Consider the following 44,043-nt stretch of genomic DNA (forward strand, 5'->3'; position numbering starts at 1 on the left):
GGCCGACACGGCCGCAGGCCGACACGGCCGCAGGGGCCCAACGGCGGCGAAGCCGCCGCGTTGGGCCCCCGCGGGCCACCGCCCGCGCGCAGCGCGCCCGCGACGCGGCAGCGCAGGAAAGGGCGGGTGGGTGGGGGAAACCCCCACGGCCACGTCAGCCGCTGGCTTTCAGCGCCAGCCACAACTCCATCCGCACGTCCGGATCGTCCAACGACCGGTCGAGGATCTCCTCGACCCTCCGCATGCGATACCGCAGCGTGTGCCGATGCACCCCCAGGTCCGCCGCCGCCGCGTCCCACTGGCCGTGGCGGGCCAGCCAGGCCCGCAGGGAGGCGAGGAGGTCGCCGCGGCCGCGTTCGTCGTGGTCGCGGAGCGACCGCAGCATGCCGTCGGCGAAGGCACGGACCGCCTCGTCGGCGAGCAGCGGCACGATGGAGCCGTCCGCCACGTGGTCGTGTTCCACGAGGGTGCGGCCGCGCCGCCTGGCGACCAGCAGCGCCTCCCTGGCGTGCTGGTAGGCCGCGTCCACCGCGGAGGGGCCGGTCGGTTCCGACATGCCGAGCACCAGGCCGTCGGCCCGCCCCCTCGGCTCGACCCGCGCGTGGTCGGTGAGGGCGCTCGCCGCCGCGCCACCGTCGGCAGCGAGCAGCACCAGGCCCTCGCCGTCGGCCGCCGCGAGCACGGACTCGCCGGCCCTGGCCGCCGCGGACTCGACGGCCAGGCCCAGGTCCTCGAGGGCCCCGGTGTCGCCGTCCGCCTCGGCGACCGCCACCCGCAGCGGGGCGTCGAGCAGCCCGCCGTAGAGCTGGCCGGCCACGGTCCGCGCGTGGTCGGACTCGCCGCTCAGCAGCATCCGGAGCACGGCGCCGCCGAGCCGCGACTCGGCGGCCTGGAAGGCGCGGGACCGCTCGGTGGTGAGGGTGAGCAGCGCGACGGCGGACTGCACCGCGTACCGCTCGGCGGGGCCGAGCGGCGTGGCGGTGCCGATGGCCAGGACGGACCGCGGCAGCTGGCCGGTGCCGACGGACTGGAGCTCGATCCGGTCGTCGTCGGGCGATCCCGCGGTGACCACGCTGGCCGGCGCGGGGCGGTCGACGAGGCGGCGCGCGTCGGCGGCGGCCTTGGCGGCCCGGCGGGCGGCCCAGCCGGGGGCGAGCGCGGTGACGGCGCCGGTCAGGTCGTAGAGGGCGACCCAGCCGCCGACCTGCCCGGCGAGCCGTTCGAGCAGCGCCTGTTGCCCGCTGGGCGAGAGCGCGGCCCTGGTCAGTTCGCGCTGTGCGGCGAATCCGGCGGTCACCGACCGGTACTGCTCGGCGGCGATGGCGGCCGAGACGGCCTTGCTGATGGCGATGAACGGCGTGGGGCGGGGCACGGAGAGCAGCGGCAGGCCGAGGTCACGGGCGGCGGCGAGCAGCGCGGGCGGGACCCCCGGGTGGTTGACGCCGACCCCGAAGCCGAGCGCGACCACGCCGGCGCCGGCCAGCCGCGCCACGTAGGCCCGCATCTCCGCCGGGTCGTCGACGGCGAGCTTGAGGCCGGTGGTCAACAGCAGCTCGCCGCCGTCGAGCCAGGGCACCGGGTCGGCCAGCTCGCTCGCGTGCGCCCACCTGACCTCCGCCTCGAGCCCACCCTCGCCGGAGAGCACACCGAGCTTCAGCGCGGTGTGCTGGACGAGGGAGGCGAGAGTCGGTCGCATGCATCACCTTGGGCAGCCAGATCAACACGTACCATCACCGTACAGCGGTTGGCATATGCGTCCGATGGGGCGTCCGGCATATGCGGCCTGCGACGACGAGTTTCCGTCACCTCCGGGCGGGGCCCGTCAGCCGAGGCGCACCAGCACCGGTGGGCTCGGTTCCCCCGCCACGCTCGTCATCGAGACCACCGCGTGCCGCGGCGGAACGCGATGGGCCAGCTCGGAGGCGGACCAACGCTCCCTTTCCACCCGCCGCACGGTGACCGATTCCGTGGTGGTGTCCCGCCCGGTGAACGCCCGGCGCACGCCGCGCACCAGCCGCTTGACGAAACCGCCGGTGCGGTCCGGGGTGCGGGTGGTCTCCTGGTCCTCGGTCCAGGCGGTGCCCCAGGCCCGCGCGAAGTGCTCGGCGTCCCAGGTGGTGATCCCGGAGAACGCCATGCGGCAGCCGACCGCGCCGAGCAGCCCGGCGCGCAGCTCGGCCGGCACGTCGTCCAGGGTGCGCAGCGCGAGCACCACGCCCGCGTTGGTGGGTCGCAGCTGGGTGAGCCCGCTGACGGTCCCCCGGGTGACGGCGGCGGTGGCGTCGTCGAGGACCAGGCAGGCGAACAGGGAGCGGTCGGCGCGGGTGACGGCGGCCGCGGTGAACTGGGCGAGCAGCAGCCGGGTGATGATCCGCCCGGCCTCCGCGTGCCCGGTGCCCGGCAGGTCGACGCGGACCCGCAGCGGGTGGACGAGGGCGCTGAGCGAGAAGGCGGCGGCCTGCCCCGCCTGCGAGAAGCCGGCGCGGTCGAGGAGGGCGAGCCGGTCGGCGAGCTGCGGGCCGAGGTCGTCGGGGCGCTGGGCCTGGCGGGCCCTGGCGTCCAGGTCGCGCTGCTGGTCGGCGGCGCCGGCCAGCACCAGGTCCTCGCGCAGGGTGGCCAGCAGGGCCGGGGCGCCGTCGAGCATGGCGCGCAGTTCCGGCACGCCCGGCAGGTGGCCGTAGGCGGCCTGGTAGGGGCCGATCAGCTGGATCAGCGCGGCGGCGGCCTCGCGGGGGTCCACCCGGGTGCCGCCGACCAGCGCCTCGGCGAGCAGCGTGGCGGCCTCGTCGGTGTCGGCCGCGCCGCCGTAGAGGTCGAGCTGGTGGCTGCCGGCCGGGTCGCCGACCCGGACGATGATGTCGAACGCGCCGTCCGGGCCGAGCCCGGATCGTGCGGTGCCGACGGCGACGACGGCGGCCTGGCCGGTGAGCGCCTGGAGGCACAGGGCCTCGACGACGGGCCGGATGACGCGCCCCGTCTTGCCTGAGCCCGGCGGCCCGACGGCCAGCAGCGAGGTGCCGAGGACGGCCGGGTCGAGGGCGACGGCCTCGCCGCGGTACTGGTAGGGGTTGCGGTCCTCGTCCGGTGCCCGGCCGATGCGGACCTGCCGGGTCAGCAGGTCGTGGTCCGCGGTGCGCGCGGGCAGGTCGCGGTCGCCCGAGGGGTGGACGAAGGCGGCGGCGCCCTCGGCGGCGGCCTGCTCGTCGAAGGCGGGGAGGGCGGTGGGGCGGGCGCGCACGATGCCCCAGGCGTGCTCGATCCTGGCGTAGTCGAGGTCGCTCATGGTGCCGCTCCTGACGTCGGCGGCCAGCCGCTCGGCGGCCCTGGTGGCCCCGGCGGCGCGCAGCTCGGTGAAGTCGGCGAGCCTGGCGAGTTCGGCGCGTTCCTGGGGGGTGCGGCCGGCTCCGGCGCGGCGGGTCAGGGCGAGCGGGTAGTGCCGCAGCACCGCGCGCCAGCCGCCGAGCCAGGAGCAGAGGGCGATCAACAGGCCGACGTAGAGGGCGTAGTACAGGTTGTAGCTGGCCCGGTAGGCCATGGTGTCGCCCCGCTCCCAGGTGTCGGGGACGACGGCGTAGAGCGGGTCGAGCCAGAACAGCCAGACGCCCAGGAAGCTGAGCCGCAGCACCGCGTAGCCGGCGATCAGTGCCGCGGTGCCGCGCACCACCTGACGGCGCGGCAGCGGCGCGATGTCGGGGCGGCCGCACAGGAGCCGCAGCACCGAGGGCCGCCAACGACGCCAGACGGCACCGGCGTTGCCCACCCGGCCGAAGCCGTAGGCCAGGAGGCAGGCGAAGAGCAGGTCGTAGAGGTAGGGGACGACGCGGACGGTGGCCGGTCCCCAGGAGTTGAGGCCGAGCCATTCGAGCGGCCACTGGACGAAGCCCAGGTACTCGTTGACGTAGAGCGACCAGACGATCCAGCCGGCGAGCGCGGCGAGCAGGGCGGTGCCGTGCAGTTCGCGGTCGCCGAGCCGGTTCGGGTCCTCGGGGGGCTTGGGAAGGTGGCCGGTGCGCCAGACCCCGGGGCCGGCCGCCGGGCGGGCGGTGCGCAGCCAGCGGACGAGCGGCGGCCCGGTGTCCTCGGGTGGGTCGGGCGGTATGGAGGGCACGCCTCTGGGGCGCGGGACCGTCTCGGAGTGGTCGCGTGCGGTGGGCGCGTCGGGCGCGCCTTCGGTGCTCATTCGGTGCCAAGCCCCCTGACCAGGCCATCGGGTGACCGTCCGGCACCGCTCGGGCTGCCGTGCGTGTGCCACTCTGGTGCGGCTCAATCTAGTGCCGAACGGCCGAGGACACGCAGTGCCGGGGTCGGCGGGAGCCGTTTACTCCAGAGGCGAACGAGCGGCGCCGGGACCCGAGTTCGGGCATGGCCGGGTCAGGGCCAGAGGAGTTCCCTGGTCCACTCGTCGCCGGTGCGGAGGTACTGGAGCCTGGTGTGCCGGCGGTCGCGGTCGCCCTGCCAGAACTCGACGCGGTCGGCGAGCAGCGTGTAGAGCCGCCACTCGGGCGGGACGGCGTCGGGTTCGCGGGTGAGCCGGTCGTGGGAGGCGGCGAGGGCGGCGGTGCGCTCACCGGGGTCGGCCAGCGGGCCGCTCTGCCGGCCGAGCAGCGCCTCGGCGCGGGCGGCCGGGCCGCGGGCCAGGAAGTCGGCGGCGCTCCGCTCGGGGGACTCGGCCACCACCGGGCCGGCGATCCTGATCTGTCGGGCCTGCGGCTGCCAGTAGAACGTGAGGGCGGCCCTGGGCACCGCGGTGAGCTGGCGGCCCTTCGGGCTGGCGAGGTGCGCGGCGAACTGCCAGCCGCCGGCCTCGGCGAGCAGGTTCTTGAGGATGAGCACCCGGGCCTGGGGGGCGCCGTCCTGGTCGACGGTGGCCAGGGTCATCGCGTGCGGTTCGGGGATCCCGGCGTCGACGGCGGCCAGCAGCCATGCGGTGAACAGCGTGGCCGGGTCGGCGGGGGCCGCGGCCGGGTCGAACGACGGCAGATCGCCGGCGAACACTTCCAGGCTCCTGAGGAGTTGGCGCAGCTCGGACATCTCACTCCGCTCTCGCCTGAGCGCTCGATCTAACGGTTGCTGGCGACATTAGCATTAGACAGTCGGCCGACGAGGCGCCCCGCTCTTCGCCACTTCGTCCAGGAGCGTCGCCCGATCACTCCGTGGCGGAGCATGCCGGGACCGGGGGCGCGGCCCTAGCCTGCGGGGAGAGTGACCGGCGAAGCACCCCCTCGCGAGTAGGAGCCCCTCATGAGCGCCACGCCCGAATCGTCCGGAGGGCCCTCCCTCGTCCAACAGCGCAAGCTCGTCACGGAGATCCCGGGGCCCAGGTCGCGGGAGCTGATGGCCCGTAAGCAGGCCACCGTGGCCGACGGTCTGCCCATCGTGATGCCGGTGTTCGCGCGGCGCGCGGGCGGCGGCGTCGTCGAGGACGTCGACGGCAACTCGCTGATCGACTTCGGCTCCGGCATCGCCGTGACCTCGGTCGGCAACAGCGCCGAGGCCGTGGTCCGCCGGGCGACCGAGCAGCTGACGCGGTTCACCCACACCTGCGCGATGATCACGCCCTACGAGAGCTACCTGGAGGTGTGCGAGGAGCTGGCCAGGCTCACCCCGGGCGACCACGCCAAGAAGTCGGTCCTGCTGAACTCCGGCGCCGAGGCGGTGGAGAACGCGGTCAAGATCGCCCGCTACCACACCGGGCGGCAGGCGGTGGTGGTCTTCGACCACGGCTACCACGGGCGCACCAACCTCACCATGGCCCTCACCGCCAAGAACATGCCGTACAAGCACCGCTTCGGCCCGTTCGCGCCGGAGATCTACCGGATGCCGATGGCCTACCCCTACCGCTGGCCGACCGGCCCTGAGAACTGCGCCGAGGAGGCGGCGGCGCAGGTGATCGACCAGATCTCCAAGCAGATCGGCGCCGAGAACACCGCGGCCATCGTGGTCGAACCGGTGCTTGGCGAGGGCGGGTTCATCGTCCCGGCGCGCGGCTTCCTGCCCCGGATCGCGGAGTTCGCCAGGGAGCACGGCATCGTCTTCGTGGCCGACGAGATCCAGTCCGGCTTCTGCCGCACCGGCCAGTGGTTCGCCTGCGAGGACGAGGGCCTGGTGCCCGACCTGATCACCACCGCCAAGGGCATCGCCGGCGGGCTGCCGCTCGCCGCGGTCACCGGGCGCGCGGAGATCATGGACGCGGCGCACGTCGGCGGCCTCGGCGGCACCTACGGCGGCAACCCGGTGGCCTGCGCCGCCGCGCTCGGCGCCATCGAGACGATGCGGGAGCTCGACCTGCCGGCCAGGGCGCGCCGGATCGAGGAGATCATGAAGCCGCGGCTGCTCGACCTGGCCGCCAAGCACCCGTCGATCGGCGAGGTGCGCGGCCGGGGAGCGATGCTGGCGCTCGAACTGGTGCGGCCCGGCACCACGGAGCCGGACCCGGCGGCCACGGCGGCGCTGGCCAAGGCGTGCCACTCCGAGGGCCTGCTGGTGCTGACCACCGGCACCTACGGCAACGTGCTGCGCTTCCTGCCGCCGCTGGTGATCGGCGAGGAGCTCCTCCTGGAGGGGCTCGACGTCCTGGCGGGCGCGTTCGACGTGTTGGAGAGCGCCGTCGACGGGCTCTGATCGCCCCGCCGAACGCCGGCGCACGGGGCGCGGCCGCCACCACCGCACGCGGCCCGCGCCCCAACGGCGCAGGACAGCGCTGTGCCCGGCCTGGCACGGAATGGAGAAGCTGCGGGGATGTGATGCGGATACGGCGGCCCCACATCCGCTCCTGATGCTCCTGACGTACGGTCGAACCGGTAGCGAGAGCAGCCAGACTCCCGCGACTCCTTTCGGACCGGTTCCGCCCGCCCCACACCCCCCGGGGCGTGCGGCCGTCCGGACTCGGGAGTGGCCGGCACCGCCCCGGAGCTCTCCCCCCTCGCTCCGGGGTGGCTGGGCCCAAGCGCTCCGCTCAGTCCCCCTCCTCTCCCCCGGCCAGGACCGCGGCCGCCTCGTGCATCGCCAGCTCCAGCACGGCCGGATCCGTGAGCACCCCGGAGCCGTCCGGCGGGATCAGCCACCGGACGCCGTTGGCCGTCCTGGTGGGATGCGGCACCACGATCCAGCTGCCCCGCCCGGCCCCCCGCACCCCGGTGCCCACCCAGCGGCCGGCCGTGCCCGGCGGGACGAAGAAGCCGACCCGGAAGTCCCCCTGGTCGGCGAGCACCGGCCCCGGCCGGTCGAGCACCCGGCTGAGCACGGTGAGCGTCGGACGCCCCAACTCGCCGGGCACCACGAGCACATCCCATAACCGGCCGGCCGGGAGCAGCGCCACCCCGAGGGGGTGGCGTTCCCACTCCCAGCGGCAGGCCTCCGGTTCCGGGGCCGCGGACGCCAACCACTCCATGGCCGTGCGCGGGCCACCACTGCCGCCGTTCACGCCGTCCTCCTCCCCCCGCGGGCCCCCGGTGGGCCCGGTCGGGTCATGAGGAGGGAGGAGGCCGACAGTGGATCCTTACGCCGCTTCGCCGGGGTTTCTCCGTGTTGCGGGTCACACGCCCCGAACGCCCCGGCAAGGCCCTCGCTCACGCCTCGACGCCGCCCCCGGATCCCGGCTCCTGGGACTCCCGATCGCCGCCCGCCGGACCGGAGTCGAAGGCCCAGAAGGCGTACACGTAGGCGTCGGCCGGCGCGTAGTCGACATCGAGCCGACCCGCGCCGCCCGACGCGCCGGCTATCTCGAAGGAGACGCTGCCCGACTCGCCGGGCGCCACCTCTGGCGGCCGGCCGGTCGACATCCGCACGGCGGCGGACTCGCCGCCGAGTTGGGCGCGCACCGCGCTCTCCCCCAGGTCCACCGGGTGCTCGCTGTCGTTGGTGACCCGGACGACGAGCAGGTGGCCGACGCCGGACCCGCGCGGCTCGGCGATGGTGACCGAGACGCCGTCGTCGTACACCACCTCGTCGTCGGGCCCGGCCACGAACTCGGCACCGGCCTCCGACAGCACGCCGGTCGACGAACCGCCGGTCGAGACCATCAGGACGAGGGTCAGCACGGCGGATATCGCCATGCCCGCCACCCCCGTCCACAGCCCGCCGAGCGCGAACACCCGGTTCCTGGCGCGGCCGTTCCGCACGTTCTCCAGGCCGACGAGGCCGAGGACCAGCGCCCCGATGCCCAGGACCAGCGCGAGCGGGCTGAGCAGCAGGGTCCAGGAGAGCAGCACGGAGATCAGCCCGAACACCGACGCGGCGTTGCCGACGCTCTCGTTGGGCGGCCGTTGGGCGACCGGCCAGACCGGCGGCGGATACCACTGCGGCGGCGCCCAGGCGAGGTGCGGCGCGGGCGCCACCGCACCGGCCGGCGGCCGGTACGGGTTCGACTGCTGTTCGGCGCTCACAGGACCTCCACATCTCGATGGCGACACCCTAGTCGCCGCCACTGACACGGCCGCCCGCCCACCTGTCGCACCCGCCGCATACGATGGCGCCGGCACCGACAGACACCCCGGAGGTCACGTTGTCCGAGTCGACCGCACCGACCGACCTGAGCGGCTTCATCGCCGGCCTCCCCAAGGCCGAGCTGCACGTCCACCACGTCGGCTCCGCGTCTCCCCGGATCGTGGCCGAACTGGCCGCCAGGCACCCGGACTCGCCGGTGCCCAAGGACCCGGAGGAGCTCGAACGCTACTTCACCTTCCGGGACTTCGCACACTTCATCCAGGTCTACATCTCCGTGGTGGAGCTCATCAGGGACGCGGAGGACGTCCGGTTGCTCACCTACGAGGTCGCCCGCGACATGGCCAGGCAGCACATCAGGTACGCGGAGCTCACCGTCACGCCCCACTCCTCGGTGCTCCGCGGCATCCAGGACGTGGCCTTCATGGAGGCGATAGAGGACGCCAGGGTCGGCGCCGAGCGCGACCTGGGCGTCGTGCTGCGCTGGTGCTTCGACATCCCGGGCGAGCTCGGCCTGCCGGCGGCCGAGGAGACGGCCAGGATGGCGTGCGAGCTGCGCCCCGAGGGGCTGGTCTCGTTCGGGCTCGGCGGCCCCGAGATCGGCTGGCCGCGGCCGCAGTTCAAGCCCTACTTCGACCGGGCCATCGCGGCCGGCCTGCACAGCGTGCCGCACGCCGGCGAGTCCACCGGGCCGGAGACCGTGTGGGACGCGGTCACGGAGCTGCGCGCCGAGCGCATCGGCCACGGCATCAACGCGGCGCGCGACCCCCGGCTGCTTGCCCATCTCGCCGAGCACCGGATCCCGCTCGAGGTCTGCCCCACCTCCAACGTGGCCACCAGGTCCGTCCCCTCGCTCGACGCGCACCCGCTGCCCGATCTGGTGGCGGCCGGCGTGCTCGTCACCATCAACTCGGACGACCCGCCGATGTTCGGCACCGACCTCAACACCGAGTACGCGGTCGCGGCGCGGCTGCTCGGCCTCGACGCGGCCGGGGTGGCGGAGCTGGCGAAGAACGCGGTGGGCGCCTCGTTCCTCGACCCGGTGGGCAAGGCCCGGCTGAGCGCCGAGATCGACGGATACCTCGCGGCGTGGCCGGGATGACGGAAGGCCGCGCGATCGCCGTCGCCCACCGGGGCGATCCGTACCGGGCGCGGGAGAACACCCTGCCGTCCTTCCGCTCGGCGATCGACGCCGGCGCCGACGCGGTGGAGCTCGACGTGCGGGCCACGGCGGACGGCGTCCTCGTGGTGCTGCACGACCCGACGCTGCGGCGGCTGTGGGGCCACGACCGGCCGGTCGCCGAGCTGACCGCCGCCGAGGTCGCGAGCCTGACCGGGGGCGGGGTGCCGACGCTGGCCGAGGCGCTCCGGGTCACCGAGCCGGTGCGCACCATGGTCGACCTGCCGGAGCACTCGGCGGCGATCGCGCGCGCCACCGTGGCGGCGGTCCGCGCCGCCGGCGCGGCCGACCGCGTCTACTACTGCGGCGACCCGGCGGCGCTGCGCGCGGTGCGCGAGGCCGACAAGGCGGCCGAGATCGCCCTGACCTGGCACCGCGCCACCCGGCCGCCCGAGGCGCTGCTCGCCGAAGTGCGCCCGAGCTGGCTGAACTTCCGGTTCGGCCTGATCACCGAGGACACCGTGGCCCTGGCCACCGCCCGGGGCTACCGGGTCGCCGCGTGGACGGTGGACACCCGCCGCTCGATGCGCCGCCTGCTGGCCCTCGGCGTCGGCTCGATCACCACCAACCGGGTGGCCACGCTCCGCCGCCTGCTGGGCGGGCCGTAGGCCCGCCCAGCCGCGGCGCGGCGGCGGTCAGAGGGCCGTCATCACGTGCTTGACGCGCGTGTAGTCCTCGAGGCCGTAGGCGGAGAGGTCCTTGCCGTAGCCGGACTTCTTGAAGCCGCCGTGCGGCATCTCGCCGACCAGCGGGATGTGGGTGTTGATCCAGACGCAGCCGAACTCCAGCGCCTTGGACATCCGCATGGCGCGGCCGTGGTCGCGGGTCCAGACGGAGGACGCCAGGCCGTAGTCGACGTCGTTGGCGTAGGTCACGGCCTGCGCGTCGTCGGAGAACCTCTGCACGGTGATCACCGGGCCGAAGACCTCCTCCTGGATGATCTCGTCGTCCTGCCGGCAGCCCGTCACCACCGTGGGCGCGTAGAAGTAGCCGCGCTCGCCCACCTGGTGGCCGCCGGTGACGACCGTGGCGTGGGCGGGCAGCCGCTCGACGTAGCCGGCGACCTTGGCCAGGTGGGTCGGGTTGTTGAGCGGGCCGTAGAAGCAGTCGGGGTCGGCCACGTCGCCGGTCGTGACGTCGGCCACCGCCTTGACCAGGCCGGCCACGAACTCGTCGTGCACGGACTCGTGGACCAGCACCCGGGTGGCCGCGGTGCAGTCCTGCCCGGCGTTGAAGAAGCCCGCGTCGCGGATGCCCTCGACGGCGGCCGGCACGTCCGCGTCCTCGAAGACCAGGCACGGCGCCTTGCCGCCCAACTCCAGGTGCGCCCGCTTGAGGTCCTTGGCGGCGCTGGCGGCCACCTCCATGCCGGCCCGCACCGAGCCGGTGATGGAGACCATCGCCGGGGTCGGGTGCTCCACCATCAGCCGCCCGGTGTCCCGGTCCCCGCAGAGCACGTTGAACACGCCGGGCGGCAGGATCTCGCCCAGCAGCCCGGCCACGAACACGGCGGAGGCCGGCGTGGTGTCGGAGGGCTTGAGCACCACCGTGTTGCCCGCGGCCAGCGCCGGGGCGAACTTCCAGACGGCCATCATCACCGGGTAGTTCCACGGCGCGACCTGCGCGCACACCCCCACCGGCTCGCGCCGGACGAAGGAGGTCATGCCCGCCATGTACTCGCCGGCCGACTTGCCCTCCAGCATCCGGGCGGCCCCGGCGAAGAAGCGAATCTGCTCCAGCATCGGCGGCAGTTCCTCCTGCCGGGTCAGCTCCAACGGCTTGCCGGTGTTGCGGCACTCGATGGCCAGCAGTTCGTCGGCGTGCTTCTCGAACGCGTCGGCGATGCGGAGCAGGGCCAGCTGCCGGGTGGCCGGCGTGGTGTCCCGCCACTCGGGGAAGGCGGCCTCGGCGGCGGCCATCGCCGCGTCCACGTCGGCGCGGCCGGAGAGCGGCGCGGTCGTGTACGCCTCGCCGGTCGTGGGGTCGACCACCTCGGTGGTCCGCCCGTCGGCGGCGTCCCGGAACTCCCCGTCGATGTAGTTGCGCAAACGGCTCGGCTCGGTGGTCACGACACCCTCCTGCTTACGGGTCCTCGGGCTGCGGCACCTCAGCGTATGCCCAGGAGCCGGTCGCGCGACACCGCCACGGCCCGAAGATCCAGCGCCTCATGAGGTCGATACACGGAAAAACAACGCCACACGCCGCACAACAGGGAAGAATTTCCCGTGTTCGCAGGGGTCGTGTCCACCGTTCGGAGGATTCTTCCGACCGCTCGCCGAGTCGGCCGCCGACGGTCCGCGTCGCTGTGTCAGCGTGCTGAGGTGCCTGTGACGGATTCCCCGGCCGCTCGTTCACCCGGTCGGGGGAGTTAAGGCGATACGGCCGGAGGTGCCGGAGACGATGGCCCCACCCGACAACGACATTCTCTGGGCGCGCGGACTGCGGTACGCGTACCAAGGCTCGCCGGCGCTGCTCGGAGCCTCACTCGGCGTCCGGCAAGGCGAGATCCTCGCCATCACCGGGCCCCGCGGCTGTGGCAAGTCCACCCTGCTCGGCTGCCTCTCAGGGCAGCTGTCGCCGGACGAAGGCGAGGTGTGGTTCAACAGCGTGCCGGTGCACACCCTGTCCCTGGCCAGCCGGGAGCGGCTGCGCCGCGATCGCTTCGGCTGGATCGGCCCGACCCCGCAGCTCGTCGACGAGCTCACCGCCTGGGAGAACGCGGCGCTCCCCCTGCTGCTGGCCGGCGTCGGGCAGCGCAAGGCGCGCCGCACGGCGCTCGAGTGGCTCGAGCGGCTCGACGTCGGCGAGTGCGCCCGCAAGCGCCCCTACGCGCTGCTCCAGGCCCAGCGCCAGCGGATCGCGCTGGCCAGGGCCCTGGTGCACCAGCCCGACGTGCTGTTCGCCGACGAGCCCACGGCCCCGCTGCACCAGGCCGACCGGGCGCAGGTCCTGCGCACGCTCACCACCGCGGGCCGCTCGCACGGCATCACCGTCGTGCTGGCCACCCATGACGCGGAGGTGGCCACGCTGGCCGACCGCACCTTCACCCTCGTGGACGGCCGCGCCTCTGGCGCGCCCGCCGAAGCCGCATGCTCAGTCTCCGTCTAGCCCGGGGCGCCCACCCGGCGGCGCTGTGCCGCCGGCTGCTGGTCGCGTGCGCCGCCGGCGGCGTCGGTTTCCTGCTGCTGAGCGCGCTGGCCTACGCCGTCGCCCACCCGGGCGGCGGCCGCGAGTCGCTGCTGCGGCTCGGCTGGTGCGCGGTGCCGCTCGCCGCCACGGTGCAGCTGTCCATGACGGTGGCCCGCGTCGATCCGGCCGGCCGGCCGGGCTCCGGGCTCGACATGGCGGGCCTCGGCCCGGGCCGGATGCCGCTGCTCGCGGCCGTGTCCACCGCGCTCGCCGGGCTGCTCGGCAGCGTCGTCGGGCTGCTGCTCTTCCTCCACCTGCGCGGCGACACCTCCGACCTGCTCCCCTACCACGGCGCCGCCGCAGAGGCGCTGCCGGCCGGGCGGCTACCGCTCGGCGCCGCGCTGACGCTGCTCACCCTGGTGCCGCTCATCGCCGCCGTGGCCACCGCGCTGGCGCTGAGGCGGGCGCCGGCCAAGCGCGCCAGGGCGCCGCAGGCGATGCTCCCGCCCGACGCGCTCGACGTGGCGGACGCCGCCCGCGCCGAGCCCCCGGTACCGCTGCCCGCCGGGCTGCCCTGGGGCACGGCGCTCACCACGGCGGGGATCGCGCTCAGCGCCTACGCCGGGGTCGACCGGCCGAAGGCGGCGGGCGAAGGAGTGTTGCCGCTCGGCGGCACGCTCGGCGGGGTGCCGCCAGGGGTGGTGGGCGGCTGGCTGCTGATCACGGCGGGCATCGTGCTCGCGGCCCCCGGCCTCGTCCACCTGTGCGGGCTGCTCCTCGCCGTTGGGCGGCCGCGGGTGCTCAGGCTGCTCGCCGCCCGGGGCCTCCAGGAGGAGTCCCGGCGGGTCGGCCGGCCGCTCGGCGTCCTGTGCGCGGCGGCCGCGGCCTCGCTCGCGGCGCTCTCGCTCGACGGCCTCGGGCAGTTCGGCCCGCTCGGCGTGCTGGGCGCCGGCATCGTGCTGGTCTGCTCGCTGGCCGCGGTGGCCACCGCGGCCGACGAGGCGCGGGCGGCCCGCCGTCCGGCGACGGCGCTGCTGCGCCGGCTCGGCGCCCCGCGCGGGATGCTGTTCCGGGCCGCGCTGCTCAGGATCGGGGTGCTGCTGCTCGGGTTCGTGCCGCTCACCTGGCTGGCCGCCCAGCTGATCGCCCTGCCGGCCGGCGGTTAGCCGAGTTCGCGGCGAAGGAACGCGAAGGATCGCGAAGGAACGGGGACGGCCCGGTTCCCGCCGGGGAGGCAGTGGGACCGGGCCGTCAGCCTGCGTGGCGCCCGGCACGCCGGGCGCGCGCGGGGTCAGGGCAGGGCGACGAACGGCGGGAAATGCGCCTCGGCGATCGCGCCCCGCTGCACCCGCACCGCGGTGAGCGGCGCGCCCACGACCCCGTCGGGCAGCGCGACCCGCGCCAGGTAGAGACCGGGGTCGAGGTGCGCGAAGCCGAACCAGCCGGTGCCGTCGGCGCGGCCGGTGACCGGCTCGCCTCGGCCGCCCACCGGGGTGAGCGTGACCTCGGCGCTGTCCAGCGGGGTGCCGTCGCGCAGCGCGAGTTCGCCGACGACGTGCCCCTCGGTCGGCCGGTTCTTCCACTCCATCTCCGGCACCGCGGCCCGCTCCGCGAACGGCGCGTCCTGGCCGGTGGTCAACGCCTCGGCGAGCCGGGCCCGTTCGGCGGCCGCGCCGGCGGTCGCCGCGTCCAGGCTGGGGCTGGCGTAGGAGTAACCGCTCCAGCCGGCCGCGGTGTTGCCCGCGGGGGTCTCGGCCAGCGCCTGCCGGACCTGACTGACGCTGTCCGCCACCGAGTTGAGGTAGAGCGCCGGCCCGTTGACCGCCTGCCGGTCGCCCTGCGCGTCGGCCAGGAACTCCGACCACTCGGCGAACATCCGGGCCTGGTCCGGGTTCCAGTTCCGCTTGTAGTTCATGGTCACGACCGTGTCCATGATCCCCTCGTCCAGCCAACCGGCCCAGTCCTGGAGCACCTCCGAGTAGGTCCTGGTGCCCTCCCAACCGCCCACGGACTGCGGCCCGTAGCCGTAGGTGATGGCGTCCATGGAGAGCCGCGCGGTGCGGTCGACCTCCCAGATGCCCAGGTAGATCCGGCGCACCAGGTTGGTGACCTGGTCGCGGCGCCAGTCGCTCCACTGCGGGTCGGCGGGCGCCGGCACGTCGGTGCGGCCGGTGGCCCGCTGGAAGCGCGCCACCGAGACGGCGTTGTAGCCCCAGTCGCTGTGGGTGGTCTGGGCGCTGCCGTCGGGGTAGCGGATGTAGTCGAGGTTGATGCCGTCCACGTCGTACTCGCGGACGATGCTCTGGATCGCGGCGACGATGTAGGCGACGGCGTCCGGGTGGCCCGGGTCCACATAGGCGTTGGCGCCGACGAGTTCGGTGCCGTCCGCCTTGCGGTTGAGCCAGCGGTCGGCGCCCTGCGCGCTCGGCCCGTGCCGGTTGAAGACGTGGTCGGGCGAGCGGGGCGGAGTGGCGCTGTTCCACATGGTGTTGACGTTGACCCAGGCGTGCACCTCGAGCCCGGCGGCGTGGGCCTGGGCGATGACCTCGTCCAACGGGTCGTACGGCGCCGGGTCGACGGCGGCGTCGGTGCGCGGGTAGAGCGCGCGGTTGCAGAAGCAGTCGTAGCGGCGGGCGGTCTGCACGATCAGCGCGTTGGCGTTGACCGCGAGCGCGTCGTCGATCAGCGTCGACACCTGCGCGGGGGTGTAGACGCCGGGGTTGAAGGCGTCCACCCAGTAGCTGCGCCACTGTTCGGGCGGCCGGTCACCTCCCCCGGTGGCTCCGGCCGAGCCGGCGGCGGGCGCAAGCAGGCCGAAGAGGGCGAGCAGCACGACGAGGAACCGTCTCATATCGCACTTCTCCAAGGGGAGTTGAGAGTCGGTTCGACAATTTACTTCGCGTCGCCCGGGGCGTACAGATGAAAACTTTCACCAATCCAGGGCGGTTGGCAGGACGACCACCTCGGCCGGGTCGAAGTCCAGGCCGACGGTGTCGCCCTCGGCCGGTGCCTCGCTCAGCGCGCAGGCCGCCTCGAGCGCCGGCCCGCGCTCCGGCGCGAGGTGCAGCAGCACATGGTCGCCTCGGAAGGTGCGGGCGCGCACCGTGGCGCGCGGCGCGCCCTCGGCCGCCGTGAGTCGGACGCCGGCGGGCCGCAGCAGCAGCCGGTGGCGGCCGTCCCGGGTGGCGGCGGGCACCGGCAGCTCGCCCCAGGGGGTGTCCGCGACGCCCCGCGCGACGGTCGCGTCGGTGAGGTTGCGGAAGCCGAGGAAGCGGGCGACGAACTCGTCGGCGGGCCGGCGCCACACCTCGACCGGGCTGCCGAGCTGGGCGATCCGGCCCTCCCGCATCACCACGACCCGGTCGGCGAGCGCGAACGCCTCGCCCTGGTCGTGCGTGACGGCCAGCACCGTGGTACCCAACTCGCGGAAGAGCTCCCGCAGTTCGACGACCAGACGCTCCCGCAGATGGCGGTCGAGCTGGCCGAGCGGCTCGTCGAGCATCAGCACCGAGGGCCGGGGCGCGAGCGCGCGGGCGAGCGCCACCCGCTGCTGCTCCCCGCCGGAGAGCGAGTCCACGCGCCGCCGTTGGGCCCCGGGCAGCCCGACCAGATCGAGCAGCTCAGCCACCCGCCGCTCGACCTCGGGGCGCGGCGCCCGCCGCATCCGGAGCCCGAAGGCGACGTTGCCGCCGACGTCGCGCTGCGGGAAGAGCTGGTGGTCCTGGAACATCAGCCCCACGCCCCTGCGGTGCGTGGGCACCCCGGCCTGGTCGCGGCCGGCGATCCTGACGGTGCCCGAGGCCACATCGGTGAGGCCGGCGACCGCGCGCAACAGCGTGGACTTCCCGCTGCCGCTCGGGCCGAGCACGCAGACCGTCTCGTGCTCGGCGACATCGAGCCCGACGCCGTGGAGGGCGATGTGCCCCGGGTAGCGCACGGTCACCCCGTCGAGCGAGAGCAGGGCGGCGGCTGGCGCGGCGGCCGACCGGCCGTCGGGCGCCGTCTCCTCCACGACACGGTCCATCGGGGGCCTCACAGCATCTCGGTGGAGCGGGCGGGACGCAGCCGCTCCAGGGCCAGCAGGGTCACCGCGCACACCAGCATCAGCACGGTGGACAGGGCCATCGCCTGGCCGTAGTTGAGCTCGCCGGGCCGGCCGAGCAGCCGGGCCACGGCCACCGGCAGGGTCGGCGAGTCGGCGCGGGCGATGAAGACGGTGGCCCCGAACTCGCCGAGCGACACGGCGAACGCGAAGCCGGCGGCGACCAGCAGCGCCCGCCTGGCCAGCGGCAGGTCCACCTCGCGCCAGGCCCGCCACGGCGAGGCGCCGAGCACGGCCGCGGCCTGCCGCAGCCGGTCGTCGACGGCGCGCAGCACCGGCAGCAGCGCCCGGACCACGAACGGCGCCCCGACCAGCGCCTGGGCCAGCGGCACCAACAGCCACGAGGAACGCAGGTCGAGCGGCGGCTCGTCGAGCGCGATCAGGAAACCGAAGCCCACGGTGACCGCCGAGGTGCCCAGCGGCAGCATCAGCAGGGCGTCGACGCCGCGCAGCGGCCCCCGGCCGCGCCGGGTGAGCGCGACGGCGGCGAGCCCTCCGACCAGCAGGGCGATCACGGTGGCGACGGCGGCGTAGCGCAGCGAGGTGCCCACCGCCTCCCAGGGCGCGACCGCGAAGGTGCCGCTCTCGGTGCCGGTCAACGCCCGGTAGTTGGCCAGGCCGTAGCCGTCCGGGGTGGAGAGCGAGCGCTCCACCAGCACCGCGAGCGGCAGCACAAGCAGCACCCCGATCACCGTCAACACGCCGCCGAGCAGGGCCCACTGGACGCGGCCGGCGGGCCGCCGGGCGGTGGTGGCCGGGTCGCGGAGCGCCAGGGTGCCCTCCCGGCGGCGCACCAGCCGGCCGTGCGCGCCGAGCAGCGCGGCGACGGCGGCGAACTGGAGCAGGGTGAGCACGGCGGCCGTCGGCAGGTCGAGCAGTTGGGCGGTCTGCCGGTAGATCTCCACCTCCAGGGTGGCGTACCTGGGGCCGCCGAGGATCTGCACGACGCCGAAGGAGGTGAAGGTGAAGAGGAAGACGAGCAGCCCGGCGGCGGCCAGCGCGGGGGCGAGCGCCGGCAGGGTGACGCGCCGCCAGGCGGCGAACCGGCCGGCGCCCAGCACCCGGGCGGCCTCCTCCTGCCGAGGGTCGAGCTGGGCCCAGAGACCGCCCACGGTGCGCACCACCACGGCGTAGTTGAAGAAGACGTGGGCGAGCAGGATGGCCCAGGCCGTGTTGTCGAGGCGCACCCCCCACAGCTCGTCGAGCAGCCCGCCCCGGCCGAGCAGGGCGAGGAAGGCCGCGCCGACCACCACGGTGGGCAGCACGAACGGCACGGCGACCACCGCATGCAGCAGCCGCTTGCCGGGGAAGTCGAGCCTGGCGAAGACGTAGGCGCCGGGCAGCGCCACGGCCAGCGTCAGCGCGGTGGAGGCCGCGGCCTGCCAGCAGGTGAACCACAGCACCCCGGCCAGGTCGGGGTCGGTCAGCACCTCGCCGACCGCGCCGAACCGCCAGGCGCCGTCCGGTCGCAGCCCGCGCCCCACGATGGCCGTCACCGGGTAGGCGAAGAACAGCGCGAAGAAGGCCAGCGGGGGCGCGAGGAGCGCGAGCCGGACGGCGAGGGAGCGGGTCACCAGGGGATCCCGGTCCGGCGGCTCACCTGACGACCAGCGAGGTCCAGGCGTCCACCCACTCCTCGCGGTGCTCGGCGATATCCGCGGGCTCCACCGACCAGGGCTCGTCCACGGTCGCGCCGTAGCGGGTGAACACCTCGGGCAGCTCGGTGTCCACCACCGGGTTGACGAACATCGCCATCGGCAGTTCCCGCTGGAACGCGTCGGTCAGGAGGAAGTCGAGCAGGGCCCGGCCGCCCTCGGGGTTGGCGGCGCCGTCGAGCAGCCCGGCGAACTCGATCTGCCGGAAGCAGGTGCCGGTGGCCACGCCGGTGGGTGCCTCGTCAGGCAGTTCCTCCGACTCCCCGCCGAAGGCGACCTCGGCGGGCGGGCTGCTGGCGTAGGAGACGACGAGCGGCCGGTCGCCAGACGAGCCGCCGGCGCCGGAGAAGCGCTCGTAGTAGGCCTGTTCCCAGCCGTCGACGACCTCCACGCCGTTCTCGGCGAGCCGCTGCCAGTACTCCTGCCAGCCGTCCTCGCCGTAGGCGTCGACGGTGGCGAGCAGGAAGCCGAGGCCGGGCGACGAGGTGGCGGCGTTCTCCACCACCAGCAGGTCGCGGTAGGCCGGGTCGGCCAGCTCGTCCAGGGTCTCCGGCGGGGCGAGGTCGTGCTCGGCGAAGTAGCCGCGGTCGTAGTTGACGCAGATGTCACCGGTGTCGATCGGGGTGACCCGGTGCTCGGCGGCGTCGAGTTGGAGCTCCTGCGGCACCCCGGCGAGGCCGGCGGCCTCGTGCGGGGTGAACACGCCGGCGTCCAGGGCCCGGGAGAGCAGCGTGTTGTCGACGCCGAAGAGCACGTCGCCCTGGGGGTTGCCGGCGGAGAGCACCGCCTGGTTGACGACGACCCCCGCGTCGCCGCCCCGCAGTGTCCGCACCCGGTAGCCGGTCTCCTCGGTGAAGGCGTCGAGCACCTCCTGCGGGATCTCGAAGGAGTCGTGGGTGACCAGGGTGACCTCGTCGCCCCCGCCGCCCTCGCCTTCGGCGGCGTCGTCGGACCCGCCGCCGCAGCCGGTGAGCACGGCGAGCCCGAGGGCGGTGACGAGGACGGCGGCGCGCCGCGGACGGGCGCGCCCCGGGTGGCTGCGATGCATGTGTGCCGCTCTTTCCGGGCCTTCTCCTGGCCGGCCGTGGACAGGCGGGCGCACGCATGCGTGAGAGACGTCCGAACTTCCTACCCAGCATGACCTGGGCGAGGTTCGAGGGTCTGCGGCCGGTGCCGCACTCTCAGCGCTGCGAGCGCTCCCCTGTCGGAATGTGTGGTTATCAGCCGACCACGATAGCAGCAGGCGGGCCGACTACCGCTCGGCCGCCGCCAGCTGGCCGCAGGCCCCGTCGATCTCCTGGCCCCTGGTGTCCCGCACGGTGACCGGCACGCCCTGCGCCTCGATCGCGGCGACGAAGGCCCGCTCGTCCTCGGGGCGGGACGCCGTCCACTGGGAGCCGGGGGTGGGATTCAGCGGGATCAGGTTGACGTGCGCGCCACGGCCCTTGAGCAGCCGGCCCAGCAGATCGCCCCGCCACGCCTGGTCGTTGATGTCCCGGATGAGGGCGTACTCGATGGAGATCCGGCGCCCCGAGCGGTCCGCGTACTCCCAGGCCGCGTCGAGCACCTCGCGCACCTTCCAGCGGGTGTTGACCGGCACCAGGGTGTCCCGCAGTTCGTCGTCCGGCGCGTGCAGCGAGACCGCGAGGCGGCAGGAGAGGCCCTCGTCGGCGAACCGGCGCATCGCCGGCACCAGGCCGACGGTGGAGACGGTGACGCCGCGCTGGGAGAGGCCGATCCCGTCCGGGCCGGGGTCGGTGAGCCGGCGGATGGCGCCGACGACCCGGCGGTAGTTGGCCAGCGGCTCGCCCATGCCCATGAAGACGATGTTGGAGAGCCTGGCCGGGCCGCCCGGCACCTCGCCGTCGCGCAGCGCCCGCATGCCGTCCACGATCTGGTGGACGATCTCTGCCGTCGACAGGTTGCGGTCGAGGCCGGCCTGGCCGGTGGCGCAGAACGGGCAGTTCATCCCGCAGCCGGCCTGCGAGGAGACGCACATGGTGACGCGGTCGGGATAGCGCATCAGCACCGACTCGACGAGCGTGCCGTCGTGCAGCCGCCACAGCGACTTGCGGGTGGCGCCGTCGTCGCAGCTGACGTGCCGCACCACCGTCATCAGCCGGGGCAGCAGGGCCTCGGCGAGCCGCTCGCGGGCGGCCGCCGGGATGTCCGTCCAGGAGGCGGGGTCGTCCGCGAACCGGCCGAAGTAGTGGCGCGACAGCTGCTTGGCGCGGAACGGCTTCTCGCCCAGCGCGACGACGGCCTCGCGCCGCTCGTCGGGGCTGAGGTCGGCGAGGTGCCGCGGGGGCCGGACGGCCCCGCGCGGCGCGACGAAGGTGAGCTCTCCTGGTACAGGCATGGTCGAACCAGTGTCGCAGATGCCACCGACACCCCGCGCCGCCGCCCGGCCCCCGGGCCTCCGGGGCCCGATCGGCCGGGAAGGACCGTCCTGGTCGGCCGGACCTGCCGACCAGGACGGCTCAGCCGGAGCCGACGAAGGCGAGCAGCAGCAGCCAGACCACCGGCGCGGTGGGCAGCAGCGAGTCGAGGCGGTCCATGATCCCGCCGTGCCCGGGCAGCAGCCGGCCCATGTCCTTGATGCCGAGGTCCCGCTTGATCATGGACTCGCCCAGGTCACCGAGGGTGGCGCTGATCGCCACGGCCAGGCCGAGCACCAGGCCCTGCCACCAGGTACCGCCGTCGATCAGGAACTCGGTGCACAGCGCGCCGCCCACCATGGCGAAGAGGATGCCGCCGAGCAGGCCCTCCCTGGTCTTGCCCGGGCTGATCCGGGGGGCGAGCTTCTTGCGGCCGAGCCGGTAGCCGACGGCGTAGGCGCCGGTGTCGCTGAACACGGTGAGGATCAGGAAGGTCAGCACCCGCTCGGCGCCGTCGTCCGCGGCGAGCATCAGGGCGACGAAGCTGGCCAGGAACGGCACGTAGAACGCGGCGAAGACGCCGGCCGTGACGTCGCGCAGGTAGTCCTCGGGCGGACCGGCCATCCGCCACACCAGCGCCGCGACGACCGTGAGCGCCATGGCCAGCCAGAGGCCGTCGGCGCCGCGGAAGTAGGCGAGGACCACCATGGCCGCGCCGCCCGCGGCGAGCGGCGGCAACGGCACGCGGATGAGCTTGCGTTCGGCGAGCCGCGAGGAGAGCTCCCAGAGCCCGACCACCACGGCCAGCGCTATGACGGCCAGGAAGGCGGGCTTGTAGGCGAAGAGGGAGGCCAGGACCACCGCGGCGAGGCCGAGCCCGACACCCACGGCGGCGCGCAGGTCGCGCCCGCCGCGATTCGCGGGCGGTCTCGGGCCGGAGCCGGCGTCGGGGCCGCCACTCGTGCCGGAGGGCGACTCCGTGCCGCCGTCGTGCCCGGCCTGGCTCGCGTAGCCGGCGGCCCGGGGTCGCCCCCAGGAGGATTCAGTCACGTCAGGTCAGACCTCGAGCAGTTCCGCTTCCTTGTGCTTCAACAGCTCGTCCACCTGGGCCACGTACTTGGCGGTGGTGTCGTCGAGCTCCTTCTCGCCGCGCCGGCCCTCGTCCTCGCCGACCTCGCCGTCCTTGACGGCCTTGTCGATGATCTCCTTGGCCTTGCGACGCACGCCGCGGATCGAGATCCTGGCGTCCTCGCCCTTGGACTTGGCGACCTTGATGTACTCCCGCCGGCGCTCCTCGGTGAGCTCGGGGAAGACCACGCGGATGATGTGGCCGTCGTTCGTCGGGTTGACGCCCAGGTCGGAATCCCGGATGGCCTGTTCGATGTTGCGCAGCGCGCTCTTGTCGAACGGGGTCACCACGGCCATCCGCGCCTCGGGAACCGAGAACGAGGCCAGCTGGTTGATCGGGGTCCTGGTGCCGTAGTAGTCGGCGAGGATCTTGTTGAACATCGCCGGGTGCGCACGGCCGGTGCGAATCGCGGCCAGATCCTCCTTGGCGACCACGACGGCCTTCTCCATCTTCTCCTCGGCCTCGAGGAGGGCTTCTTCGATCACCACGTGCTCCTGGTTCGATGTGAGTGTCTGTCAGGCCCGCCGGCCCTGGCTGTTGACGAGTGTGCCGATCTTCTCACCCTTCACCGCACGGGCGATATTGCCCTCGGCGAGCAGCTCGAAGACGAGGATGGGCAGTTTGTTGTCCCGGCACAGGGTGATGGCGGTGGAATCCGCGACCCTGAGGTCGCGGGTGATCACCTCGCCGTAGTCGAGCGCGTCGAACTTCACGGCGCCCGGGTTCTTGGCCGGGTCCGAGTCGTAGACGCCGTCCACCCCGTTCTTGCCCATCAACAGCGCCTCGGCGTGGATCTCCAGGGCACGCTGGGCCGCGGTGGTGTCGGTGGAGAAGTAGGGCATGCCCATGCCGGCGCCGAAGATGACCACGCGGCCCTTCTCCAGGTGGCGCACGGCGCGGAGCGGGATGTAGGGCTCGGCCACCTGGCCCATGGTGATGGCCGTCTGCACCCGGGAGTCGATGCCCTCCTTCTCCAGGAAGTCCTGGAGCGCGAGGCAGTTCATGACCGTGCCGAGCATGCCCATGTAGTCGGAGCGGGCCCGGTCCATGCCGCGCTGCTGCAACTCGGCGCCCCGGAAGAAGTTTCCGCCGCCGATGACGACGGCGATCTGCGCGCCGTCGCGGACCACGGCGGCGATCTCCCTGGCCATCTTGTGCACGACGTCTGGGTCGACTCCGAGCCCTCCGCCGCCCGCGAACGCCTCTCCCGACAGCTTGAGCAGGAATCGGCGGGGTTTGTCGTCCTGGTTCATGGAACTCTCCTCGTGCACATACCAAGGAGGCCACTGCCAGCGGGATGCGCGATCCCCTGTGCGAGCAATGGCCTCCTCGTCACCACTTCGGTCGCGCCGGCCGCTTGCCCGCGACCGGACGGCCTTCCGCCCGACAATAGCCGGGGTACGTCCGTTCCGTCGCCGACGGCGCGGCGGCTCGGGGCGCCCCGTTGACGCGCCGACGCGTCAGGCGCCGACGCGGAACCTGGCGAAGGCGGTCAGCGTGGCACCGGCCTCGGTCAGCACCTTCTGCACGGTCTTCTTGTTGTCCTTGGCGAACGCCTGGTCGAGCAGCACGTTCTCCTTGAAGAAGCCGTTGACCCGGCCCTCGACGATCCGCGGCAGGGCGGCCTCGGGCTTGCCCTCCTCGCGGGCCGTGGCCTCGGCGATGCGCCGCTCGCTCTCGACGACGTCCGCCGCCACGTCGTCCCGGCTGAGGAAGCGCGGGCCGAACGCGGCGATGTGCTGGGCGACGTCCTTGGCGACCTGGGCGTTCTCCTTCTCCAGCTGGACCAGCACGCCGACCTGCGGGGGCAGGTCAGGGCTGGTGCGGTGCAGGTAGGAGGCCACGTAGCCGCCCTCGTAGCGGGCGTAGCGGTCCAGGACGATCTTCTCGCCCAGGTTCGCGTTGGCCTCGTCCACGTAGACCTTGACGGTCTTGCCCGGCTCGATCTCGGAGTCGAGCAGGGCGGCCAGGTCGGCGGGGGCGGTGTCGAAGACGTGCTTGGCGATCGCGGCGGCGACGGCCTGGAACTTGTCGCCCTTGGCGACGAAGTCCGTCTCGCACTTGAGCTCGACCAGCACGCCGGACGCGTTGTCCTCGGCGATCAGCGCGACGACCGCGCCGTTCTCCGCGGTTCGGCTCTCCCGCTTGGCCACGCCCTTCTGGCCCTTGACGCGCAGGAACTCGACGGCCTTGGCGACGTCGCCCTCGGCCTCCTCCAGCGCCTTCTTACAGTCCATCATGCCGGCGCCGCTGAGCTCGCGGAGCTTCTTGACGTCGGCGGCGGTGAAGTTCGCCATCGTTACAGATTCTCTTCCGGAAGTCGTTCGGATCGCTTGCTCGCCCATGGGGCCGTGGCGCAGGCGACGGCGGACGGGGCCGAACCCCGCCCGCCGTCACCGCGGTTGTGCCGTGGTGCGTGAAGCCTCAGCCCTGCTCGGCGGGGGCTTCGGTCGACTCGGCCGCCTCGGCCGCCTCGGCCACCTCGGCCGCCTGGACCGGCTGCTCCTCGGCGGGCTTCTCCTGGGCCGGCTGCTCCTCGGCGGGCTTCTCCTCAGCGGCCTTCTCCTCGGCCGCCTTGCCCTCGGCGCCCTCGAGGAGCTCGCGCTCCCACTCCGGCAGCGGCTCGGCGGCCGGCTTCTCGCCGGTCTTCGCCTCGGCGGCGCCGGAGCGGGAGATCAGACCCTCGGCGACGCCGTCGGCGATCACGCGGGTGAGCAGCGTGACCGAGCGGATCGCGTCGTCGTTGCCCGGGATCTTGTAGTCGACCTCGTCGGGGTCGCAGTTGGTGTCGAGGATGGCGACGACCGGGATGTTCAGCTTGCGGGCCTCGCCGACGGCGATGTGCTCCTTCTTGGTGTCCACGATCCAGACGGCGCTGGGCACCTTCTGCATGTCGCGGATACCGCCGAGGGTCTTCTCCAGCTTCGCCTTCTCGCGGGAGAGGACCAGCAGCTCCTTCTTGGTGAGGCCGGAGGCCGCCACGTCCTCGAAGTCGATCTGCTCCAGCTCCTTGAGCCGCTGCAGCCGCTTGTGGACGGTGGAGAAGTTGGTGAGCATGCCGCCCAGCCAGCGCTGGTTGACGTAGGGCATGCCGACGCGGGTGGCCTGCTCGGCGATGGCCTGCTGGGCCTGCTTCTTGGTGCCCACGAACATGACGGTGCCGCCGTGCGCGACGGTCTCCTTGACGAACTCGTAGGCGCGGTCGATGTACGACAGCGACTGGAGCAGGTCGATGATGTAGATGCCGTTGCGCTCGGTGAAGATGAAGCGCTTCATCTTCGGGTTCCAGCGGCGGGTCTGGTGCCCGAAGTGGACGCCGCTCTCCAGCAGCTCCCGCATCGTGACGACGGCCATGGCCGTTCTCCTTGTTGACGCTCGGTTGTCCGCGCCGCCCGGCCGGGCGGCGCTCCTGATGCCCCGACGCGTTGCGCCATGGCGGGCCGCCGGAGACCGCCGGAAGACCGGGGGCGCCGACCACGCGCCATGGACCGAGATACGCGGCCACGGAAGTGCGGCGGTGAGACCGCCGCGCCGGAGTGGCGGGGCATGCGAGGTCGATCCGGGACCCCCGGATCGCCACCAGAAGTGTACGGGACCCGGGAAGGGCGGGCGACCGAGCCCTGGAGCGGACCGGGAGCGCACCGGGAGCGGGCGACGCGCGCCCCTCGTACGGGTGAGGAAGTTATCCACATTCGCCGGGTTTTCCACCAAGATCCACTTCTTCTCGCCGCCTCACGCACAGTCGGTGACGGAGGTGACACGGAAATGAATCATCGAGGAGCGTTGGGGCGTTTCGGGGAGGACGTGGCCGTCCGGCGGCTGCGGGACTCGGGGTTGACGGTGCTGGAGCGCAACTGGCGCTGCCGCGCCGGGGAGATCGACATCGTGGCCGGGGAGTCGGCCGGCGGCGGCACCGTGGTGGTCTGCGAGGTGAAGACGCGACGGATCGGCAGGCTGCCGCACTTCGAGCACCCGATGGCCGCGGTGACGCCGCGCAAGGCCGACCGGCTGAGGGAGCTCGCCGAGTGGTGGCTGAGCGAGCGCTGGCTCGCCAGGTTCGCCGCCCCGCCGCCTGGCGGGGTGCGGATCGACCTGATCGGGGTCCTGCTACCGCGGCGCGGCGCGCCGCTGGTCCAGCACGCGCGGGGGGTGGCGTGATGGCGTTCGCCCGCACCTGCGCGGTGGCCCTGGTGGGCGTGGAGGGCGTGGTCGTCGAGGTCCAGGCCGATCTGGAGCCGGGGGTCGCGGCCTTCTCCCTGGTCGGCCTGGCCGACAAGTCGTTGAGCGAGAGCCGGGACCGGGTGCGGGCCGCGGTGATCAACTCGGGGGCCCAGTGGCCGCAGAAGAAACTGACCGTGGGGCTGAGCCCGGCCGCGGTTCCCAAGTTCGGCAGCGGCTTCGACCTCGCCGTCGCCTGCGCGGTGCTGGCGGCGGCCGAGCGGATCGACCCGCGGTCCATCGCGGACCTGATGATGATCGGCGAACTCGCGCTCGACGGGCGGGTGCGCCCGGTGCGCGGGGTGCTGCCGGCGGTGCTCACCGCGGCGGACGCCGGCTACCGGCAGGTGGTGGTGCCCGAGCAGGCGGCGGCCGAGGCGGCCCTGGTGCCCGACGTGTCCGTGCTCGGGGTGCGCAGCCTGCGGCAGCTGATCGCGCTGCTGGCCGACGAGCCGGTGCCCGATGAGCCGGGCACGGTCGGGCCTGAGCCCGGCGGTCCTGAGGGGCGGCCGCGCGTCACGCTCGGCCCCGGCTGGGGCTACCCCCAGCCCGCCGGGGTGTACTGCGCGGCGGGCGGCCGGGCGGTGCCCGACCTGGTCGACGTGTCGGGCCAGCGGCTGGCCCGCCGGGCCCTCGAGGTGGCGGCCGCCGGCCGGCACCACGTCCTGTTCAAGGGCGCGCCGGGCGCCGGCAAGACGATGCTGGCCGAGCGGCTGCCCGGGCTGCTGCCGCCGCTGACCCACCAGGAGTCGCTCGAGGTCACGGCCGTGCACTCGGTCAGCGGCTCGCTGCCGCCCGGCCGCCCGATGATCGACCGGCCACCGTACTGCGCGCCCCACCACTCGGCCTCGATGGCCTCGCTGGTCGGCGGCGGCACCGGGCTGCCGCGCCCCGGGGCGATGTCCCTCGCCCACCACGGGGTGCTCTTTCTCGATGAGGCGGCCGAGATGAACTCCCAGGTGCTCGACGCGCTGCGCCAGCCGCTGGAGTCCGGATACGTGGTGGTGGCCAGGGCGGCCGGCATGATGCGGATGCCGGCCCGGGTGCTGCTCGTCCTGGCGGCCAACCCGTGCCCGTGCGGCCGGCACGGCTCGCCGGCTGGCGAGTGCGAGTGCATGCCGGCCACCGTCCGGCGCTATCGGGCGCGGCTCTCCGGGCCGCTGCTCGACCGGATCGACCTGCGGGTCCTGGTGGAGCCGGTGAGCCGGGCCGAGCTGGTGGCGGTGGCGGGCGGCGAGCCCACGGCCGCGGTGGCGGAGCGGGTGCTGGCGGCCCGCGAGCGGGCGGCCGCGCGGTACGACGGCGCGCCGTGGGCGACGAACGGGGAGGTGCCAGGACACGAGCTGCGCACCCGCTGGGCGCCGCCGCCCGGCGCGCTGGCCCGGGCCGAGCAGGACATGGACCGTGGGTTGCTCACGGCCAGGGGCCTGGACCGGGTGCTCCGCGTCGCGTGGACGGTGGCTGACCTGGCCGGCCACGACCGGCCCACCGCGGAGGACGTGGACGCGGCGCTCGAGCTGCGCACCGGGGTGCGGCGCGGCGCCGGCGTCGCGGGGAGCCTGCCGTGACGGCGGCGCGGGTGGCGCCCGCGCCCCGGCGGCCGGTCACCGGGGAGTGCCGGCTGGCGCGGGCCGCGTTGACCAGGCTCGCCGAGCCGGGGGACGAGCAGTTGGGGCGCTGGCTCGCGGAGTTCGGCCCCGAGGAGGTCTGGCGGGCGGTGCGGGCCGGCGATCGGCTGCCAGGGGCGAGCCGGGACCGCTGGGCGGGGCTGCGGCTGCGCGCCAGGCGGGCCGATCCGGGGCGGGATCTGGCGGCGATCGCCGCGCTCGGCGGGCGGTTCCTGTGCCCGGGAGACCGGGAGTGGCCGAGCCAGCTGGGCGATCTGGGGCCGGCAGGTCCCGTGGGTCTCTGGGTGCGCGGCCCCTGCTCGCTGCGGTTCACGGCGCTGCGCTCGGTGGCGCTGGTCGGCTCGCGGGCCTGCAGCGACTACGGGGCGCACGTCGCGACCGAGTTCGCGGGGGCGCTGGCCGAGCGGGGCTGGGCGGTGGTCTCCGGCGCGGCCTACGGGGTGGACGGCGCGGCGCATCGCGGCGCGCTGGCGGTGGGCGGCACCACCGTCGCGGTGCTGGCCTGCGGGGTGGACGTGGGCTATCCAGCGGCGCACCGGGAGCTGCTCGACCGGATCGCGGGCGGCGGGCTGCTGATCGCGGAGCTGCCGCCTGGCGAACATCCGACGCGGGCCAGGTTCGTCGAGCGGAACCGGCTGATCGCCGCGTTGACCAGGGGCACGGTGGTGGTGGAGGCGGCGCGGCGCAGCGGTTCGCTGGTGACCGCCCGACACGCGAGCCGGCTCGGGCGGCATCTGATGGCGGTGCCAGGACCGGTCACGTCGAGTCTGTCGGCCGGCACGCACCGGCTCATCCGGGAGGCGGCCGTGCTGGTGTCCGACGCGGCCGAGGTCATCGAACTGGTGGGGGTCATGGGTGAGTTGCGGCCCGAGGAGGTGAGCCCCGCGGTGCCGAGGGAGTTGCTGGCACCGGAGACGGGTCGGGTGTTGGAGGCGTTGCCGGCCTGGGGCGCGCTGGGCGCGGAGGAGGTCGCGCGCCGGGCGTGCACGGGAGAGCCCACCGCGCTCGCCCGGCTGCGCGAGCTGAGCTGTCTGGGTTTCGTCGAACGGGTTGGCGAACGTTGGCAGTTGTCGCGACCCGGCGGCCGACACGCGGACGGCGAGGATCCACCGGGAAGTGGCGACGCGTAACACCACGGTGCGGGCAGCGGAACGTATCTGCGCATAGCCGATCACCGCCCACATGCGCAACGCGACCCGACAGTCACGCTACGCTCACAGGGTTCTGTCGACAGAACCGCTTCCCCGTACACACATCCCCCGCAGATCCCCCCGCAGGTATTCCCGCAGAACGGCTCAAGACGACGCATGCCACAGCACTCCTCCGGGCCCCGGCACGCGGCTCCGGCGGCTCCGGCCGCGCCGGAGGGCGCCACCGCTCCGACCGCGCCGACCGCGCTCGACGAGCTGTGGCGTTCGTACAAGACCAGCGGCGACGAGCGGCTGCGCGAGCAGCTGATCCTGCACTACTCGCCGCTGGTCAAGTACGTGGCGGGCCGGGTCAGCGTGGGGCTCCCGCCCAACGTGGAGCAGGCGGACTTCGTGTCGTCCGGGGTGTTCGGCCTGATCGACGCGATCGAGAAGTTCGATCCCGGGCGGTCCATCAAGTTCGAGACGTACGCGATCACCCGGATCCGCGGGGCCATGATCGACGAACTCCGGGCACTGGACTGGATTCCCCGCTCGGTGCGGCAGAAGGCCCGGGCCATCGAGCGGGCGTACGCCACCCTGGAGGCGTCGCTGCGCCGCACCCCCTCGGAGTCCGAGGTGGCCGAGGAGATGGAGATCTCCCTGGAGGAACTGCACGGCGTGTTCAGCCAGTTGTCGCTGGCCAACGTGGTGGCCCTGGAGGAGCTGCTGCACGCGGGCGGCGAGGGCGGCGACCGGCTCAGCCTGATGGACACGCTGGAGGACACCGCGGCCGACAACCCGGTGGAGGTCGCGGAGGACCGGGAGCTCCGCAGGCTGCTGGCCCGCGCGGTGAACACCCTGCCCGACCGGGAGAAGACGGTGGTCACGCTCTACTACTACGAGGGGCTCACGCTGGCCGAGATCGGCGAGGTGCTGGGGGTCACGGAGAGCCGGGTGAGCCAGATCCACACCAAGTCCGTGCTCCAACTCCGCGCCAAACTCGCCGACGTGCACGGCTGAGCCCGGCGCCCCGTCGGTCCTGTGCCGCACGGGCGGCCGACGCTCTACAGTGAGGGCGTGCCCAGGATCCGAGCGGCCACGGTGGCCGAGCACCGGAGAATCCAGCGCGGCGCCCTGCTGGACGCCGCCAGGTCACTGTTGTCCGAGGGCGGGGTCCGCGCGCTGACCTTCCCGGCGCTGGCCGAGCGCACCGGCCTGGCCCGCTCCTCCGTGTACGAGTACTTCCGCTCAAGAGCCGAGCTGGTCGAGGCGCTCTGCGCGGACGATCTCCCCCGCTGGACGGCCGAGGTGGCAGCGGCGATGGCGGCGGCCGACACCCCCGCCGACCGGCTCGCGGCCTATGTGCGGCACCAGTTGGCGCTCGCGGCGGACGGGCGGCACCTGGCCGTGATGGCGATCGCGGCGGGCGAACTCGACGCGGCGGCCAGGGCCGGCACCCGCCCGGACCCGGCGTGGGAGCGGATCAGGGCCGCGCACGGCGGCCTCGTCGACCTGGTGGTCGGCGTGCTCGCGGACCTCGGGCACGAGGACCCCCGGCTGGTGGCCCGGCTGCTCCAGGGCATGATCGACGCCGCCGTCCGCCGTGGCCAGGACCCGGGCGTCGCCGAGGTCGCGGTCCGAATGGCCCTACACGGCGCCGCCCCCGTCGCCCGCCCCGCCGTCGGGGAGCGGAACGCCCTCGGTGGGCAGCAGCCTGACGGGCCCGGCGCCTAGCAGGTGCGCGGGCAGCAGCGAGAGCGGATCGAGATAGGTCTCGCCGCGCAGCAGCCCCCAGTGCAGGCAGGCCGAGGGGCAGTGGAAGGGCCCGGCGGCCAGCTCGCCGACCAGCTGGCCGGCCGACACCCGCTCCCCCACCTCGACCGCCGCCAGCACCGGCTCGTGGGTGATCCGCAGCGGCGGCGAGCCCCCGTCGTCCAGCTCGATGGTGAGCACCCCGCGCCCGGCGACCTGGCCCGCGAACGCCACCCGGCCGGACGCCGCCGCCCGGACCTCGGCGCCGCGCGCGGTGGCCAGGTCCACCCCGCGGTGCCCGGCCGCCCAGGGCGTCGGCGGCGGATCCCAGAGCCCCACCACCACGGGCCGCGGCCCACCGGCGGGCCCGGGCACCGGCCAGCCGGCGGCCGGCCGGGACTCGCCCACCGCCGACTCCACCGGAGCCGGGTCGGCGGGGACCGGGTCGGTGGGAGCCCCGCTCGCGGCGGGCGCGGCGAGGAGGAACAGGGAGAGCAACGGCGTCAACGGGGTCAACGCGGACAACACGGTCATGCGCTCAGGCTGCCGCCTCCACGCCCTCACACGGGGAACCGGCCGCTTTCCTGTGGACAACCGGCGATCCCTGGACGACGCCGTCGCCCGTACGGGTGAGACCGGAGCGTCAGGTGCCACGCGCGCCGCCGAAGCCGGAATCCTCCGGCAGATCGAGCTCGCTCCGGTTCAGCTCCTCGATGTTCACGTCCTTGAACGTGAGCACCCGCACCTGCTTCACGAAGCGGGCCGGCCTGTACATGTCCCACACCCAGGCGTCGGCCATGGAGACCTCGAAGAACACCTCACCCTGGACGGAGTGCACCTGCATCTCGTAGTCGTTGGTGAGGTAGAAACGCCGCTCGGTCTCGATCACATACGTGAATAGCCCGACCACGTCCCGGTACTCCCGGTAGAGCTTGAGCTCCATCTCGGTCTCGTACTTTTCGAGGTCCTCGGCACTCATGGCGTGATCCCCTTCAGCCGTGCGTTCCCTCATTGTGCGCCACCGGAGGCGTCGGCACGCCACGGCGGTCCGACCGAGCCCGCCCCAGCCGACCCGCGATCGGCCCGTAGAGCGCCCCGCAGACGATCAGCAGGGCGCCGGCCCCGGTCGCGAACGCCAGCGGCCCCAGCGGCCCCGCCCCCGACACCCCGCCCGGCAGCACGGCGAAGCCCGTGGCCCTGGGCAGCGTGCCGAGCCGGTCGAACGGCCAGACGGTGGCCTCCACCCGCCCCGACACCGCCGACACCGGCACCGTGCCCGGGTCGGAGTCGGTGAGCTGGTTCCGGGAGTCGAGTGAGTCCACCCGGTCGTCGCCGAGCAGGAAGATCTCCCCGTCCGGCACGGTGGCCTCGTACTGCGTGCCCATGGCGTCGTACGCCTGGTCGACGTACGGCTCGTCGATCGGCTCACCGTTCACCGTCAGCTGGCCGCTCTCGTCGCAGCACGCCACGGTGTCCCCGCCGACGCCCACCACCCGCTTGATCATCGGCAGGTCGCCCCAGGTCGCGTCGCGGAAGACCACCACGTCCCCGCGCCGCACCTCGGTGCCGTCGACGCGCTGGGCCAGCACCCGGTCGCCCGCGGTCACCGCGGGCGACATCGAGTTCGTCGGCACCGTGTAGGGCTGGTAGAGGAACGCGGCGAGCACGAACCCGCCGAGGAACAGCGCACAGCCCACCCCGACGGCCACCGCGGACAACCTCCGCCCAAGCCGCCCACCACGCTCCGGCGTTCCGCTCATCCCGCCCCGCCCCTCCCGCTCACACGTCAGGAGGTGACCCTACCCAGCGGCGAGGCAGGCGGTCAGCCCCTTTCCGCCACGTTGGGGTCCGCCACGCCGGGATCGCTCGCGGCCTCGCCGCTCCCGGCCGCCGCGGAGTCCGCCGACGCCACGGCCTCGCGGGCCAGGATCCGGCGGCGCCGCCACAGCACCAGCGGCAGCGCCGTGGCCAGGCCGATGGCGCCGGGGCCGACGAGGCCCGCCGCGCTCTGCACCGAGTCGAACGACGAGGGCACCGGCAGCGTCGACCAGCGGTTGATCGGCCAGGCGATCACGATGGCCCGGCCCACCACGTCCTCCTCGGCGACGGTGCCGCGCCCCTCCAGGTTCTGGTGGTAGCGCGAGTCGAGCGAGTCCTGCCGGTGGTCGCCCATCACCCACAGCCGGCCGTCGGGCACCGTGATCGGCCCGAACGGACGGTCGCCACAGGGCGTGTTGCCCGGGAACAGGTAGGAACTCTCGTCGACCGGCTCTCCGTTGACCATCACCTGGCCGCCGTCCTGACACTCCACGGTGTCCCCGCCGACCGCGATGACCCGCTTGATCAGGTCCTGGTCCTCGGCGGACGGCATCAGCCCGATCCAGCTCAACGCGTCCTGGACGGCCGCGCCGAAGCCGCCGTTCGAGGGGGTGTCGCCGAGCCAGCCGTCCGGGTCGTGGAAGACGATCACCTCGCCGCGCTCCGGCTCCGCGCCGAACCACGGCGTGAGCTTGTCCACCAGCACCCGGTCGCCGCGCTGCAGCGTGTTCTGCATCGAGTTCGACGGGATCGAGAACGCCTGCACCAGAAACGTCTTGATCAGCAGGGCCAACACGATGGCGATGCCGATCAGGATCGGCAGCTCCTTCCAGAACGACCGCTGCTTGGCGCCGCGGGCCGCCTTCGCCGCGGCTCCGTCCTCGTCGGCCGCCTCGCCCTCGGGACCGCCGCCCTCACGCTCCCCTGTCGCGCCGCCAGGGCCGCTCGCAGGCACATCCGCGCCATGCTCCGAGGAACCGGCCGACTCGTCCTCCCGACGTGGGGGCTCTCCGCCGGATGCCTCGGAACCCGGAGCCGCCGGACGCTCCTCGGGGTCCTCCGCGCCGGACCGCGCACCCACCGCAATCTCCCCCACTTCCGCTCCTCACGCTCCGCTCCGGTCCGCCCGGCCTCCGTGACAGACTCACCACTCCCATAACGAGCGGAAGTTCCGCAGGGCTCGGGAGTCGCAGGATTTCACCATCATTCTCGCCCGCACGCACCGGCCCGGCGCTCGCCGCGCCGACGGCCGGCACCTCGCCGGGCTCCGGCACCGCGGAGAACGACTCGGTGCCGCCCAGGCCGCTCCAGTGCGAGAAGGGCCAGGCGATCACCACGGCGCGGCCGACCACCAGGTCGACCGGCACCGTACCCTGCCCCTCCTCCTCCAGGTGGTAGCGGGAATCCGCCGAGTTGGAGCGGTGGTCGCCCATCACGAAGAGCCGCCCCTCGGGGACGGTCACGTCGAACTCGATCTGGGAGGGCGCGTCACCCGGGTTCAGGTACGGCTCGTCGACGGGCGTGCCGTTGACGGTGACCCGGCCCTCCGCGTCGCAGCACGCCACGGTGTCGCCGCCCACCGCGATGACCCGCTTGATCAGGTCCTGGTCGTCGTCGGAGGGCAGCAGCCCGATCCAGGTCAGCAGGTCCTTGGCCTGTGAGATGCCGATCGGGTCGTCGGAGCCGGTGCTCTGCCCGGTCTCGAGCCAGCCGCCGGGGTCGCGGAAGACCACCACGTCGCCGCGCTCCGGCTCCCAGCCGAACCAGGGGGTGAGCTTGTCGACCAGCACCCGGTCGTTGATCCGGATCGTCTGCTCCATCGACCCCGAGGGGATCACGAAGGCCTGCACCAGGAACGTCTTGAGCGCCAGCGCGATCAGCAGCGCGGTGACGATCAGGATCGGGATCTCCCGCGTGGTGCGCAGCCGCCGGCGCCGCTTGATGCGCCTGGCCGCCCGCCGCCGGTCCGCCCGCCCCTCGCCCGGGCCGCGCAGCGTCCGCGGCGACTGGGGTGACTGGGGTGACGACGCCGTGGCCGGTTCGGCGGCCGGTTCGGGTTCCGGCTCGCGCCGCCGGCCGCCGCCGGGCGCTGGCTCCGGCTCCGGCTCCGGCTCCGGCTCGACCGCGCCCCAGACCTGGCCGGTGGCGCCGCCGGGCAGCTGGGTGCTCCGGGGCGGAAAACCCCGCGTCTCGGGGAGCGCCCCGCCGGGCGGCGGGGTCACTCGGGGCGGGAAGCCCCTGGTCTCCGGCAGCTCGGCCGAGTCCCCGAAATCCGGCCCCGCCGCGGGTGGCGGGGGCTCGGCACGGGGCGGGAAGCCCCTGGTCTCCGGCAGCTCGGCCGGCTCGCCAGGGCGCTCGCCGCGCAGCGGCACGCCGTCGGCGCGCCGCTGCCCGCCGGCCCGGCGCCGCCCCGCCCTGCCCCGCCCGCGGTCACCCATGGTCCGGCCGGAGGGAGCTCCAGCGGCCTATCGGCCAGCCGATCCAGTCGACCCGGCCGATGACTCTGTCCTCGGAGACGGTCCCGCCTCCCGGGGAGCCCAGATACTCCCGGGAGTCCGCCGAGTCAGAACGGTGGTCACCCATCACCCACAACCGTCCCTCAGGCACTTGGATATCAAACCTGACATTCGAAGGCTCGTCCCCCGGATAGAGATAGTGCTCGTCCAGGGGTTGCCCGTTGACGGTGATGCGCCCCTCGGCGTCGCAGCAGGTCACCCGGTCTCCGCCGATGCCGATGACCCGCTTCACGTAGTCGCTCTCGGACGAGGTGCCGAGCCCGACCGCCGCGATCGCGCCCCGGACCAGGCCGACCAGCGGCCCGTCGTCCGAGGACGCGGCGTCGAAGGAGCCGGCCCCGTCGAAGACGATGACGTCGCCGCGACGCACCTCGCCGCCGAACCGGTAGGCCAGCTTGTTCACCAGCACCCGGTCCCCCACCTGGAGCGTGCCCTCCATGGAACCGCTCGGGATCACGAACGGCTGCACCACGTAGGCGCTGGTCAGCGAGGTGATCAACACCGTGCTCAGCAGCACGACCACCCAGAAACGCACTGAGCGCGACCACCGCAGCCAGGCCCGCCTGGGGGCCGGCGCGGGGTCGCGCTCCGGAAGCCGTGCGTCGGAATCGGTCACGCCGTATGGTAACCGGCCCGCCGCGCGCGTCAGTTCTCGCGCTTCTCCTTGATCTTGGCCGCCTTGCCCCGCAGGTTGCGCAGGTAGTACAGCTTGGCGCGACGGACGGCGCCACGGGTGACGACGTCGATCTTCTCCACGACCGGGGTGTGCACCGGGAAGGTGCGCTCGACGCCGACGCCGAAGCTGACCTTGCGGACCGTGAAGGTCTCGCGGACGCCGGAGCCCTGGCGGCGGATGACCACGCCCTTGAACTGCTGCACGCGGGAGCGGTTGCCCTCGATGACGCGGACGTGGATGTTGACCGTGTCACCGGGCCGGAAGGCGGGGATGTCGTCGCGCAGGGACGCTGAGTCGACGCTGTCGAGGAGGTTCATGACCTGCTGCTCTCCGTCGTCGATGCCACAGGCCATCGACGGAACGTTGGATGGATGGTGATGATCGGCTCGCTCCCCCCGGCGGGCGGCGTTCCCCCTGTGGCAGGGTCGCGCGCCGGATGTGAACTGAGCCAGCCGCCTATTCTTCCACGCCGTTCGACGGGCGCCAAAATCGGCCGTCGGCGCCCTGCCGCCAGCCGAGCCAGGCCAGCGTCTCCCGGTCGTGCTTGTCGAACGCCTCGGGATCACAACTCTCGATCAGGTCGGGCCTGTTGAGCGTGGTGCGGCGCAGCGCCTCGTCCCGGCGCCAGCGGGCGATCCGCCCGTGGTGGCCGCTGATCAACACCTCGGGCACCTCGCGGCCGCGCCACTCGGGCGGCTTGGTGTACACCGGCCCCTCGAGCAGCGCCGCCATCGCGCCGGGCGCGAACGAGTCGTCCCGGTGGGATTCCGCGTTGCCGAGCACCCCGGGCAGCAGCCGGGCGACGGCCTCGACCATGACCAGCACCGGGGCCTCGCCGCCGGCCAGGACGTAGTCGCCGATCGAGACCTCGCGGACGTCGAGCCGGGAACCGTACTCCTCGATCACCCGCCGGTCGATGCCCTCGTAGCGGGCGGGCGTGAACACCAGCCAGGGCGCCCCCGACAGCTCGACGGCCAGCTCCTGGGTGAACGGGCGGCCGCTGGGCGTCGGCACCACCACCACCGGGTCGGCCGCCGGCCGCTCGCCGGCCAGCAGCGCGTCGAGCGCCTCGCCCCAGGGCTCGGGCTTCATGACCATGCCGGGGCCGCCGCCGTAGGGGCTGTCGTCCACGGTGTGGTGCCGGTCGTGCGTCCAGCCGCGCAGGTCGTGCAGCCGGACGTCGAGCAGCCCGCGCGCCCTGGCCTTGCCGAGCAGCGAGACGTTCAGCGGTTCCAGGTACTCGGGGAAGATCGTGATGACGTCGATGCGCATCGGTCAGTCCTCGTCGAGCAGCCCGGGCGGCGGGGCGATCACGACGCGGCGCGCGTCGATGTCGATCTCGGGGACGAACTCGGCGACGAACGGCACGAACGCCTCGCCGCCGTCCGTCCTGCTCACCACGAGGAGGTCCTGGGCCGGCAGGTGGGCGATCTCGCCGACGGTGCCGACGGTGTCGCCGCCCGTGGTGACCACGGTCAGCCCGACCAGCTGGTGGTCGTAGAACTCCTCCGGATCCGCCGGCTGCTCGTCCGGGTCGACCTCGGCGAGCAGCAGCGTGTTCCGCAGGGCCTCGGCTGCGGTGCGGTCGCCGACGCCGACGAAGCGCAGCAGCAGCCGGCCGCTGTGCACCCGGCCGCTCTCGATGGTCAGCGGCCCGACGGCCGGTGGGTCGGTGGCCAGGACGCTGCCGGGCGCCAGCCGCCTCTCCGGCTCGTCCGTGCGGACCTCGACGGAGACCTCACCCCTGATGCCGTGGGCGCGGCCGATGCGGGCGACGACCAGTTCCACTGTGCTTCCCGTCCTCGCGTTCTCGATCTCTACGTCCTGGCACACGAGGGGCCGGGAGCGGCTTGTCGCCACGCCCGGCCCCTCGTGCGCTGCCGTTCGCGCTCTCAGCGGACCTCGTCCGCGTCGACCAGGTCGACGCGGATGCCCTTCCCGCCGAGCGCGCCCACGACCGTGCGCAGCGAACGCGCGGTACGGCCGTTGCGGCCGATGACCTTGCCGAGGTCGTCGGGGTGTACCCGAACCTCGAGCACGCGCCCGCGGCGCAGGGTGCGCGAGGCGACCTGGACCTCATCGGGATTGTCGACGATGCCCTTGACCAGGTGCTCCAGGGCCTCTTCGAGCATTCTCAGCCCTCGGTCGACTCGGCCGGGGCCTCAGCCTCGGCGTCGGCCTTCTTGTCGGCCTTCCTGGCCTTCGGGGTGATGGCCTCACCCCGACTCGAGTCGCCACCCGAAGCCTTCGCGGCGGCCTCGAAGAGGACTCGCTTGTCCGGCTTGGGCTCGGCGACCTTCATCGGCGGCGGCGCCGGCAGGTTCTTGAACTTCTGCCAGTCACCGGTGACCTTGAGGATGGCCAGCACCGGCTCGGTCGGCTGAGCGCCGACGCCGAGCCAGTACTGCACGCGCTCCGAGTCGACCTCGATGCGCGAGGGGTTCTGCACCGGGTGGTACAGGCCCAGCTCCTCGATGGCGCGGCCGTCCCGGCGGGTCCGGGAGTCCGCGACGATGATGCGGTAGTGCGGCGAACGGATCTTGCCCAGTCGCTTCAGCTTGATCTTGACTGCCACGGGTGTGGTGTCTCCTGCGTGTGTGACGAGTGAGCCGCGCGGGCGACCGCGTGGGGTTGCGACGCCGGGGGCCCGGTGGACACGTCAGCCGGAGGAGAGAGGGTCCTGTGCGACTGCCGAGTTCAGCCGCCCATTCTGCCACAGGCCGTCAGTGGGCGGCTGCCACGGTCAGTGCCTCCGCGATCTGGAACGGCTTCTTGCAGGCTCCGCAGACGATCGGCGCCTGCGCCAGAACGGACGGGACGACCCGGACGTTCCGCCCGCACTCGCACACGGCCTTGACTCGGACGCCCCCGCCCGATGAGCCGTGTCGCGCGGCGGGGCCGCGGAAGGTTCGCTTGGTGTCCGTCGCCGTCGCCACCACGTGCGCCTTGAGCGCCCGCTGCAGCCGCTCGGCGGTGGGCCGATAGCGACGTCTGGTCTCGGGGGTCATGGTGACGAGCGAGAAGCCGCTGCTCGGATGGGGATCCTCTCCGTGGTCGAGACCGAGCTCCTCGGCGATCGCGAGAAAACGGCGGTTGTGGTAGCGACCGGCACGAGAGGTGTCCCTGACCCCTCGTGCGGCGGCGATGCCGTGCACGGCTTCGTGCAGCAGCCTTTCGAAGGAGAGCTCGGAGCCACAGGCGGACGAGGACTCTCCGATCAGCGATTCGGGCGCGGCCAGATCCGGCAGCTCCGGGTGGTGCCGTTGAATATCGGCCCACGCGTGTGCCAGCTCGGCGGCGAGAACTGGTGGTGTCGTGCTCACGTCGTACCTAACGAGCAAGTCCCCTGGTGTGTTCCGATTCCGGGTCAAGTCCCCGAATTTGCACTTACCAGTCAGTTCACCGCCAATGCGGGCGCCTTGCGGCGGGCTCGACGGGAACCGGCGCCTCTTTGACGGCGGCACATGCCAGACGGTTCCACTCCCGCCGGGTCCTCGTGGCGACGGATCGGCCGGAGGGGCGAGCATAACGAGCGCCCCACCCGCCCCAACGGGCGGGTGGGGCGGAAGGACACCATCCCCGTGGGGGTCAGTAGGCGCGGCCCACGACCGCGATGTTGCCCGGGGTGTCGGTGGAGGCCGGGACGGAACCGTCCTCGGCGACCAGGCAGCGCACCGAGACCGCGTCCTGGGCGAGGCGGGCCTCGCCCTCCGGGCCGAGGTCGGCCCACGGGATGCGGGCCCAGCCGCCGGCCTTGGCGGCCTCGACGGCCTCCGCGATGGTCGACACGTCGGAGGTGCGGGACTCGCGCCGCTCGCGCGACTGGCGGAGCAGCAGCTCCTGGTCATCGTCGAGCATGCCGGGCAGCAGCTTGGCCAGCGCGTCGATGGCGACCGGCTCCTTGCCGCCGGGGATCCGGCGGGCCAGCATCGCAGTGTCGGCGGCCACGTCGCGCGGGCCGATCTCCACCCGCACCGGGACACCCTTCAGCTCCCAGTCGACGGCCCGGCGGCCGAACGGGGTGTCGGTGCGGTCGTCGACCTCGGTCCTGATGCCGGCGGCGGTCAGCGTGGCGCCGATCTCCCGCACCTTGGCCAGCACGGCCGGGTCGTCCTTGATCGCCAGGACCACGACCTGGGTGGGCGCGAGCCGCGGCGGCACGCGCAGCCCGTTGTCGTCGCCGTGGGACATGATCAGGCCGCCGACCATGCGGGTCGAGGCGCCCCAGGAGGTCTGCCAGACGAGCTCGCGCTCGCCGTCGGCCGCGAGGAAGCGGGTGTCGAAGGCGCGGGCGAAGTTCTGGCCGAGCTCGTGGCTGGTGCCCATCTGGAGCGCCTTGCCGTCGCCCATCATGCCTTCGAGGGTGCGGGTGTTGATGGCCCCGGCGAACCGCTCGGCCGGCGACTTGATGCCGAGCACGGTGTCGATGGCGAGCACGTTCTCCATGAAGTCGGCGTAGACCTCGTGGTGGATCCGGGCCGCGAAGTCACGGGCGTCCTCGAAGCTGGCGTGCGCCGTGTGGCCCTCCTGCCAGAGGAACTCGGTGGTGCGCAGGAAGATCCGCGGCCGCATCTCCCAACGGACCACGTTGGCCCACTGGTTGAGCAGCAGCGGCAGGTCGCGGTAGCTCTGGATCCACTTCGAGAAGTACTCGTTGATGATCGTCTCCGAAGTGGGCCTGACGACCAGCGGCTCCTCGAGCTGCTTCCCGCCGCCGTGGGTGACCACCGCGAGCTCGGGCGCGAAGCCCTCGACGTGCTCGGCCTCCCTGGTGAGGAAGGACTGGGGGATGAACAGCGGGAAGTACGCGTTGCGGGCGCCCGCGGCCTTGATGCGGCCGTCCAGCTCCTGCTGCATCCGCTCCCAGAGCCCGTACCCGTACGGTCGGATGACCATGGTGCCGCGACCCGGGCCGTTGTCGGCCAGCTCGGCCTTGCTGATCAGGTCCTGGTACCAGCGCGGGAAGTCCTCCGCCTGGGGGGTGAGTACGGGAGCCTTAGCCATGCCGCAGATGGTACGGGGCCCGGGCGCCCTGGTGTGAATCGGTTATCCCCAGGACGCCCGGCCGCCCGGCCGGCGTCACTTCGGGGGCAGCATGTCCCGGAACTCCTTGGGCAGTTCGAAGTTGCCCGGGTCCTGGTCGGCACCCGGCAGACCGAAGGCGGCACCCTCGCCCTGCCGCTGCGAGGCGGCGTCCTCCTCGGCGCGGCGCTTCATCGGGTTGCCCGAGCGGCGGGCCCCCTTGCCCTTCTTCTGCTGCTTGGCCTTCTTGCGGGCGCCGCCGCCCAGGCCGGGGATGCCCGGCATGCCGGGCATCCCGCCGCCCTGGGCCATCCTGGACATCATCTTGCGGGCCTCGAAGAACCGCTCCACCAGGCCCTTGACGGCGCTGACGTCGACGCCGGAGCCGCGGGCGATCCTGGCGCGGCGCGAGCCGTTGATCATCTTGGGGTCGGCGCGCTCGCCCGGGGTCATGGACTTGATGATGGCGGCGGTGCGGTCCACCTCGCGCTCGTCCAGGTTGTTGATCTGCTCCCGCATCTGCCCCATGCCGGGCATCATGCCGAGCAGCTTGGAGATCGAGCCCATCTTCCTGACCTGCTCCATCTGGGCCAGGAAGTCGTCAAGGGTGAACTCCTTGGGGCCCTTGGCCAGCTTGCTGGCCAGCGCCTCGGCCTCCTGCTGGCTGAAGGTGCGCTCGGCCTGTTCGATGAGGCTGAGCACGTCGCCCATGCCCAGGATCCGGGAGGCCATCCGGTCCGGGTGGAAGGCGTCGAACTCGTCCAGCTTCTCGCCGTTGGAGGCGAACATGATCTGCCGGCCGGTGACCTGCGCGATGGAGAGCGCGGCACCGCCGCGGGCGTCGCCGTCGAGCTTGGAGAGCACCACGCCGTCGAAGCCGACGCCGTCACGGAAGGCCTCGGCGGTGGTCACCGCGTCCTGACCGATCATGGCGTCGACCACGAACAGGATCTCGTCGGGCCTGACCGCGTCCCTGATGTCGGCGGCCTGCCGCATCAGCTCCTCGTCGATGCCCAGGCGACCCGCGGTGTCGACGATCACCACGTCGTGCTGCTTGTCGCGGGCGAAGGCGATCGAGTCCTCGGCGACCTTGACCGGGTCGCCCACGCCGTTGCCCGGCTGGGGCGCGAAGATCGCCACCCCGGCGCGCTCGGCGACGACCGTGAGCTGGTTGACCGCGTTGGGGCGCTGGAGGTCGCAGGCGACCAGCAGCGGGGTGTGGCCCTGGCCGCTGAGCCAGCGGCCCAGCTTGCCCGCGAGGGTGGTCTTGCCCGCGCCCTGGAGGCCAGCGAGCATGATCACGGTCGGCGGGTTCTTGGCGAACCGCAGCCGCCTGGTCTCGCCGCCGAGGATGCCGACGAGCTCCTCGTTGACGATCTTGATGACCTGCTGGGCCGGGTTGAGCGCCTTGGACACCTCGGCGCCCTGGGCACGCTGCTTGACCTGCGCGATGAAGGCGCGCACCACGGGGAGCGCGACGTCCGCCTCGAGCAGCGCGATGCGGATCTCGCGCGCCGTGGCGTCGATGTCCGACTCGCTCAGTCGGCCCTTGCCCCTGAGGTTCTTGAACGTTGCCGCGAGGCGGTCGGAGAGTGTGTCGAACACGGCGCTGGCGGATCCTTACAATCGGCGGTCATCTCGAAGGCGGTGCCCTCCAGCGTATAGGCCCGGCGCCGGTGCGGGCAGCCCGCTGTGCCATGCCCTGCGGGCGGCCCGGGCCCGGCGAACGATTCCCGGCGGGCTACAACGCGCCCGCGGCATCCCGGGCGGCCGCGTCCGCCCGTGCCGGGGGAGCACGGAGCGCCAGCCTGCCGTGCGCCGCGTGCGGGCCGCCGCGCGCCGTGGCCGGCTGGCCGGCTAGCCGGCCAGCGCGCGTTGCAGGTCGCGGGCGAGCGCCACCGCCTCCTCGTCGGGCAGCGGGGCGCCGTCGGGGCCCGTGACGTAGAACGCGTCCACGGCGTTGGCGCCCAGCGTGCTGACGTGCGCGCTGCGCACCCGGGCCCCGGCCGCGTCGAGCGCCCGGCCGATGCGGTGCAGCAGGCCGGGGGCGTCCTGGGCGCGCACCTCGATCACGGTGGCCAGCCGGGAGCCGAGCGGGGCCACGGTGACCCGGGGCGGCGGGGTGCCGGGGGCGCGGCGCGGGCGCCGGTAGGCGGCCTCGCGCTCGGCCAGCCGGCCGGCGATGTCGAGCGTGCCCTCCAGGGCGCGCACCAGGTCGGCGCGGAGCCGCTCGGCCTGCGGCAGCGAGCCGTACTCGGCGGCCACCCGCCAGTCGAGGAGCAGGACCTGGCCCTGTCCTGTGGGGTCGACGGCGCGGAGCTCGGCCGAGCGCACGGTGAGCCGGTGCAGGGCGAGCACTCCGGCGACGGCGGGCAGCACGCCTGGCTGGTCGGGCAGGGCCACCACCAGCTCGACGCCGACCGGCTCCGGGCCGCGCTCCTCGTCCAGGGCGCCCGCGGTCTCCCGGTCGAGCGGCGGCTCGGGACGCGGGTGCAGGGCGAGGACGGGGGCGCCGGTGCGCATCGCCTCGACGGCGAGCCGCTCGGCGGCCACGGTCGGGCTCGGGGAGATGGTGCGGGGCGGGGCGCCGCCCTCCTCGAGGGTGGCGGCGACCCGCTTGACCAGGTCGGCGACGAGGGAGGCGCGCCAGCCGGACCAGGCGGCGGGTCCGGTGGCCAGCGCGTCGGCCTCGGTGAGCGCGTGCAGCAGTTCGAGCGTGCTCTGCCGGCCGACGATCTCGGCGACGTGGGCGAGGGCCGCCGGGTCGTCGAGGTCGCGGCGGGTGGCGGTCTCGATCAGCAGCAGATGGTGTCTGACCAGGGTGGCGAGCACCTCGGCGTCCTCGGCGCCGAAGCCGATGCGGCCGGCCATGTCCCGGGCGATGGTTTCGCCGGCGACGCTGTGGTCGCCGGGCCAGCCCTTGCCGATGTCGTGCAGCAGCGCGGCGACCAGCAGCAGGTCGGGCCGGTCGACGCGGCGGGTGAAGGCGGAGGCGCGGACGGCGGCCTCCACCAGGTGCCGGTCGACGGTCCAGCGGTGCACGGGGTTGCGCTGCGGGCGGCAGCGGACCCGCTCCCAGTCCGGCAGCAGCCGGGTGATCAGGCCGGCGGCCTCCAGGGCCTCCCAGACCGGCACCGTGTCGGGCCCGGCGCCGAGCAGGGTGATCAACTGCTCGCGCGCCTCGGCCGGCCAGGGCGTCGGCAGCGGATTGTCGGCGGCGGCCAGCGCGTGCACGGCCGGCAGCGCGAGCGGCAGCCCGGCCTGGGCC

41 protein-coding genes are annotated in these 44,043 nt (G+C 73.7%); 10 read left to right on the forward strand and 31 right to left on the reverse strand.

Features of this window, described 5'->3' with window-relative positions:
- Positions 1-154: 154 nt before the first annotated feature.
- The 3 genes from ACYVPE_RS25870 to ACYVPE_RS25880 form a co-directional block, all read right to left on the reverse strand.
- Positions 155-1,696, reverse strand: a complete 1,542-nt coding sequence (locus ACYVPE_RS25870; RefSeq protein WP_461036114.1) for a PucR family transcriptional regulator — start codon at positions 1,694-1,696, stop codon at positions 155-157.
- A 126-nt stretch (positions 1,697-1,822) separates the two neighbouring features.
- On the reverse strand, positions 1,823-4,180 hold the full coding sequence (locus tag ACYVPE_RS25875) for a type IV secretory system conjugative DNA transfer family protein (RefSeq protein ID WP_461036115.1): 2,358 nt from the start codon (positions 4,178-4,180) through the stop codon (positions 1,823-1,825).
- 191 nt (positions 4,181-4,371) lie between these two features.
- Positions 4,372-5,031 (reverse strand): pyridoxine/pyridoxamine 5'-phosphate oxidase, encoded by a 660-nt coding sequence (locus ACYVPE_RS25880; protein WP_461036116.1) that lies wholly within the window; start codon positions 5,029-5,031, stop codon positions 4,372-4,374.
- Between the two features lie 210 nt (positions 5,032-5,241).
- Between ACYVPE_RS25880 and gabT the strand changes: the two genes are divergently transcribed.
- Positions 5,242-6,621, forward strand: a complete 1,380-nt coding sequence (gene gabT / locus ACYVPE_RS25885; RefSeq protein ID WP_461036117.1) for a 4-aminobutyrate--2-oxoglutarate transaminase — start codon at positions 5,242-5,244, stop codon at positions 6,619-6,621.
- Between the two features lie 334 nt (positions 6,622-6,955).
- Here the strand turns inward: gabT and ACYVPE_RS25890 are convergent, their stop codons facing one another.
- Together ACYVPE_RS25890 and ACYVPE_RS25895 are read right to left on the reverse strand one after the other, a co-directional pair.
- On the reverse strand, positions 6,956-7,390 hold the full coding sequence (locus tag ACYVPE_RS25890; RefSeq protein ID WP_461036149.1) for a hypothetical protein: 435 nt from the start codon (positions 7,388-7,390) through the stop codon (positions 6,956-6,958).
- 178 nt (positions 7,391-7,568) lie between these two features.
- Entirely contained in the window at positions 7,569-8,384 is an 816-nt protein-coding gene (locus tag ACYVPE_RS25895) for a hypothetical protein (RefSeq protein ID WP_461036118.1), read from the reverse strand.
- A gap of 83 nt (positions 8,385-8,467) precedes the next feature.
- Here ACYVPE_RS25895 and ACYVPE_RS25900 point away from each other — a divergent pair, with 83 nt between their 5' ends.
- Together ACYVPE_RS25900 and ACYVPE_RS25905 are read left to right on the forward strand one after the other, a co-directional pair.
- Positions 8,468-9,544, forward strand: a complete 1,077-nt coding sequence (locus tag ACYVPE_RS25900) for an adenosine deaminase (protein ID WP_461036119.1) — start codon at positions 8,468-8,470, stop codon at positions 9,542-9,544.
- On the forward strand, positions 9,541-10,230 hold the full coding sequence (locus tag ACYVPE_RS25905; protein WP_461036120.1) for a glycerophosphodiester phosphodiesterase: 690 nt from the start codon (positions 9,541-9,543) through the stop codon (positions 10,228-10,230). The genes ACYVPE_RS25900 and ACYVPE_RS25905 overlap by 4 nt, the downstream gene beginning before the upstream one ends.
- 27 nt (positions 10,231-10,257) lie before the next feature.
- Here ACYVPE_RS25905 and ACYVPE_RS25910 read toward each other — a convergent pair whose 3' ends face one another.
- Positions 10,258-11,691 (reverse strand): gamma-aminobutyraldehyde dehydrogenase, encoded by a 1,434-nt coding sequence (locus ACYVPE_RS25910; protein WP_461036121.1) that lies wholly within the window; start codon positions 11,689-11,691, stop codon positions 10,258-10,260.
- Between the two features lie 331 nt (positions 11,692-12,022).
- On the opposite strand from ACYVPE_RS25910, the gene ACYVPE_RS25915 reads away from it, so the two are divergent.
- Together ACYVPE_RS25915 and ACYVPE_RS25920 are read left to right on the forward strand one after the other, a co-directional pair.
- The gene (locus ACYVPE_RS25915) at positions 12,023-12,730 is read left to right on the forward strand and encodes an ABC transporter ATP-binding protein (RefSeq protein WP_461036122.1); all 708 of its coding nucleotides are present in this window, start codon (positions 12,023-12,025) and stop codon (positions 12,728-12,730) included.
- Positions 12,712-13,917, forward strand: a complete 1,206-nt coding sequence (locus ACYVPE_RS25920; protein WP_461036123.1) for a hypothetical protein — start codon at positions 12,712-12,714, stop codon at positions 13,915-13,917. Before ACYVPE_RS25915 ends, ACYVPE_RS25920 begins: the two co-directional genes overlap by 19 nt.
- Positions 13,918-14,042: 125 nt before the next feature.
- Here the strand turns inward: ACYVPE_RS25920 and ACYVPE_RS25925 are convergent, their stop codons facing one another.
- The 10 genes from ACYVPE_RS25925 to rpsB form a co-directional block, all read right to left on the reverse strand.
- Positions 14,043-15,602 carry a glycoside hydrolase family 10 protein gene (locus ACYVPE_RS25925; protein WP_461036124.1) on the reverse strand — a complete coding sequence of 520 codons (1,560 nt, stop codon included), beginning with the start codon at positions 15,600-15,602 and terminating at the stop codon, positions 14,043-14,045.
- Positions 15,603-15,680: 78 nt separating this feature from the next.
- Positions 15,681-16,775, reverse strand: a complete 1,095-nt coding sequence (locus tag ACYVPE_RS25930) for an ABC transporter ATP-binding protein (protein ID WP_461036125.1) — start codon at positions 16,773-16,775, stop codon at positions 15,681-15,683.
- 8 nt (positions 16,776-16,783) lie between these two features.
- The gene (locus ACYVPE_RS25935) at positions 16,784-18,430 is read right to left on the reverse strand and encodes an ABC transporter permease (protein WP_461036150.1); all 1,647 of its coding nucleotides are present in this window, start codon (positions 18,428-18,430) and stop codon (positions 16,784-16,786) included.
- A gap of 19 nt (positions 18,431-18,449) precedes the next feature.
- Positions 18,450-19,556, reverse strand: coding sequence for a thiamine ABC transporter substrate-binding protein (locus ACYVPE_RS25940; RefSeq protein WP_461036126.1), 1,107 nt, complete (start codon positions 19,554-19,556; stop codon positions 18,450-18,452).
- A 204-nt stretch (positions 19,557-19,760) separates the two neighbouring features.
- Positions 19,761-20,867 carry a dual-specificity RNA methyltransferase RlmN gene (rlmN, locus tag ACYVPE_RS25945; RefSeq protein WP_461036127.1) on the reverse strand — a complete coding sequence of 369 codons (1,107 nt, stop codon included), beginning with the start codon at positions 20,865-20,867 and terminating at the stop codon, positions 19,761-19,763.
- A gap of 121 nt (positions 20,868-20,988) precedes the next feature.
- Complete coding sequence (locus ACYVPE_RS25950) at positions 20,989-21,936, reverse strand: phosphatidate cytidylyltransferase (RefSeq protein WP_461036128.1); 948 nt, start codon at positions 21,934-21,936, stop codon at positions 20,989-20,991.
- A 6-nt stretch (positions 21,937-21,942) separates the two neighbouring features.
- On the reverse strand, positions 21,943-22,500 hold the full coding sequence (gene frr, locus ACYVPE_RS25955) for a ribosome recycling factor (protein WP_461036129.1): 558 nt from the start codon (positions 22,498-22,500) through the stop codon (positions 21,943-21,945).
- A gap of 30 nt (positions 22,501-22,530) precedes the next feature.
- Positions 22,531-23,268, reverse strand: a complete 738-nt coding sequence (gene pyrH, locus ACYVPE_RS25960) for a UMP kinase (protein WP_387097449.1) — start codon at positions 23,266-23,268, stop codon at positions 22,531-22,533.
- A 207-nt stretch (positions 23,269-23,475) separates the two neighbouring features.
- The gene (gene tsf, locus ACYVPE_RS25965) at positions 23,476-24,312 is read right to left on the reverse strand and encodes a translation elongation factor Ts (RefSeq protein ID WP_461036130.1); all 837 of its coding nucleotides are present in this window, start codon (positions 24,310-24,312) and stop codon (positions 23,476-23,478) included.
- A 127-nt stretch (positions 24,313-24,439) separates the two neighbouring features.
- Complete coding sequence (gene rpsB / locus ACYVPE_RS25970; protein WP_461036131.1) at positions 24,440-25,369, reverse strand: 30S ribosomal protein S2; 930 nt, start codon at positions 25,367-25,369, stop codon at positions 24,440-24,442.
- A 411-nt stretch (positions 25,370-25,780) separates the two neighbouring features.
- Between rpsB and ACYVPE_RS25975 the strand changes: the two genes are divergently transcribed.
- From ACYVPE_RS25975 to ACYVPE_RS25995, 5 genes are all read left to right on the forward strand, one after another.
- On the forward strand, positions 25,781-26,173 hold the full coding sequence (locus ACYVPE_RS25975; RefSeq protein WP_461036132.1) for a YraN family protein: 393 nt from the start codon (positions 25,781-25,783) through the stop codon (positions 26,171-26,173).
- On the forward strand, positions 26,173-27,801 hold the full coding sequence (locus ACYVPE_RS25980) for a YifB family Mg chelatase-like AAA ATPase (RefSeq protein ID WP_461036133.1): 1,629 nt from the start codon (positions 26,173-26,175) through the stop codon (positions 27,799-27,801). The genes ACYVPE_RS25975 and ACYVPE_RS25980 overlap by 1 nt, the downstream gene beginning before the upstream one ends.
- Positions 27,798-28,991, forward strand: coding sequence for a DNA-processing protein DprA (dprA, locus tag ACYVPE_RS25985; RefSeq protein ID WP_461036134.1), 1,194 nt, complete (start codon positions 27,798-27,800; stop codon positions 28,989-28,991). The genes ACYVPE_RS25980 and dprA overlap by 4 nt, the downstream gene beginning before the upstream one ends.
- A gap of 177 nt (positions 28,992-29,168) precedes the next feature.
- On the forward strand, positions 29,169-30,011 hold the full coding sequence (whiG, locus tag ACYVPE_RS25990; protein WP_461036135.1) for an RNA polymerase sigma factor WhiG: 843 nt from the start codon (positions 29,169-29,171) through the stop codon (positions 30,009-30,011).
- 57 nt (positions 30,012-30,068) lie between these two features.
- The gene (locus tag ACYVPE_RS25995; RefSeq protein ID WP_461036136.1) at positions 30,069-30,725 is read left to right on the forward strand and encodes a TetR/AcrR family transcriptional regulator; all 657 of its coding nucleotides are present in this window, start codon (positions 30,069-30,071) and stop codon (positions 30,723-30,725) included.
- On the opposite strand, the gene ACYVPE_RS26000 is transcribed toward ACYVPE_RS25995, so the two are convergent.
- The 15 genes from ACYVPE_RS26000 to ACYVPE_RS26070 all read right to left on the reverse strand — a co-directional run.
- On the reverse strand, positions 30,639-31,277 hold the full coding sequence (locus ACYVPE_RS26000; protein ID WP_461036137.1) for a murein hydrolase activator EnvC family protein: 639 nt from the start codon (positions 31,275-31,277) through the stop codon (positions 30,639-30,641). The genes ACYVPE_RS25995 and ACYVPE_RS26000 overlap by 87 nt on opposite strands.
- Positions 31,278-31,386: 109 nt before the next feature.
- A complete protein-coding gene (locus ACYVPE_RS26005; protein ID WP_132821111.1) occupies positions 31,387-31,722 on the reverse strand; it encodes a DUF2469 domain-containing protein in 336 nt (111 codons plus the stop codon).
- A gap of 13 nt (positions 31,723-31,735) precedes the next feature.
- A complete protein-coding gene (gene lepB / locus ACYVPE_RS26010) occupies positions 31,736-32,503 on the reverse strand; it encodes a signal peptidase I (protein ID WP_461036138.1) in 768 nt (255 codons plus the stop codon).
- 62 nt (positions 32,504-32,565) lie between these two features.
- Positions 32,566-33,516, reverse strand: a complete 951-nt coding sequence (lepB, locus tag ACYVPE_RS26015; protein WP_461036139.1) for a signal peptidase I — start codon at positions 33,514-33,516, stop codon at positions 32,566-32,568.
- A complete protein-coding gene (gene lepB / locus ACYVPE_RS26020; protein WP_461036140.1) occupies positions 33,476-34,999 on the reverse strand; it encodes a signal peptidase I in 1,524 nt (507 codons plus the stop codon). Before lepB (ACYVPE_RS26020) ends, lepB (ACYVPE_RS26015) begins: the two co-directional genes overlap by 41 nt.
- Positions 34,992-35,693, reverse strand: coding sequence for a signal peptidase I (gene lepB, locus ACYVPE_RS26025; RefSeq protein WP_461036141.1), 702 nt, complete (start codon positions 35,691-35,693; stop codon positions 34,992-34,994). Before lepB (ACYVPE_RS26025) ends, lepB (ACYVPE_RS26020) begins: the two co-directional genes overlap by 8 nt.
- Positions 35,694-35,722: 29 nt before the next feature.
- Positions 35,723-36,070: a 50S ribosomal protein L19 gene (gene rplS, locus ACYVPE_RS26030; RefSeq protein WP_461036151.1), complete on the reverse strand. Its 348-nt coding sequence runs from the start codon at positions 36,068-36,070 to the stop codon at positions 35,723-35,725.
- 139 nt (positions 36,071-36,209) lie between these two features.
- Entirely contained in the window at positions 36,210-37,025 is an 816-nt protein-coding gene (trmD, locus tag ACYVPE_RS26035; RefSeq protein WP_461036142.1) for a tRNA (guanosine(37)-N1)-methyltransferase TrmD, read from the reverse strand.
- Positions 37,026-37,028: 3 nt separating this feature from the next.
- Positions 37,029-37,541: a ribosome maturation factor RimM gene (gene rimM / locus ACYVPE_RS26040; protein ID WP_461036143.1), complete on the reverse strand. Its 513-nt coding sequence runs from the start codon at positions 37,539-37,541 to the stop codon at positions 37,029-37,031.
- 104 nt (positions 37,542-37,645) lie between these two features.
- Positions 37,646-37,885: an RNA-binding protein gene (locus ACYVPE_RS26045; RefSeq protein WP_132818969.1), complete on the reverse strand. Its 240-nt coding sequence runs from the start codon at positions 37,883-37,885 to the stop codon at positions 37,646-37,648.
- Positions 37,886-37,887: 2 nt separating this feature from the next.
- On the reverse strand, positions 37,888-38,328 hold the full coding sequence (gene rpsP / locus ACYVPE_RS26050; RefSeq protein ID WP_461036144.1) for a 30S ribosomal protein S16: 441 nt from the start codon (positions 38,326-38,328) through the stop codon (positions 37,888-37,890).
- A gap of 148 nt (positions 38,329-38,476) precedes the next feature.
- Positions 38,477-39,076: a hypothetical protein gene (locus tag ACYVPE_RS26055; RefSeq protein WP_461036145.1), complete on the reverse strand. Its 600-nt coding sequence runs from the start codon at positions 39,074-39,076 to the stop codon at positions 38,477-38,479.
- A 265-nt stretch (positions 39,077-39,341) separates the two neighbouring features.
- Complete coding sequence (proS, locus tag ACYVPE_RS26060) at positions 39,342-40,757, reverse strand: proline--tRNA ligase (RefSeq protein WP_461036146.1); 1,416 nt, start codon at positions 40,755-40,757, stop codon at positions 39,342-39,344.
- 75 nt (positions 40,758-40,832) lie between these two features.
- Positions 40,833-42,380: a signal recognition particle protein gene (ffh, locus tag ACYVPE_RS26065; RefSeq protein ID WP_461036147.1), complete on the reverse strand. Its 1,548-nt coding sequence runs from the start codon at positions 42,378-42,380 to the stop codon at positions 40,833-40,835.
- A gap of 252 nt (positions 42,381-42,632) precedes the next feature.
- On the reverse strand, positions 42,633-44,043 hold a 1,411-nt coding region (locus ACYVPE_RS26070), incomplete at its 5' end, for an ACT domain-containing protein (RefSeq protein ID WP_461036148.1).

Source organism: Streptomyces mayteni (assembly GCF_054783955.1).

What these genes read in the sequence shown, in the direction of transcription:
- pyrH (WP_387097449.1), bottom strand. Translation starts at nt 23,268, where the DNA reads ATGAACCAGGACGACAAACCCCGCCGATTCCTGCTCAAGCTGTCGGGA.
- tsf (WP_461036130.1), bottom strand. Translation starts at nt 24,312, where the DNA reads ATGGCGAACTTCACCGCCGCCGACGTCAAGAAGCTCCGCGAGCTCAGC.
- rplS (WP_461036151.1), bottom strand. Translation starts at nt 36,070, where the DNA reads ATGAACCTCCTCGACAGCGTCGACTCAGCGTCCCTGCGCGACGACATC.
- ACYVPE_RS25900 (WP_461036119.1), top strand. Translation starts at nt 8,468, where the DNA reads ATGGCGCCGGCACCGACAGACACCCCGGAGGTCACGTTGTCCGAGTCG.
- ACYVPE_RS25905 (WP_461036120.1), top strand. Translation starts at nt 9,541, where the DNA reads ATGACGGAAGGCCGCGCGATCGCCGTCGCCCACCGGGGCGATCCGTAC.
- gabT (WP_461036117.1), top strand. Translation starts at nt 5,242, where the DNA reads ATGAGCGCCACGCCCGAATCGTCCGGAGGGCCCTCCCTCGTCCAACAG.
- whiG (WP_461036135.1), top strand. Translation starts at nt 29,169, where the DNA reads ATGCCACAGCACTCCTCCGGGCCCCGGCACGCGGCTCCGGCGGCTCCG.
- trmD (WP_461036142.1), bottom strand. Translation starts at nt 37,025, where the DNA reads ATGCGCATCGACGTCATCACGATCTTCCCCGAGTACCTGGAACCGCTG.
- ACYVPE_RS25930 (WP_461036125.1), bottom strand. Translation starts at nt 16,775, where the DNA reads ATGGACCGTGTCGTGGAGGAGACGGCGCCCGACGGCCGGTCGGCCGCC.
- ACYVPE_RS25875 (WP_461036115.1), bottom strand. Translation starts at nt 4,180, where the DNA reads ATGAGCACCGAAGGCGCGCCCGACGCGCCCACCGCACGCGACCACTCC.
- rlmN (WP_461036127.1), bottom strand. Translation starts at nt 20,867, where the DNA reads ATGCCTGTACCAGGAGAGCTCACCTTCGTCGCGCCGCGCGGGGCCGTC.
- ACYVPE_RS25925 (WP_461036124.1), bottom strand. Translation starts at nt 15,602, where the DNA reads ATGAGACGGTTCCTCGTCGTGCTGCTCGCCCTCTTCGGCCTGCTTGCG.
- ACYVPE_RS25980 (WP_461036133.1), top strand. Translation starts at nt 26,173, where the DNA reads ATGGCGTTCGCCCGCACCTGCGCGGTGGCCCTGGTGGGCGTGGAGGGC.
- ACYVPE_RS25915 (WP_461036122.1), top strand. Translation starts at nt 12,023, where the DNA reads ATGGCCCCACCCGACAACGACATTCTCTGGGCGCGCGGACTGCGGTAC.
- ACYVPE_RS25940 (WP_461036126.1), bottom strand. Translation starts at nt 19,556, where the DNA reads ATGCATCGCAGCCACCCGGGGCGCGCCCGTCCGCGGCGCGCCGCCGTC.
- ACYVPE_RS25870 (WP_461036114.1), bottom strand. Translation starts at nt 1,696, where the DNA reads ATGCGACCGACTCTCGCCTCCCTCGTCCAGCACACCGCGCTGAAGCTC.
- lepB (WP_461036140.1), bottom strand. Translation starts at nt 34,999, where the DNA reads ATGGGTGACCGCGGGCGGGGCAGGGCGGGGCGGCGCCGGGCCGGCGGG.
- rpsB (WP_461036131.1), bottom strand. Translation starts at nt 25,369, where the DNA reads ATGGCCGTCGTCACGATGCGGGAGCTGCTGGAGAGCGGCGTCCACTTC.
- ACYVPE_RS26005 (WP_132821111.1), bottom strand. Translation starts at nt 31,722, where the DNA reads ATGAGTGCCGAGGACCTCGAAAAGTACGAGACCGAGATGGAGCTCAAG.
- lepB (WP_461036138.1), bottom strand. Translation starts at nt 32,503, where the DNA reads ATGAGCGGAACGCCGGAGCGTGGTGGGCGGCTTGGGCGGAGGTTGTCC.
- ACYVPE_RS25880 (WP_461036116.1), bottom strand. Translation starts at nt 5,031, where the DNA reads ATGTCCGAGCTGCGCCAACTCCTCAGGAGCCTGGAAGTGTTCGCCGGC.
- ACYVPE_RS26045 (WP_132818969.1), bottom strand. Translation starts at nt 37,885, where the DNA reads ATGCTCGAAGAGGCCCTGGAGCACCTGGTCAAGGGCATCGTCGACAAT.
- ACYVPE_RS25975 (WP_461036132.1), top strand. Translation starts at nt 25,781, where the DNA reads ATGAATCATCGAGGAGCGTTGGGGCGTTTCGGGGAGGACGTGGCCGTC.
- ACYVPE_RS25920 (WP_461036123.1), top strand. Translation starts at nt 12,712, where the DNA reads ATGCTCAGTCTCCGTCTAGCCCGGGGCGCCCACCCGGCGGCGCTGTGC.
- ACYVPE_RS26000 (WP_461036137.1), bottom strand. Translation starts at nt 31,277, where the DNA reads ATGACCGTGTTGTCCGCGTTGACCCCGTTGACGCCGTTGCTCTCCCTG.
- proS (WP_461036146.1), bottom strand. Translation starts at nt 40,757, where the DNA reads ATGGCTAAGGCTCCCGTACTCACCCCCCAGGCGGAGGACTTCCCGCGC.
- ACYVPE_RS25890 (WP_461036149.1), bottom strand. Translation starts at nt 7,390, where the DNA reads ATGGAGTGGTTGGCGTCCGCGGCCCCGGAACCGGAGGCCTGCCGCTGG.